The following is a 56035-nucleotide window of genomic DNA, read 5'->3' as shown; positions in this document are numbered from 1 at the left end:
ATCCGGTAGCCGATGTGCTGAAAGTGCAACTGGCTGCGCTGGATCTTAGCCCCAAGCCTCTTCATTAAGGACGCTTGAAACTGACACAGAAGAATACCAAGGCTGCTGTGTTCGGTCGCAATGGACTAACTTGGCTTCAGGCCCTTTCATTAAGGATGTCTTGGAGTCGAAACAGAAGAATATCAAGGCCGCTGCGTCCGGTCGCAACGGATTAACTTGGCTTCAGGCCCCTTCACTAAGGAAGTCTTAGATGGAACAGAAGAATATCAAGATCAACCAGATCGATGTTGCCAATGACAAACCGTTCGTGCTGTTTGGCGGCATGAACGTGCTGGAATCCCGCGATATGGCGATGGCGGTATGCGAGAAGTATGTGGAAGTGACCAGCAAGCTGGGCATCCCGTTTGTCTTCAAGGCGAGCTGGGATAAGGCCAACCGCTCCTCCATCCACTCCTACCGTGGTCCGGGTCTGGAAGAGGGGATGAAGATTTTTCAGGAGCTGAAAGCGACCTTCGGCATGCCGGTTATTTCCGATCTGCACGAACCCCATCAGGCCAAACCGGTTGCCGAGGTGGTGGACGTTATCCAGCTGCCCGCTTTCCTGGCACGCCAGACCGATCTGGTGGAGGCGATGGCCCGCACCGGCAACGTCATCAACATCAAGAAGCCGCAGTTCCTGAGCCCAAGCCAGATGAAGAACATCACCGACAAGTTCGAGGAGTGCGGCAATGATCAGCTGATCCTCTGCGAGCGTGGCGCCAACTTTGGCTACGACAACCTGGTGGTGGACATGTTGGGTCTGGGCGTGATGAAGAAGAGTACCGGCGGCTATCCGGTGATCTTCGACGTGACCCATTCCCTGCAGTGCCGCGACCCGCTGGGTGCCGCCTCCGGTGGCCGTCGCGAGCAGGTGACCGAGCTGGCCCGCGCCGGTATGGCAGTCGGTCTAGCCGGTCTCTTTATCGAATCACACCCGGATCCGAAAATTGCCCGTTGTGATGGTCCGAGTGCTCTGCCGCTGGAGAAGCTGGAAGGCTTCCTCAAACAGATGAAGGCCATTGATGACCTGATCAAGGGTTTTGAGCCCCTCGATACCTCTGCCTGATGGGGCAAGCACTTATTACAAGGCCTCGCAATGCGAGGCCTTGTTTTTTTGTGCTTACCCAGTGAAAAGCTCGTATAAAAAAACGGCCTACCGGCCGTTTTTTTTTGTGCTGATACTCGCTATATCAGCGGTTCACTGCAGGACGCTGATTACAGGCTCTGGGTGAAAGTACGGGTAACCACGTCACGCTGCTGTTCCGGGGTCAGGGCGTTGAAACGCACTGCGTAGCCAGATACGCGGATGGTCAGCTGCGGGTACTTCTCCGGATTCTCGATAGCATCTTCCAGAGTTTCGCGACGCAGCACGTTGACGTTCAGGTGCTGACCACCTTCAACAGCCGGTTCGGCCTGAACAGGCAGCTCGCGGTATTCGAACTGGCCCAGGTCAGAGAGTGCTACCTCCTGATCGGCAGCAAAGGCATCGCCTTTGACACAGATGCAGCGAGCCTGTTGCTTCTCTTCGTCCAGCAGCCAGAAAGAGTTCAGCAGGGCGGTGTTGGCAGCCTGGGTGATTTGAATGCCTTTGATCATGGTATGACTCCTCAATGGGAACGCGAATCCAACTGTAAGGAAATTACCCTGATGTATTTAAGCTACCGTTAATTGCGGTGACTTAAAGGGCCCTTGCCTTACACCTTTGCTTTGATGGGGTCATATATACCACGGTGGTAATATTACCAAAATTGATCTAGATCAATAAAATCCGACAAAGCGCCATTTCAATGGGATTAAATTCTTGAGTTGAATCAAAAATAGGTCATTTTTCTGATTTTGTAAGATATCCAAATTATGCATCTTTTATCTCGTTAATCTAGTAATTTAACTACATCTTTTTCAGCTTTTCTGCGGTGGATTGAGGTGTTGACTACACTCAGCAGAAAGCAAGGAGAGTGTCGGGTGAATATCAGGTGGCGAAAGTGGGGATGGTTGGCCCTGTTCTGTTGTTGGGCAATCACGACTGTGGTCCGGGCCGAAACGGTACGCATTGCGGTGGGCGAATGGCCGCCCTATATCAGTGAGTCGCTGCCCAACCAGGGGTTCCTCTGTCAGGTGGTGCGCGAAGCTTTTGCCGAGCAGGGGGTCGATGTCAGCTTTCATTTCTACCCCTGGGCTGAGGCATACAGCCTGACTCTTGAAGGGCGTTATATGATTACCATGCCCTGGTTTCGCTCTCGCGAACGCGAACAGTACTTCTATCTCTCTGCATCGCTGGGCAAATTTACGACCCGTCTGCTTGCGCTGAACGGCTCGCCATTGGTCAGTATGGGTGAGCTGAAAAACGAGCCTGTCGGGGTTACCCGTGGCTATTTTTATGGTGAAGGGTTTGCTGCAAGGCAATCCGAGCTGGCGCTTGAGTGGTCCGACTCCGATGAGGAGAGCATGGAGAAACTACTTACCGGACGTATTCGTTATCTGGTTATGGATGAGCAGGTGGCCCAGGTTCTGTTTCAGCAGGCACTCTCTCGTCATCCCCAATCGCTGTCACTGACCGGCGCCGCCGACCCCATCTGGTCGCAACCGGGATACTTGCTGATGCGCAAGGCCGATCCCGATGCGCGCCGCTTGATGTTGCTGTTTAACGCAGGCCTGCACAAACTGGAGCGCTCCGGCCGGCTCGCCAAGCTCTGGAAAGTGTGAGCTACGGTTGCGTCTTGCGGGCTGCCCCCCTATCCTGAGCCCTTCGCCGTATCAAGTGAGGAGGCCGGGGTGCTGACCTGGAGTGATGTGATTGGCTCTGAGAAAGAGCAGGACTATTTCAAGAGTACGCTGGCGACCGTCAGGACCGAGCGGGAAGTAGGCAAGGTGATTTATCCTCCTGCTGCCGATGTATTCAACGCCTTCAAATTGACCGAACTGGATCAGGTCAAGGTGGTGATCCTGGGACAGGATCCCTATCACGGCCCCAATCAGGCACATGGCCTCTGCTTCTCTGTCCTGCCCGGGGTGCGTACGCCCCCATCACTGGTCAACATCTATAAAGAGATGCAGCGCGACCTGCCAGGTTTCGTCACACCCAGTCACGGTTTTCTGGAGTCCTGGGCCATGCAGGGGGTTCTGTTGCTCAACACAGTGCTGACGGTGCAGGCCGGTCAAGCACACTCTCACGCCCATCTTGGGTGGGAAACCTTCACCGATCGGGTCATTGAGCAGATCAACGCCAGCTGTAACGGGGTGGTATTCCTTCTGTGGGGCTCCCATGCCCAGAAGAAAGGGCGTTTTATCGACCGGCAGCGCCACCATGTGTTGACGGCACCCCATCCCAGCCCCCTTTCTGCCCACCGTGGTTTTATCGGCTGCGGCCACTTTTCCGAGACCAACCGCCTGCTGGAATTGCAGGGTAAAAGCCCGATCGAATGGCAATCTGTCTGCCAACCACTTGATTGAGTGCAAAGTTCGGGCGACAAATGACCGTATACTCAGGAAAGTAACATTTTATTTCAGCGCCAAGGAGTGCCCATGTTATCGAGTCTGCACAAGGATCACCTCAATATCGCCCGACTGCTGGATCTGCTGAAGCAGAAGCTGGCCGCCATTCGTGCCGAGCAACCTATCAGCTATTTTCTGGTGCGCGATGTCATCGATTATCTGCGGGAGGTTTCTGACAAGTATCACCACCCCAAGGAAGATCTTGTCTATGACTACTACCTGAAATACCGGGTGGTGGAGGGGGATGTCGCGAACCGCTTGCATGAGGAGCATCTCAAGTTGCTGGAGGCGGGGACCGAGCTCAAGGAGATGGTGGAGATGATCCTGATGGATGCGGTGATCCCGCTCGATCAGTTCACCGCCAAGCTGGAGCGCTTCGTGGAGCTGCAAGAGGCACACATGAACTACGAAGAAGGAGTGATCTTCCCCCATCTGCGTGACTCCCTGACCGAGGATGACTGGCGTCATCTGGAGCAAAACTGGCAGAACCGAGCTATCGGTGATCCTCTGTTTGGTGCCGAGATCAGCCAGCACTTCCAGGCGCTTGCCAAGCGCCTCTCCCTGCCTTTTGCTGCCAGCTGACGCACGCGGCTTTCGGTCATCAGTCATCTGACTGTGCAGGTGTTACCCGGCCAATGTGCCGGGTTACTTATTGTTACTCACGCCACATGATTTTGTTGTGCCATTTGTCGGGCACAGTGAGCTGCCAGCGGGCCAGCTCGCTCTTGCTGAAGACATATTCGCCGCGCAGGGCCGCTCGCGGGGAGATAGTACGGGGCAGGGTGCCCGCCAGTATGGTGTTGATAAGGGACGCTGCCTGCAACCCCTGATCGTGGCCGTCCAGTACCAGACCGCCGATGGCCATCCCCTTGCCGACGGCAAACTCCCAGAAACAGAAGAGAGGAACCGGTGTGTTGGCGCTGGTCCACTCCAGCACCGTCTGTTCGCTCACATGCTTGCCATTATCGTCGACCAGCGTGTGGTAGAGGCCGAGGAAGATTGCCTGATAGCCATTCTTCTTGGCGTTGAGCACCGCCTCCTGCCAGAGGCTGTAATCCCCCATCAGCTGGCTGTTGACCCGGGTCTGGCCGACTCGCAATTCGGTCTGGGTCTTGAATTCATCCTCGATAGCAGTGAGGGCCACATTGCTGGAATCAAACAGTACCAGCGCCTTGTCGAGCCCCCCCATCATCTGGCTTATTTCGCTGATGTTGCGCTTGAGCAGGGGGCGTTCCAGCACCCCAGTGATCTTGGGGTGGCCGACAAAGCCCTTGAGGCGGGGGTTTTCGTTCATGCCAAGAAAGACCACCGGGGTACCCAGCGAGGCGATCTCGTTGGCCAGATAGTTGATGGCATTGTCATCCCCCAGCACCACCAGATCCGGTTTGCTCTTGAGATAAAAAGCGATGGCCCGCTGAGCGATATCGTCGAACTCCTCACGCGGATGGCGCTTGGTATCCATATAGAAGTGAGAGATCTTGTTATCCCCCTGCAACCCCTTTTGTAAACCTTCGTTGTAGCTCTGGTCCCAAAGGTATTCGGGATGGTAGCTGCTGATCACCAGAATGTTGGCGGCCCAGAGCGGCAGGGAGAGGGTGGAGAGCAGTAGTAACAGCAGGGAGGTGCGCATGGGTTGTCCCTTGTCGAGGGGGAGAGAGTTCTTGTTCAGTATGGGCGGTTTTGGTTGACGCTGTCATCTCGAAACCGGTGCGGCGGGAGGCAATTTTTTTCGGGTGGGTGGATCGGACGCCAGCCCGTATCACGCTTGGAGATGGATTTTATTGGGTCTTGTTTGGGTTGGTCGTGAACTGTCCCGCTCGCTGCAAAACCTGTTCTGGATCAAGAAATTTCGCTGTGCTTTGGTGCCTAATAGACACCATATATAGGGATGCATTCGTTTTTGATCTCTATATGTTGTGTTATTAAGCTGTGTACAAGCTGTTCCCTTCCTATCTTCAGCCCAGGCTTGTCAAGCCTCGGCTGTATTTATTTGCGTCCAGGACGAGATGCCGGGAGGGGAGCCAACAAGGGTGAGCCAAAGGTAGATGCCTGGCCTTTTAACGGGGAGAATTCATGAAACCGGTTGTGATCAAACGTGACGGATGTCGCGCACCATTCAATGCCCAGCTGATTAGCGATGCGGTCAGCCGTGCGGCGGAGGCGGTCAATCAGGCCAATCCGGCACTGGCACAGCGTATCTCAAGCGCAGTGAGTCAGGAGCTGGATGGGCGTGGTGAAGTTGATATTCACGAGATCCAGCGTCTGGTTGAAAACCACTTGATGGCCTCCGATGACAAGGCCATCGCCCGTGCCTACATCGAATACCGTCACGATCGGGATCAGGCTCGCGAGGCCCGCGGCCGTCTGGCACAGGAGATCCGTGGTCTGGTCGAGCAGACCAACGCTGCCCTGCTCAACGAGAATGCCAATAAAGACTCCAAGGTGATCCCGACCCAGCGCGACCTGCTGGCAGGTATCGTCGCCAAGCACTATGCCACCAGCCACATGCTGCCCCGTGATGTGGTTCAGGCCCATGAGAGCGGTGATCTGCACTTCCACGATCTCGACTATTCGCCCTTCTTCCCGATGTTCAACTGCATGTTGATCGATCTGAAAGGGATGCTGACCCACGGCTTCAAGATGGGCAATGCGGAGATCGATACCCCGAAATCGATCAGCACCGCCACGGCCGTGACCGCCCAGATCATCGCTCAGGTGGCGAGCCACATCTATGGCGGCACCACCATCAACCGCATCGACGAAGTGCTGGCCCCCTATGTGACCATCAGCTGGCAGAAACACCGTGAAGTGGCCGAAGAGTGGGGCATTGCCGATGTGGAAGCCTATGCCATGGCCCGCACCGAGAAAGAGTGTTACGACGCCTTCCAGTCGCTGGAGTACGAAGTCAACACCCTGCACACTGCCAACGGTCAGACGCCGTTCGTCACCTTCGGCTTTGGCCTGGGGGACAGCTGGGAGTCGCGGATGATCCAGCGCGCCATCCTCAGCAATCGTATCGCCGGCCTTGGCAAGAACAAGAAGACCGCGGTGTTCCCGAAACTGGTGTTCGCCATCAAGGATGGCCTCAACCACAAGCAGGGCGATCCCAACTACGACATCAAGCAGCTGGCGCTGGAGTGTGCCTCCAAGCGGATGTACCCGGATATTCTCAACTACGACCAGGTGGTGAAGGTGACTGGCTCCTTCAAGACTCCCATGGGTTGCCGCTCCTTCCTCGGTGCCTACGAGGAGAATGGCGAGCTGATCCACGAAGGTCGCAACAACCTGGGGGTGGTGAGCCTCAACCTGCCACGCATTGCCCTGAAATCCCGCGATGAAGCGGATTTCTGGGACAAGCTGGACGCCGCTCTGCGGGTGGCCAAGAAGGCGCTGATGTATCGCATCGAACGTCTTGACGGAGTCAAGGCTCGGGTCGCTCCCATCCTCTATATGGAAGGTGCTTGCGGTGTGCGCCTCAAGGCCGACGACAACGTCAGCGAGATCTTCAAGAACGGCCGCGCCTCCATCTCCCTTGGCTACATCGGCGTTCACGAGACCATCAACGCCCTGTTTGGTGACAAGGTGCACCTGTTCGACAGCGCCGAGTTGCAACAGAAGGCCATCGCCATCATCGAGCGCCTCAAGGCCGCGACCGATGAGTGGAAGGAGGAGACCGGCTACGGCTTCAGCCTCTACTCGACCCCGAGCGAGAACCTCTGCTCCCGCTTCTGCCGCATCGATGCCAAAGAGTTTGGCGTGGTGCCGGGTGTGACAGACAAGGGCTACTACACCAACAGCTTCCACCTCGATGTGGAGAAGCAGGTCAACCCCTACGACAAGCTGGACTTCGAGGCGCCCTATCCGCCCATCGCCAGCGGCGGCTTCATCTGCTACGGCGAGTACCCCAACATTCAGCACAATCTGGAAGCGCTCGAAAACGTCTGGGATTACAGCTATGACAAGGTGCCCTACTACGGTACCAATACGCCCATCGACGAGTGCTACGACTGCGGCTTTACCGGCGAGTTCGAGTGCACCTCCAAGGGCTTTACCTGCCCGCGCTGCGGCAACCACGACCCCGCCAAGGTGTCGGTGACCCGCCGTGTCTGCGGCTACCTCGGCAGCCCGGATGCCCGCCCCTTCAATGCGGGCAAGCAGGAAGAGGTGAAGCGCCGCGTCAAACATATGTAAGCGCACGGGCAATGAAGAGCTGGCCCCTGACTCAAGGGGCCATTTTCATTGGAGGGCGGCAGCTATGCCGCTGTCCCGTGAACGAGGCAGGAAACAAGCGATGCACTACCACCAATACTACCCGGTCGATGTGATCAACGGCCCCGGCACCCGTGCCACCCTGTTTGTCTCCGGTTGCGAGCATCAGTGCCCGGGTTGCTACAACCAGAGCACCTGGCGGCTCGATGGCGGCAAGCCGTTCGATGAGGCGATGAGCGATCGCATCATTGCGGATCTCAACGACAGCCGCATCAAACGGCGTGGTCTGTCGCTCTCCGGCGGCGATCCGCTCCACCCGGCCAACGTGTCCCACGTGCTGGCGCTGGTGAAACGGGTACGCACCGAGTGTCCGGGCAAGGACATCTGGTGCTGGACCGGCTATCTGCTCGGCGAGCTGTCAGATGCCCAGCGCGAGCTGGTTGCCTTGCTGGATGTGCTGGTGGATGGCAAGTTTGAAAAGGAGTTGGCAGACCCGGGCCTGCTCTGGCGTGGCAGCAGCAATCAGCAGATCCACGACCTCAACGCCTGGCGTGATGCGGGTGAGCGAATTCCCTGTCTGGTTTGCAGTTGAAGCCCGGGATGTTTATGGTTAGCCCATTCCAATCCTGACGACATTTTTAAAAAGGAGAGCCGAGATGAACAATCTGCTCAAGATCCTGCTGGCCATTTTCCTGCCCCCGGTTTGCGCGTTTATCCAGGTGGGCTTTAGCCTGCACTTTTTAATCAACATAGTGCTGACCCTGATGGGCGGTCTGCCGGGCATGGTGCATGCGCTCTGGCTGGTGGTGAGCGACAAGCGCGGCTGATGCCAGCGGCTGGTTAGTGAGCTTATTGACGATAAAAGGGCCAACCTCTCGGGGTTGGTCCTTTTGTTCATGTTCATACGAATACTTTTTCGTTAGGATGGGTGACTGACCAAGCGGGCCGCGTTGAGCGTCCCGCAGTCCGGCAACAAGCACCGGCAGAGAACAAGGAGCGTTACATGAAGTGGAAAGTCGCAGTATGGTCAGGTCTGGCAGTGACACTGTTGCTGGGGTGCTCATCCCGTCAGGAGGTAGCGCACGAGCGCGCTCCGATCGCTATCCCTCTCGAGCAGTTGTCCAGCTACTGGGTTCAGGAGAAGCAGTGGTCATGGCTTGGCAATGACGAGCCTGCCCTGCCGGCCAAACCGGTCAAGGGGTATGTGGAAGTGCGCTATCAAATCGACGCCAGCGGCACGCCGGTCAAGCCGGAAGTGGTGGCGGCCGAGCCCCCCGGCGAGCTGGAGCAGAGCGCGCTGGCGACCCTCTCGCGGATCCGCTACAGCCCGGCAGAGGGCAACCCGGATGCCATCCCGGTCGAGGTAACCAACCGCTTCGAGATCGAGATCAACTAATCCCCCACCACTCTGATGCCAGAGAAAGAGAGACCCCGGCCAGGCCGGGGTCACGTTTATTGCTGTTTGCAGTTGTCGTAGGCAGTCTGCCACTCGCCATCCTGATCCCGCAGCTCGACAAAGCCCTCATTCCCCTTGTTCCACCAGACGGCTTCGTGTTCGTCCGTATAGCGGGCGCCGGAGGCTGAAATGGCCTGGGGCAGGGTGTAATCCTTGCCGTCCGGCAGCGACAGTTTGATAAAGTTGAGGCTATCGTCGGAGAGGGAGAAGTAGCGCACCTGCACCCTCTTGCCCTGCTCGCATTGGTAACTGACCGGTTCGCCACCGGTGACGGAGAGAGTATTGCCCTGATTGCAGCCAGCGAGCAGGCCGAGAGTCAGTGCACCAGCGGCCATCATATATGCCTTATTCATGATTACAGCTCCATTGGTGTCATACGGGGGTGAGCCTAACAGGTTACCCCCATTGTGCAATCATGAAGGCCATTCGGTGCGTCGCTGGCTGTCAGGCATACCGGACGAGTATGAGGGGATGTCACTAACAACAAGGTTGCGCCAATCAGTGCAGGCCAAGCCTGGTTTCAAACTGGCGGATCAGCGTCTCATAGGTGCCATTGTTCTTGATCTTCTGCAATCCCTGCTCGAACTGTTTGGCCAGCGCTTCCCCTTGCGGTGTGTTGCGGGAGAAAGCGAGCCAGAAGCCATCAGTAGAGAGCTTGCCAACCTTGACCACCTTGCCGGTCAGCTGTTTCTGCTGGATCTTGAGGTAGCCCGGCATACCGTTCATCAGGATGTAGTCGACCCGGCCGCGTACCAGCATCTCGAGGATCTGGGCATCGGATTTGGCCTGAAAGCGGGTGATCCTGGGGTTCTCCATAAAATCGGTGGGATAGGTGTAACCGAGGGTGATGCCTACCCGTTTACCCTCCAGCGAGGTGAGCTTGAGATCCCGTTGCGGTTCGCTGGCGAGGGCGAAGATAGCGAGATCCTCCTCGAACATGGGGGTATCGTGCCAATGGTACTGGTAGCGGTTCTCTTCGGTGATGGTAGCGTTGAAGCACCCCGCAAGTTTGCCGCTTTTCGCATCGTGCATACAGCGGGCAAAGGGGAGGGTACGAAAGACAATCTCGATCCCTTCGGCGGCGAACACCGCCTTGACCAGCTCTGGCGCCAGCCCGTGAGGCTGGCCATCCTCCTTGTCGCGCTCGCAATAAGGGGCCCAGTCATCTTCGGCACCAATGACAAGCGGGGTAGCCCCGAGCGGGTTGGTCGCCAGCAGCAGACACACCAACCATTTTTTAAACCACGGAATCATAGGTGCACCTCATCGACTGCAGCTTTACAAGCATAGCTACACTTCTGCGCTGATCCGTGGCGGCAGGAGGGAGGTAAATAAGGGAGAGAAAAAAACGCCCCGTTAGGCGACGGGGCGAAAGAGAGCTCATCCATGGGCTGACAACAGTGCTTACAACAGGAAATCAATAACCGAAGCGGGTCGCCTCGAAGCGGTTGAGCAGCCGGTGGACGAGGTAGCAGGCCAGCAGGGTGACCACGATGGCAAACAGGATGCTGCTCACGCGGTAGAGGGCGCTGAACACCAGATCGTTACCCGGGGTGAGGTACTGGCCAAACAGGATGCCGAGGGTAGTGAGGGCGCCAAAGCCGACCCCGGAGCCGCCTGCCTCCTTGACGTGGGCATGGCTGAACAACATGGCGCCGAGCCACAGTAGCGGGGCGACCAGCAACAGTTGCCCCGACCAGTCATAGAGCAGCAGCTGGCCGAGCAGGCCGAAGGTGACCCCCAGCAAGGTGCCCATTGCCCGTTTGCGGGCATAACTGAGGGCGCCGTTCCAGTGCATGGGGAACAGCACCAGCAGGGTTGTGGCCTGGGCAGACATGGAGTCGCGCAGGTCAAACACCTGAAAGACCAGAAACGACAGGGTGGCCACCGTGGCCCCCAGCAGGGCTTCATGGCGCATCCGGTGCGGCGCCTTGGGGACCGAGGCGGGCTTGGGTCTGGCCTCCACATCCGGGATCAGCATGGTCATCAGGTAAGCGATCAGCACCGACAGCAGGCTCGCCCAGATATTGTTGAGGATCAGGTCGTTGAGGTCAGTCTGCGGATAGCTGGCAAAGTGCAGCATGATGCTGAGGCTCAGCACCCCGTTGGCCCCGAACAGAAACAGGCTGCCCCGCGACATGGCGGCGAAGCGGTAGAGAAATAGCAGAAAGGCGATAGGGGTCATCAGCGCCGGATGGCTGCCAAACAGCCCCCCCAGCAGACCGACCTCCACCCCACAGACCACCGCCGCCGCGATCAGCTGGCGTGCGGCATGGCCATTCATCAGCGGCACCATTCCCAGCAGCAGTACCGGCGTGACCGTATAGAAGACCCCGTAATTCCAGCCAAACAGCTTGCAGAGCAGAAAGCCCGTGGTGCAGCCAAAGGCGATGCGCAGGCACTGGCGCAGCTCGTTGCCGGTGAGGGGCCGATACCAGAGGTGAGTGGCAGCACCACCGGCGGGGTGGGCTGGGGCAGTATTGGCCGACGGGTGAGTGGCGTGGTTAGTAGACATAATGGAGCAGGCTGAGCAGGTGGATCTGGCCCCGTGCCAGCATGGCAGTCAGGGTATTGTCTGGCAGCAGTTGCACCGTGGCTCGCGCCCCGGCTGGCAGATGGTCGGGGAGCTGGTCCAGCTCGAGGTGCAGCCGCATCCGCTGGGCATCCCGCACCCAGCGATCCGACTCCACCGGCGCCGCCAGTCGACCATTGGCATCAAACTGACCGGCACTCACCCCGGCATCCAGACTGCTCACCCGGGCAGGATAGAGCTGACCCGGCTCGCCATCGAAGGCAACTAGTGCGCGGGTTTGCTCGCCGACATGGCGCAGGCTTTTCTCCCGAAAATCGGCAATGACGTCCACCTGTTCCGACACCAGCGCCAGCAGCGGGCTGCCCGCGCTGGCGATACTGCCCGGCTTGAGCTGCAGGTTGGTGATGGTGCCATCCTGATCCGCGTGGACCTGGCTGTAAGAGAGGGCCAGCTGCGCTTGCGCCAGCTTGTTGCGGGCCTGGCGCAGCAACAGATTGTCCTCACCGGTCACGCCACGACTGGCCTTGAGCTGGGCCAGTTTGGCCTGACTGGCGCGCAGGTTGGCCTGAGCGCTGCGCAGGGCGCTGTCAGCCTCATCTTTTTGTTGCAGCGAAACCATATGACGTTGGTACAGCGCATCGATCCGCTCAGCCTCGCGCCACTTCTGGCTGGCCAGGGTCTCTTTGGCGTTGATCTCGGCAACGGCGGCGGTCAGGGCGGCATCCAGTTCACTGTTCTGCTGCTCTGCCTGCGCTAGCGCAAGGCGGGCCTGCTCCACTGCCAGTTCAAAAGGGGCCGGATCCAGCCTGAACAGCAGATCTCCTTTCTTGACCTGCTGGTTGTTGTGAACGGCGACCTCGATCACCTTGCCGCTCACCTGGGGGGCCAGCTTGGTGACCACCCGGGTCGCCATCGCCTGAGGGGTGAGGGGCATCAGCAGGTCGGCTATCAGAAAATAGGCAAACAGGGTGGCAAAGCCCGCCATGGACCATTTGATCCAGCGGGTAAATTGTTGATCCGGGGTCATCTTATTCTCTCTCTGTGTTGGTCTCGGGAGGGCTTGTATCGCCTCCGGCTTGTCAGTCGTGGTGTTGTTCAATTTTGCTGAGGGCATTGGCCGAGATCCGCTGCACCGTGGCTTCAAACAGCTGCAGGGTCTGCTCGTCGATGCCCCCCAGCAGCTCCCGGCGGATATTCATGATGCGGTCGGCGATCTGATCGAGCAGGGTCTGGCCAGCCGGGGTCACACAGACGATGCGGGCCCGCTTGTCCTGACTGCAGCAGTGGCGCTCAATCAGCCCCTGCTCTTCCAGCTGGCCCAGGGTGCGCATCAGGGATGGCAGTTCTATTTCGAGGGCTTCGGCCAGGGTCTTCTGGCTGACATGGTTCCCCATGCGGGAGAGTTTCCACAGCGCGGTCCAGCGGGGATGGGTGAGGCCAAGGGGAGCCAGCTCCAGATCGGCGGCAGTACGCCATAGCCGGTGCATCCGCGCTATCTGCTCGGCGAGCGACAGCTCGCGCAACCTTTCCAGATCCGTCATCTTCTCATCCTCAATGTACTTAGCCTGCTAAGTATCATACTTGTTTAGCAGGCTAAGTAAATAGTGTGATGCGGATCATGTTTCTGGTCGGATCTTTCGCTGGTGCGAGTTGGCAGCATTCGAGACCCTGATATTATTTTCGGGGCTGATCCACTCGAGACTCTTTTGCCGCTTCGGATATTGCGCCGTGAATGGAGGATATCTGGCGATTATTTTCATGAAATTTTCAGCTTCAGCGAGCAGCTCTTTTTTTATCCGCTAATATTGATGGGGTTATAAAACAAGGGGGGAAACGGGTTGTGGATGGATATGACAGTGGATGTGTGTATCTGGCAATTGAAGCGCTGTTGAGTGATGGAGAATATGGTGCAGAGTCACACCATGGCGTGAATCGGGAAGGCGCAATCAGAAGTACCGATATCAGTCATGATTTTGACCCCGCCAATATTCCATTGCTGTTGGCAGAATAGACCTGACCGTGTGTGATCCTTGTGAGTTCAAGCCAGTGCTCTGGTATTCGCTGGCTTGGCTCATTACTATTTCAATCTCCCCTTTTTGCATCTTTCTCCTCACCCTTTTTCATCGTGCGTGCTTCTTGCACGCCGACTCAAACCCTGATGTGGCATGCCGTAGCACTCGCGTCATGGCGATGACACTGCCCGCTGATTATCACTCACAGGATCTGTGGCGATAAATGGTCGCAGAGCTTGTCATCTGGCTCTGTTATTTCCCCTAAGGGGAAGAGATCATCGCATCGTTATTACTGCTGATCACCAAAATATCCGCCATTGGGCTCGCTCGTTTTATCACCCTATTTCCTGACTTGGTCGGGTATCGTATGTCTGGTGTTCTATTGTGCAGCGCACGTTGGAGGCACCATGATGTTTAAGTTTTTAATGTTTTTATATGGCTTTGCAGTCTGGCTAACCGACAGGAGTGAGGGGGATCAATAAAGTAGTGGCCACAATCACACGCAGAGTACATAACAATGAAAAACCTCTCACCCCTACAAACCACACAAGAAAAGGCCGCCTTTATGGGCGGCCAACAAATTGCCGGTATGCCGCTCTTTATATTTCTCGGGTTGGCAACCTGTGTTCTCTTTTCCGGCTGGAACGGCTCGTTGCCGCTCGGCATGGTCGGTGCGCTGGCACTGATGTTTGTGCTGGGCACCCTGCTGACCGAGCTGGGTGAGCGGATCATGCCGATCCGTGAATATCTGGGGGGCGGCACCATCCTCGCCATCTTCGGCGGCGCCGCCCTGTTCGAATATCAGCTGCTGCCGGTGCAGGCAGGGCAGGTCATCACCAACTTCATGAAGGAGGGGGGCTTTCTCAACTTCTTTATCGCCAGTCTGGTGACAGGTTCGGTGTTCGGCATGAGCGGTGCGCTGCTGAAAAATGCCGCCATGCGCTACCTGCCGGTCATTCTTGGCGGCGTGGCGTTGGCACTGCTGAGTGTGGGGCTGGTCGGCTCCCTGATGGGGTATGGCTTCAAGAATGCGGTGCTGCTGATCGGCCTGCCCATCATGGGCGGTGGCATGGGCGCCGGTGCGGTGCCCTTGGTGGAGATCCTCTCCGGCCCGATGCAGATGTCCAGTGCGGATCTCTTGTCGCGCATGGTACCGGCGGTGGTGATCGCCAATACCCTGGCCATTCTGGTGGGCTCCCTGCTGGCACGGCTCGGTCGCCGCTACCCCTCTCTGACTGGCAACGGCAAGCTGATGGTCAAGGAAAGTAGCCAGAGCATTGCTGATGAGCAGGCCGAAGCGCCGACCCTGCAGAGTCTGGGCATGGGCCTTTTCATCAGCTCCAGCATGTTTGTGCTGGGCTCCCTGCTTGGCAACTTTATCCCCATGCACCCCTTCGCCCTGATGATTTTGGCGGTCGCCTTTATCAAGGTGAGCGGCCTGCTGCCGCGTCGTTATGAGCAGGCGGCAGCCGACTGGTATCAGTTTGTGGTGAGCAACCTCACCCCCTCCCTGCTGGTGGGGATCGGCGTCGCCTACACCAGTATTCCCGAGCTGATCAGCGCCTTCTCCATCAGCTACTTCGTGCTGGTCATGGTCACCGTGATCGGTGGCGCCCTTGGCGCGGCGCTGGTTGGCAAGCTGATCGGCTTCTATCCCATCGAGGCGGCCATCACCGGTGGGCTCTGCATGGCCAACATGGGCGGCACCGGCGATGTAGCCGTGCTCTCGGCGGCCCAGCGGATGAAGCTGATGCCCTTTGCCCAGATCTCCTCTCGCCTTGGCGGCGCCGTGATGCTGATCCTGGCCACCGCCCTTATCTCCCTGCTCGCCTGATACCGGATTGAGGAACAAACAAGATGAACGACATCATGATGGGCACCAGCCTGCCCTATGCCGAACGCAAGCGTCAGGGGGTGCGGGGCCGTATGCCCCACAAGGAGGAGTCCCTCTCCCAGCAGCGGCGCCGGATCTACCGATTGGTCAGCGCCATGCAGAGTCCGTTTGACCAGCATCTGCTGCTGCGTCAGCTGCAGGAGGACAACCCGGTGCTCTTCTACGATCTGGTGCGTCACCACCTGCCGGAGCTGCTGCCGATCATCTACACCCCGGTGGTGGGAGAGGCGTGCCAGCGCCACAGCGACCTCTATTTGCGCAGCCACGGGCTTTATCTCTCCTGGCACGACCGGGACGATCTCGACGATATTCTCGAGTCGGTGGAGCAGGAGGTGGATGTGATCGTCATCTCCGACGGCGAGCGGGTGCTTGGGCTTGGCGATCTCGGTATCGGCGGTATGGGGATCTGTATCGGCAAGCTGGCTCTCTACTCCGCCGCGGGTGGCATCAACCCGGCACGGACCCTGCCGCTCTGCGTCGATGTGGGCACCAACAATCCCGAGCTGCTGGAGGATGACTCCTACCTCGGCTGGCAATCCCCGCGCATTGACGGCGAGAGTTATTACCACTTCATGGACAAGGTGGTGGCCGCCATTCGCAAGCGCTGGCCGCAGGTGGTGCTGCAGTTTGAAGATTTTGCCGGCAAGCACGCCGCCAACCTGCTGAGCCGCTATCGGGACGAGCTCTGTATGTTCAACGACGATATTCAGGGAACGGCGGCTGTGGCCTCCGCCTGCGTGCTGGCCGGGTTGCAGCAGGCAGGTACTGCTCTGTGCGATGCGCCGGTGCTGATCGTCGGGGCAGGCTCTGCCGGTTGCGGCATTGCCGCCATGCTGGCCCAGCTGGCGGGGAGCCACGACGGAGTCTGGCTGTTTGATCAGGATGGGGTGGTTTGCTGCGATCGCCCCAACCTGACTCGCGCCCAACAGCCGTTTGCCCGCGCCGTGGAGGAGGGTAACGGCTCGCTGCTGGAGACCATCCGCCAGGTGCGACCGGCGGTCTTTATTGGCGTGAGTGGTCAGGGTGGCCTCTTTACTGGCGAGGTGTTGCAGGCGATGGGGGAGGTGTGCGATCAGCCGGTGATCCTGCCACTCTCCAACCCGACCCGCAGCGCCGAGGCGACGCCCGAGCTGGTGTGGGCCGCCACAGGTGGCCGCGCCCTGCTGGCCACCGGCAGCCCTTTTGCGCCGGTGACGTTGGCGGGGGAGCGGCGGGTGGTCTCCCAGTGCAACAACGTCTATGTCTTTCCGGGGATTGGTCTCGGAGCCTGCGCCGTCAAGGCGCGCCGCATCAGCGATGGCATGTTGCTGGCCGCGGTGCGGGCAGTCGGCGCCTATCCGCTGGTGGCGGGTCGTTTGCTGCCCCCGATTGAACAGGTGGGAGAGGTGGCCCGCACCGTCGCCAGAGCGGTGGCGCTCTGCGCACGCGAGGAAGGATTGGCCGATTTTGTTGGCGATCCGGCACCTTTGATTGACCAGACCTGGTGGCATCCGCACTATTGGGCTGCGTCCTGACGTTTTAAGGTATGTGCATGAAGCTTCGCCACCAGTTGGTCACCCTCTCTCTTGGGCTCTCCATGCTGCTGATCCTCATTCTGGGCAGCCTGCTGGCCCTCTTTATCCGTCATCTGCTGGAAAGCAATCTGCAGGATAAGGGGAGCGATCTGGCACGGGTCATGGCGGCCGATACCCGGGTGGTCGAGGCCCTGCGTCAGGGGAGTGATCCGACTCTGCGCGACTATGTGGAGACGGTCTGCAACCGCACCGATGCCACCTATATGGTGGTGACCGATGAGCATGGTCGCCGCCTCAGCCACCCCAACCCCGAGCTGGTGGGGCAGAAGTTCCGTGGCGAGGATATCTGGCCCGCGCTGCAGGAGCGGCGCAGCTACTGCTCCAAGGAGCGGGGCACCATGGGGCCGGCGATCCGCTGCTTCTCCCCGGTGGTGGGCGGGGATGGGCGCGTCATGGGGGCTGTGGTGGTGGGCTACCTGATGCAGCAGGTGGAGGGCATCTATATGGAGCGGGTAGCCTTGCTCATCAGCGCCATCGTTGCGGTGCTGGGGTGTGGCCTGCTGCTGGCGCTCTGGGTGCAATATTTGCTGCGCAAGACCCTGCTCGATCTGGAGCCGGAGGCGATCGTGCGCCGCTTCACCCTGCAGGATCTGGTGCTGGAGCACATCACCGAAGGGGTGATTGCCCTCGATGGCCGCGGCAACATCAACATGATCAACAGCACCGCCATCTATCAGCTGCGGCTGCCGGCCACCGGGCGCCACGCCCTGCAGGGGCAGTCGCTGGTGGAGCTGGTGCCGCCCCTTGCCCCCTGTCTGGAGCAGGAGGGGGGCGAGGTGAGCTTTACCATTCAGGGGGAGTCCTTCGTCGGTCGCTGGCAGGCGGTGCAGGGCAAGGCGCCGGGGCGGCTGCTGATCTTCAGCCGTCCGGAGGTGGCCGCCAGTCTGGGGGTGCAGGTGACCCACCTGCGCCAGTATGCCGAGATGCTGCGGATGCAGAGCCACGAGTTCGCCAACAAGCTGAGCAGCCTCTCCGGCCTGTTGCAGCTGGGCCATGTGGATCAGGCGGTGGAGCTGATCCAGCAGGAGAACGAAGCGTGCCAGACCATGCTGCAGGAGCTGCTGCGGCTGATCGACAACAAGCCGGTTGCGGGGCTTATTCTCGGCAAGTTCAGCCGGGCTCGCGAGCTGGGGGTGACCCTGGAGCTAGATCCCGATTCGGCGCTGGCGGAGTATCCGGCCTCGGTCTCGGCCGATCTCATCACCCTCATTGGCAACCTGCTGGATAACGGCCTGCAGGCGGCTTGGCGCAACCGCCAGCAGCGGCCGCCCAGGGTGCTGCTCTCTCTGTGCGATGTGGGGCGGCGACTGGTGATCGAGGTGGAGGATAGCGGCGAGGGGGTCGACGAGGAGTTGGCCGATCATCTGTTCGATTACGGGGTGAGCCGTCAGAGCGGCGATCACGGGGTGGGTCTGTTCCTGGTCAAGGAGACCGTGGGTCGGCACGAGGGTGTGATAGAATGGCGGCGAACCGCCGAGCAGACCACCCTGTTTGGTATCTACTTGAATAAAAACCAATTAATGTGAGCCATGGACCCAATAATCACGCTTGTTATTGAAGATGACGATCGGATCGGTGCCATCTTGTCAGAACTGGTGGCGGCGACACCCGGTTTCTCCCTGCTGGGGCGGGCTGGCACCCTGGCCCAGGCCGATGCCATGATGGCAGGTGTGGTGCCTCAACTGCTGCTGGTGGATGTCTCCCTGCCCGATGGCTCCGGCCTTGAGTGGGTGAGCCGCCTGCGCAGCCACAACCGCGAAGCCTATGTCATCATGGTGACTGCCTCGCGGGATGTGGAGACCATCCAGCAGGCCCTCAATCTGGGGGTTCATGACTACGTCATCAAACCATTGCGGCTGTTTCGCATCCAGCAGAGTCTGGACGAGATCCTGCAACTGCACAGCCGTCTGTGCGAGCGGGGTCGGTTGGAGCAGGAAGATCTCGACAAGCTGCTGGGCAAGGGAGGGCGCTCCCAGATCAAGGAGATGCGCGTCACTCCCAAGGGGATCGACAGCATCACCCTGCGTCAGGTACTGGATCTGCTGGCGGGTGAGCCGGAGAACGTCTTCTCCACCGACACGGTGGCGCTGCGACTCTCCCTCAGCCGCACCACGGCGCGCCGCTATCTGGAGTATCTGGAGTCGGAAGATCGGGTGGATGTGGATCTCAACTATGGTCAGCGGGGGCGGCCGGAGCGGCGCTACCGCTGGCGCCGGGCCGGTTGAGATGCGCACTGGCGTGCATTGCAGAAACAACAAGGGAGCCATGGGCTCCCTTGTTGTTTCCGGACGATGTTGGTTCTCAGGCGGTTTCCCGTTCGGCTACCGGCGCACGCCCCTTCAGCTGGGAGGTCATCACCCCGCCCAGGATCAGCCCGCCCCCCAGCAGGTGATAGCCGTGGATCGGTTCACCCAGACCGACGACGGCGATCAGCGCCGTACAGAGCGGCATCAGGTTCATAAAGACCGAGGTGCGCTCGGCTCCCATGCAGGCGAGGCCGCGCATCCAGCAGTAGGCCGCCAGCAGGGAGGAAGCGAGCCCGGCGAAGAGCACCAGTCCCCACCCTTCGGCCGGCACCGCCATCGAGTCGGCACTGAGAGCGAGCGGCACCAGCAGTAGCACTGCCAGCAGGATCTGCATGTAGAGGTTGAGCCAGGGGCCAAACGGCAGTTGCCAGCGGCGGATCAAGAGGCCGTAAAGGGCGTAGCTGGCGGAGCCGAGCAACATCATGCCATCCCCCTGGTTGATGCCGTTATGGAGCAGGGCCAGTGGTTCGCCCTTGCCAAGCAGCCAGAGCACCCCGAACAGGGAGAGACTCATGCCGAGCAGTGCCTGTTTGCCGGGGCGCTGGCCGAAGAAGAGCGCCCCTTGCAGCAGGGTGAGCAGTGGAATGAGGGAGCCGATCACCCCCATATTGGTGGCCGAAGTGCTGTGAGCAGCGTAGTAAGCGAGGCACTGGTAGAGCACCATACCGAGCGCCGCCAGCACCAGCAGCTTGCCGAGCCAGGGGCGAACCTCGCTACGGCGGCGCCACAGCTGCGGCAGGCAGAAGAGGGTCAGTGCCAGGGCGGCAATCACCCAGCGATAGAAGGAGATGGCCGCGGGGTCGAGCACGCTGGCGGCCGCCTTGGACACCACGGTATTGGTAGCCCAGATCAGCACAGCCATCAGCGGAAAGAGAAGAGGGGAAAAGATTCGCATCAGAGGCTCCTTATTAACAGGGGGCCAAGTCTACCCTTGTCTTTATATTATCAAGTAGCGTAAAACAGACAGATGACCCAGCAGAAAAGACAACTCTTTCTGATGCACTTTATTCCGGCCCACACGGACTGCGTTTGCCCGCAACTGATGGCTGCTTTTGGCCTGTGCCGGAGACCGAGCCAACAGGGCGTTGCATCACGCCTGCTCCTCTCTTTCGCTGACAAGGGGCGCTGATGGCCACTCACCACTTTCAGCCGGTAGATGTCGTTCTGCCCGCTCCCAATCCGCTATTTTTCAGTTACCAGCAGATGCTAGCCGACAGCGCGACCGTGCTGCACTCCCACCCCTGGGGCCAGCTCAACATGATCAGCCTGGGGATCATGGAGATAGAGCTGGGGGAGCAGCGACTGGTGGCCCCTGCCGACTATCTTATCTGGGTGCCGGCGGATCTCGAGCACACCTCCTACAACGAGCAGACCCTCGACTACACCTCCATCTACGTCAGCCACGAGCTGGCGGCCAAGCTGCCGCCAGAGCCCAGATTGCTGCTGCTCACCCCGCTGATCCGCGCCCTGCTGAGCGATTTTTGCGAACGGCGGGTGAGCCATATGGCGGATGAGTGGGATCAGCGTCAGGCCGAGTTACTGGTGGAGCGACTGGCGCGCACCCGCTGTCAGGAGAGCTACCTGCCGATGAGTCAGGACAAGCTGCTGGCTCCCATGTTGGCGGCGTTACACAGCGATCCTGCCGATCCCCGAACTCTGGCCCAGTGGGCCGGACAACTGCATACCACAGAGCGCACCCTGGCCAGGCGCTGCCTGCGGGAGCTGGGGATGAGCTTCGGTCAGTGGCGGGCGCGGTTGCGGCTGCTCAAGGCGCTGGCCTGGCTCAAGGGGGACATGCCCATTCAGGAGATCAGCTGGCGGCTCGGTTATGGCTCCACCTCGGCCTTTATCGCCATGTTCAACCGGGAGCTGGGCTGCTCCCCCCAGCGTTATCGCCTACAGTCAGCCCGATAATAAATCGCCGGACATGTCATCTGGTAAAGCAAAACAAGGAGGGCGCCCGCAGGCGCCCTTTCTGATGGTATCTGCTTGCGTTAGAAGAAGCCGAGCGGGTTGATGTCGTGGCTCACCAGCAGGTTCTTGGTGTTCTGATAGTGGTCCAGCATCATCTTGTGAGTCTCGCGGCCGATCCCCGACTTTTTGTAACCGCCAAAGGCGGCGTGTGCCGGGTAGGCGTGGTAGCAGTTGACCCAGACCCGGCCAGCCTGAATGCCACGCCCCATGCGCCAGGCCAGATTGCTGTCACGGGTCCACAGGCCTGCCCCCAACCCGTACTGGGTGTCGTTGGCAATGGCCAGCGCATCCGCCTCGTCCTTGAAGGTGGTGACTCCGAGTGCCGGCCCGAAGATCTCCTCCTGGAATACTCGCATCTTGTTCTGACCGGAGAAGATGGTGGGCTGGATGTAGAATCCCCCCTCCAGTCCGCTCACCTTGGCCGGGCCGCCGCCGATCAGCATCTTGGCCCCTTCGCCGCGGCCGATCTCCATGTAGCCCAGGATCTTGTCGAACTGCTCGCGAGACGCCTGCGCTCCCACCTGAGTGGCGGTATCGAGGGGGTTGCCCTGCACTATGGTGCGGGCACGGGCCAGCACTCGGTCCATGAAGTCGTCATAGATGCTGGCCTGCACTAGCGCGCGGGAGGGGCAGGTACACACTTCCCCCTGGTTGAAGAAGGTCATCAGCATCCCTTCCACCGCCTTATCGATGTAGCTGCTCTCGTGCTGCATCACGTCGGCGAAGTAGATATTGGGGGACTTGCCCCCCAGCTCCACGGTGGAGGGGATCAGCTTGTCGGCGGCGCAGCGCAGGATATGGGCGCCCACTTCGGTCGAACCGGTAAAGGCCAGTTTCTGGATCCGGTTGCTGGTGGCCAGCGCCTGACCTGCCTCGGCGCCGAAGCCGTTGACCACGTTGACTACGCCGGCAGGTAGGATGTCCTTGATGAGATCCATCATCAGCATGATGGTGACCGGGGTCTGCTCGGCGGGCTTGAGCACGCTGCAGCAACCCGCCGCTAGCACAGGGGCAAGCTTCCAGGCGGCCATCAGCAGCGGGAAGTTCCACGGGATGATCTGGCCGACCACGCCGATGGGCTCCTTGAAGTGGTAGCTGACGGTGTTTTGATCCAGCTCGGCGGCCGAGCCCTCCTGAGCGCGAATGCAGCCAGCGAAGTAGCGGAAGTGATCCACCACCAGCGGCAGGTCTGCGGCCAGGGTTTCGCGCACCGCTTTGCCGTTCTCCCAGGTTTCGGCGATGGCGAGTCGCTCGATGTTCTGCTCGATGCGATCGGCGATGCGCAGCAGCAGGTTGCTGCGCTCGGTGACGCTGGTTTTGCTCCAGCTGGTGAACGCCTTGTGGGCGGCATCCAGCGCCAGCTCGATATCGGCGGCGTCGGAGCGAGCGACCTCGCAGAATACTTTGCCATCCACCGGCGAGATGTTTTCAAAGTAGCGGCCGGCGCGAGGAGCCACCCACTCACCACCGATGAAGTTGTCGTAACGGGACTTGAAGCTGACCAGGGCACCTGCCTGACCGGGAGCGGTATAAATCATCTCATCATCCTTTATGTGTGTGATCCTGACCGGACTGGCTGACAGACCGGTTGCCAGCTGATATCGCAAGGGGCGTGCCAAAGGGTCTGACCAGCAGATAGAAGGTTACAAAAACGTTATCAAATGGGGTGTGGCAGCGTATCTTGGTTAACCAATGACCACGGCTATTGAGATAAAACTGTACCGTTTCTGGGCAGTGGCCGAGACAGTCGTGCTGTTTGTGAACAGGAGGCGTGATGAGTGAGTCACTTCAACCCGGTCCCGGTCCGATCCAGCGTTCCTGGCAGCGCTGCCTGCATCAGGGGCTGAGCCGTCAGCAGAGCGCCGATCTGGACTTGCTGCCCCAGGGGGAGCTGTCGGCCCGTCAGGATCAGCACAGGGCTCTGATCTCCTGCTTCCAGCGCTTCGTGCTGCCGCTGTTTGCCCAGCTGCTGGCGGGTCGCCCCTGTCGCCTGTTGTTGTGTGACGGTGAGGGGGCCATTCTGGCCGCCAGTGGTGATGAGGGGTTCGCCCGCCATGCCGAGCGTATCTTTTTGCGCAGTGGCGCCCGCTGGGGGGAGGCGAGCAAGGGTACCAACGCCATCGGTACCGCGCTGGCCGAGCAGAGCGAAGTGCAGGTGCTCGGCAATCAGCACTTCTTCGCCCAGCACAGCTTCCTTAGTTGCAGCGCCTGTCCGTTGCTGGGGCCGAATGGGCAATTGCTCGGGGTGCTCGATATCTCCACCGATGCGGCCCATCACGATGGCGATATGCTGGGCACGGTGCGGCTGCTGGCCATGACCCTCGAAAACGCACTGCTGGCGCGTCAGCCGGGCTGGCTGGTGGATCTCGATCCCCAGAGCCTCTGGTCCGCTCGCCTGTTGCTGGGAGAGGAGGGGGAACTGCTCGGCGCCAACCGGGCAGGTCGACTCTGGCTTGGCCAGCACCCTTTCGATGGCAGACAACTGCTGCGCGAGGGGCGTGGCTTGCGGTTGGTGCCAGAAGCGGACGCGACACCTTCCTGCACCGCGCTGCCGGGTCACTCAAGCCCGGTGCCACCTCCGCAGCAGGTGCCGCTCAAGATGCTGGAGCGCGGCATTTCACTGCTTATCGAGGGGGAGACTGGCAGCGGTAAAGAGCATCTGGTGCGGGCCCTGCACCGAGCGTCGAGTCGGCGGGAGCAGCCACTGGTGTGCGTTAACTGCGGCGCGTTACCAGCAGATCTGGTGGAAGCCGAGCTGTTTGGCTATGTGGGCGGGGCCTTCAGCGGTGCCCGCAGCCAGGGCAGTCAGGGTTATCTGCGCGCAGCCCATGGCGGCATGCTGATGCTCGATGAAATTGGCGAACTGCCGCTGCATGCTCAAACCCGACTGCTGCGGGTATTGCAGGAGCGCAGCGTGACGCCGGTTGGCAGTCACAAGCCGGAGGCGGTGGATTTCTGGCTGGTCAGTGCCAGCCACCGGGATCTGGCGGCCATGGTGCAGAGTGGCGCATTTCGCGAAGACCTCTATTACCGGATCTGCGGCTGGCGCCAGCAGCTGATGCCGCTGCGCCGTTGGCCTGCCGCTGAGCGTCTGGAGCTGATCCAGCGACTGTTGGCGGAGATGGACCCGACCCTGCGTCTGACCCGCGATGCGGAGCAACAGCTGCTGGTCCATCCGCTGCCCGGCAACGTGCGCCAGCTCAAGCAGGCACTGGAAGTGGCCTGTGTGCTGGCAGAGGGGTTGGGTTGGATAGAACCCGCCCACCTGCATCTGCCCAGTGTGGCCACAGAGCCCGGCGTCTTGCCGATGGGGGAGGCGACCAGCTTGCGTGAACAAACCCGGCGGCAGGTGCAGCAAACGCTGGCGGCATGCGGCGGCAATGTGAGCGAGGCCGCGCGCCAGCTGGGGATCAGCCGCACCACCCTCTACCGGACGCTGCGCGAAGCCCCTTGAGTGCTCACTACCCCTCATCGGTCGTTTTCAAGACGCACATGACGGCTGGAGCCCTGTCCGTCCAGCCGCTATGATGCGCCCTTGCTGGGGGCATTGCGCCCGTTGACTCATCCGTTGAGGATTTTCTGCCATGTCACAACACATAGGGGCGCTGACCCTGCTGGTGGCTGATTACGATCAGGCCATTCGCTTTTTTACCGAGGGTCTTGGCTTTGCGCTTTTGGAGGACACTCGGCTCGATGAACCGGGCAAACCGGGCAAGCGCTGGGTACGGGTTGCCCCCAAAGGCACCCCCGGTTCCGCGTTGCTGCTGGCACAAGCGGCCAATGCGCAGCAGCAGGCCGCCATCGGCCAGCAGGGCGGTGGCCGGGTATTTCTGTTCCTCGAGACCACTGATTTCTGGGGGGATTACCAGCGCATGCAGGCGTACGGTGTTCATTTTTGTGAACAGCCCCGCGATGAACCATATGGCATCGTGGTGGTGTTTGAGGATATCAGCGGCAACCGGTGGGACTTGTTGCAACGTACTGCTGCCAACTGAATCTGAAAACGTTTATCATCCCGCCTGTCATAAAGTCATAAAAGTGTCACAGAAAATTCTAATAATTGGCGCACCCATCTTCACAGAGGAGAGAGAAGGGAATGGCTAAGCGAATTCTGGTGGTCGAGGACGAAGCACCGATCCGCGAAATGCTCTGCTTCGTGTTGGAGCAGAAGGGATATGAGACGATTGAAGCGGAAGATTACGCCGATGGACTGGCGAAGGTGCGCGAACCCTACCCCGAACTCATCGTGCTCGACTGGATGATGCCGGGCGGCAGTGGCATCCAGTTTATCAAGCAGCTCAAGCAGGATGAGGTGACGCGCCAGATCCCGGTGGTGATGCTCACCGCTCGCGGTGAAGAGGAGGACAAGGTGCGTGGTCTGGAGGCCGGAGCCGACGACTACATCACCAAGCCGTTCTCGCCCAAGGAGCTGACCGCTCGCCTCCATGCGGTGATGCGCCGCGTGTCGCCCACCTCGGTAGACGAGGTGATCGAGGTGCAGGGGCTGAAACTCGATCCTGTCTCCCACCGGGTCAGTGCCGAAGAGAAGGCGCTCGACATGGGGCCGACCGAATTCAAGCTGCTTCACTTCTTCATGACTCACCCCGAGCGGGTCTACAGCCGTGAACAGCTGCTCAATAATGTCTGGGGTACCAATGTGTACGTCGAGGACAGAACCGTGGATGTGCATATTCGTCGCCTGCGCAAGGCGATTGAAGAGACAGGGCACGACAGATTGATCCAGACGGTGCGTGGAGCCGGATACCGCTTCTCAACCCGTCTCTAGAGGCAGTTATGTTGCAACCTTACGCCTGGCGGCGACAGTTGTGGCGAATGGCGTTTTTTTACGCCCCCTTCGCATTGGTTGGCTGGTTGATTGATCATCTTGCCCTCTGCCTGTTAGTGGCGGCCGTGTTGCATCTGGGCTGGCACTATCGCTTCCAGAAGCGGCTCTCTGACTGGCTGTGGCACGATCGCAGTCTGGTTCCTCCCAACGGAAAAGGCAGTTGGGAGCACATCTTCAATGGCATTTACAAGTTGCAGCAGCGCCACCGCGCCCGGCGCCGCGAGTTGGCGGGCCTGATCCGCCGTTTTCGGGAAGGGGCCGAGGCATTGCCTGACGCGGCCGTAGTATTGCGCGATGATGGCAGCATCCTCTGGTGCAACCGGCTGGCGGAGCAACTGCTCGGTTTTCGCTGGCCGGAAGATGCCGGCCAGCATATCGGCAACCTGATCCGTAATCCGGCTTTTACCGCTTATCTGGCGAAACAGGCTTTTGACGAGCCATTGGAGATGCACTCTCCGGTCAATGAGGAGAAGTTTCTCGAGTTTCGCATCATGCCCTACGCCTCCGATCAGGCGATGCTGGTGGTGCGCGATGTCACCCGCTTGCGCAGTCTGGAAAAGACCCGCAAACACTTTGTCTCCAACGTCTCCCACGAGCTGCGCACCCCGCTTACTGTGCTCAAGGGCTATCTGGAGATGACCGAGGAGCCGCCGCCGCCCGCCATGTGGGCCAAGGCGCATCGGGTGATGATGGAGCAGACCATCCGGATGGACAATCTGGTCAATCAGCTGCTCACCCTGTCGCGCATCGAGGCGGCTCCGAGCGTGGATCTTTCCCATCTGGTAGACATGCCCGCCATGTTGGGGCTGCTGGAGCAGGAGGCGCGGGCGCTCTCGGGGGAGCGGGCTCACCAGATCGAATTCATGGTGCAGCCCAACCTCCTGGTGCGTGGCGATCAGGAGCAGCTGCGCAGCGCCGTCTCCAATCTGGTCTACAACGCCATCCACTACACCCCTGCGGGGAGAAAAATCAGCGTGGAGTGGCGCAAGCAGGGGGCGATGGCGCTATTTGCGGTGCAGGATGAGGGGGAGGGGATCCCGCCCGAGCATCTGGCGCGGCTCACCGAGCGGTTCTATCGGGTCGACAAGGCCCGCTCCCGCCACACCGGCGGCTCAGGACTTGGCCTTGCCATCGTCAAGCATGCCTTGAGTCACCATGACTGCCAGCTTGATATCGAGAGCCGGGTTGGCCTTGGCAGCCGCTTCAGCTTTCTCATTCCGAGTCGCCTGGTGGTGATTAAATAGTCTTTTATGACAAGGTGTTAGATACACGGGAAGGGCTGCGCTTGCAGCCCTTTGCCATTTAGACAAAAGCGCTGCCATGTCATTAAAGTGTCACATTAAATCCATAAATTTGTCACTGCCAGGTCAGATACTGGCGCCGTTTTAAGAACGGACCTTCTGTAACTTTGGAGAGATTGGATGAAACTCAACAAACTGGCTGGTGTAATCGGATTCACCGCAGCAACCCTTTTTTCTGCCAGCACCCTGGCCTATGGTGTCGATAAAAACCTGCCGGAATACACCCCGACCAGCGGCATCTCGGGCAACCTGTCCTCTGTCGGCTCTGATACTCTGGCCAACATGATGACCCTGTGGGCTGAAGAATTTAAGCGCATGTATCCCAACGTCAATGTGCAGATCCAGGCTGCCGGCTCCTCTACCGCGCCGACCGCTCTGACCGAGGGGGTTGCCCAGTTTGGCCCGATGAGCCGTGCCATGAAGGCCGGTGAAGAGGAGGCATTCGAGAAGCGTTACGGCTACAAGCCGACTGCCATCCGCGTCGCAGTCGATGCCCTGGCAGTGTTCGTCAACAAGGACAACCCCATCAAGGGGTTGACCATGCCGCAGATCGACGCAATCTTCTCCAGCACCCTCAAGTGCGGCGAAGCCAAGGCGGCCACCAAGTGGTCTGATCTGGGTCTGACCGGTAACTGGTCGGGCAAGGATCTGCAACTGTTCGGTCGCAACTCGGTATCCGGCACCTACGGTTACTTCAAGGAGCACGCGCTCTGTAACGGCGACTTCAAGAGCGGTGTGAACGAGCAGCCGGGCTCTGCCTCCGTGGTGCAGTCTGTTTCCGCTTCCCTCAACAGTATCGGTTACTCCGGTATCGGTTATGTCACCTCCGGCGTGCGTGCAGTTCCACTCTCCAAGGATGGCAAGACCTTTATCGAAGCGAGCGCCGACAACGCCATCACCGGCAAGTATCCGCTCTCTCGCTTCTTGTACGTTTATGTGAACAAGCATCCGAACAAACCTCTCTCCCCGATGGAGCAAGAGTTTGTCAAAATGATGCTCTCCAAAGCAGGCCAGAACATCGTGGCCAAAGATGGCTACGTGCCGGTGCCGGCCAAGGTGGTACAGGCTGATCTGAAAAAGCTGGGTATCATGTAACTGCCTGAGGTCAGTATGTCCTGATAAAGCGAGCCCCAAGCGGGCTCGTTTTGTTTTTGGCGGCTGTCAGTTTTGTTAATAATGCTGGATGGATGTTTTTCCACCAGCCAGGGGCTGGCTCCCTTGCGTCGCGGGGCGGCATTTCCGAGAATAGGGCAACGATATGGCAAAGGATCCCTTCATGATTGCGTCCCTCACCAAGTTTGGCCTGGTAGCCCTCTGTAGTTCCCTGCTGGTCGCCTGCGCCCAGTCGCCGACCGGCCGCAGCCAGATGCTGCTCTACTCTCCCCAGCAGATGAATCAGCTGGGTGCCGACTCCTTCGAGCAGATGAAGAAGAAGGAGAAGGTGAGCAAGGATGCCAAACTCAACGCCTATGTCTCCTGTGTCGCCAAGGCGGTGACCGCCCAGGTGCCGGCCAGCTATGGCATCACCAACTGGGAAGTGGTGGTGTTTGACTCCAAACAGGTCAACGCCTTCGCCCTGCCAGGTGGCAAGATCGGGGTCTACAGCGGCCTGCTCAAGGTGGCCAAAAATCAGGATCAGCTGGCGACAGTCATTGGCCACGAGCTGACCCACGTGCTGGCCCAGCACTCAAACGAGCGACTCTCGCGCAGCCAGCTGGCCGGACTCGGTCTGGCGGCGGCCGACATCGCTATGGGCACCAGCGAGTATCGCGGCGCCACTATGGCCGCCCTTGGCCTCGGGGTTGAAGTGGGGGTGATGCTCCCCTATGGCCGCACTCAGGAGAGCGAAGCGGATCGGCTCGGGCTTGAGCTGATGGCGCGGGCCGGGTTCAATCCGGCCGAGGCGATCCCACTGTGGCAGAACATGAGTGCCGCCGCTGGTGGCAATACCCCGCCGCAACTGCTCTCCACCCACCCGAGCAACGAGAACCGGATCGCCGAGTTGCAGGCGCAACAGGCGCAAGTGCTGCCGCTCTATGAGCAGGCCCGAGCCAATGGTCTGGTGCCCCAATGCAAGGCATAAGCCTGCGCATGGCGCGCAGCGATGATGCCGCCGCCATGACGGTGATGCAGCGAGCCAGCTGGCTCGCTGTCTATGGCCAGGTGCTCGGTGCCGACTTGCTGGAGCAGCTGGATGTTACCGCTCATCTGCAGATTTGGCAGAGCCGTCTGGCCGAGCCGGGCCCAAGGCCCATGCTACTTTGTCTCGATGAGGTTGTGATTGGCCTGCTCTACTGGCAACCACAGCAGGAAGCGGAACAGAGCCATGCCCTGATCCGCGCCTTTTACCTTCATCCCGACCACTGGCGACAAGGCTATGGCAAACGGCTGTGGCAGGCGGTGGCGATGCAGATGCGCCGCGCCGGTTGTAGTTGCGTCAAATTGTGGCTGCTCGATGGCAACCACATTGGCGAGGGGTTCTACCTGCGCCGCGGCTTCGTCTTTGACGGCGAGGAGCGCACCCTGATAAGCCTCGGGCAGCCCTGTCTGCAGCGACAAATGAGCCGTTTGCTCTGATCTCTCTCCCGTTTTTTCGCCCTCGGTCACTTTATTTTTTTTGCGAATTAATACAATGTCCCCCTTGGAACAGAGTTGGATAAACACGGGCTGACAGGGAGTGCGGGCATGTATTACGGCTTTGATATCGGTGGCACCAAGATCGCCTTCGCGGTCTATGACGGAGCATTGAACCTCTGTTACGAGGAGCGAATGAGCACCCCGGGCAACGATTACGAGGGGCTGCAGCAGCTGATCCGCTCCCGGGTCGAGCAGGCGGATGCCCGCTCCGGCGTACGGGGCTCGGTCGGCATCGGGTTCCCCGGTGTCATCAACAGCCAGGATCACAGCATAGTGGCGGCCAATCTGCCCTCCATCAATGGTCGCCATCTGGGCGCCGATCTGGCCGAGTTGCTGGAACGGCCGGTCAAAGTGGATAACGATGCCAATTGCTTCCTCTGGTCCGAAGTGCATCAAGGGGCTGCCGACGGCGCAGGCAGTGCGCTCGGCGTCACCATCGGCACTGGCATCGGCGGCGCCGTCTATTTGGCGGGCAAGCTTATTCAGGGGCGCAACTGGCTGGCTGGCGAGATTGGTCACTACCCCTTGCCCGCGACCATGCTGATGAAGTACCCCGATTTGCCCCGTCCCCGTTGCGGCTGCGGCCGTCTGGTCTGTTTTGAAACCTATGCCTCCGGCACCGGTCTGGAGCGTCTCTATCACCATTTCCATGGCCAGCGCGCCACGGGTCACCAGATTGTGGGGCGCTTCGAGGCCCATGAACCCCATGCGGTCGAGACGGTCGACTGCTGGCTGGAGATCATGGCCGCCGGGCTTGCCACCGCCATTTCGGTGATTGATCCCGAGGTGGTAGTGTTGGGGGGCGGCCTGAGCGGCTTGCCCGCCCTCTATGAACAGCTGCCGCTGCGTCTGCCCGGTCACTTGCTGCCCGGGGTCGCCCTGCCCGAGATCCGCCAGGCCCGCTTCGGCGGCGCCGGTGGTGTGCGCGGCGCAGCCTTGCTCAATCTATGAGATCAGATGTGGGGTCTGATCTCCCCGAAAAAGGAGTCCTCATGACCCGTCTTGAAATCTGTATCGACAACCTGGAATCCCTGTTTACCGCCCAGCAATCCGGGGCGGATCGCATCGAGCTCTGCTCTGCGCTGGGTCTGGGTGGCCTGACCCCCTCCTACGGTTTTATGCAGCAGGCAGCCCGCCATGCCACCGTGCCGGTCTACGCCATGATCCGCCCGCGTGCCGGGGATTTTTGCTTCAATGACGGCGAGTTCGAGATGATGCTGCAAGATATCGCGGCCGCACGTGCTGCGGGGCTGCAAGGGGTGGTGGTCGGTTTGCTGGATGAGGAGGGGCGTGTGCCTGCCACCAGACTCAAACAGCTGGTGGACGCCGCTGGCCCCTTGGGTGTCACCTTCCATCGCGCCATCGACCTCTCCTCAGACTGGCGCCTCGATCTGGAGACCATAGTCGCGGCCGGTTGCGAGCGCATTCTGAGCTCGGGCCATGCGCCGACCGCGTTGGCTGGGTTGGAAACCCTGCAAGAGATGCAGCAGGCGCTGGCGGGGCGTGCCAGCCTGATGCCGGGTGCCGGGGTCAATGCCGACAACGTGCGGACCATCATCGAGTTCACCGGGGTGAGCGAAGTGCATATGTCCGGCATGGGCTGGCGCGGCGGCATGGTGCCCCATGGCGTCAATATGGGCACCTCGGATGACGGTCGGGTCAATATCACCGACGGCGCAAAGGTGGCCGCGGTGCGTGCGTTGCTCGACAAGGCGTGAAGAAAGCTGGATGGGATTTCTCCAGGCTCGCGGTAGTCAGAGCCTTGCTGGATCGAGCTTAAGCAGAGCGCCGCCGTTGGGCGGCGTTCATCCGCGTCTTGTGTGAAGTTCCTCCCACTGACGGGTAAATCAACGGTCTGGCCGGCAGCACCCGACATAAAAGTCTGATATCATCCCGCCTCTTTACTACATGGATCTGGAGCAACATCTCAATGTCCCAATACGACTCTATCGAACAGAAGGCCAGCTATGGCATCGGCCGCAACATGGGTGATCAGCTGGCGCAGCAAGCCTTCGCCGGTCTGGATATCCCGGCCCTGCAACACGGTCTGGCAGATGCCCTGAATGGTCTGGAGTTCGCGGTCAGCCGTGACGATATCAATGATGCCTTCCAGGTGATCACTGCGCGTATGCAAGAAGAGCAGGAAGCCGCCGCCAAGGCCGCCGCTGCTGACGGCGAAGCCTTCCTGGCTGACAACGCCAAGCGCGCTGAAGTGAAGGTGACCGACTCCGGTCTGCAGTACGAAGTGCTGGTAGAAGGCAACGGTGCCGTTCCGGTAGCCGGTCAGTCCGTGCGTGTGCACTACCACGGTACCTTCACCCACGGTGGCGTATTCGACAGCTCCGTCGCTCGCGGCCAGCCGGCTGAATTCCCTGTAACCGGCGTGATCGCTGGCTGGGTTGAAGCGCTGCAGCTGATGCCAGTTGGTTCCAAGTGGAAGCTCTATATCCCCCACGATCTGGCCTACGGTGCCCGTGGCGCGGGCTCCATCCCGCCTTACTCTGCACTGGTATTTGAAGTCGAGCTGCTGGACATCCTGTGATCCTGCTGGCTTGATGCAAACGGCGACCCTCGGGTCGCCGTTTGTTTTTGGGCTATGTGATAGACAGCATTTGTCGCGACCAGCGGGCTGGAGAGCAGAAAAGGGCGGCACTTTTGCGCTTTTTACTGGTTTTTTCAGAAACGGGAACAGGCATACTGCGACTCATTAGAGAGGATAAGGAGAACCCGATGAGCAAGAAGATGAAGAAAGTAGCGGGGCTTGCTCTGTTGCTGCTGAGCATTCCGGCCAGTGCTGATGCCATGCGCTGCAAGAACGCCCTGATCACCGAGGGAGACACCACCGCCGAGATGCTGCTCAAGTGCGGTGAGCCGATGTTGCGTGAAGAGCTCAACCGCAACGAGGAGAACCAGTACGGCAACATGGTGCAGGTCAAATATGGTGAACGCTGGACCTACAACTTCGGCAAGAACGAGTTCATGCGCTTTGTGACGGTGCGCAACGGCATCATTACCGATATCGAAAACGGCCCGCGCGGCCAGTAGCCGGCGGGCAAAGCATGGATGCACAACAGACAGTAGGGCAAGACCCTTTGACTCACATGTCCGGCAAGGGGTCGCGGTGACCAAGTTGTCTGACCGCCAGATTGATCTGGCGAGCCAGTCTTAGCCGCTGGCGGCAGGTCAGGCCATGGAGGCTGATCCTACCCGCGTTGAATTCAAATGTCCCCAGCGACTCGATGGCAAAATAGCCTCGATGAAAGCTCTTGATGTAGCGAGCGATCTGCCGTGGTGATAACTGCTTGAATACCTTCATCACACGGTTCCCTGATTGCCTGGACAGGGCACACTATGGTGTCGGTCGATGACACTGATATGACGGTTTATAAAGATTTGCATGAATCCTTATTTTGCCAGTGAGCTCGGCAAATTGACGGCATCATCGAAAAAGTTGTGCCATGACAAACCACCGCACCGATATACTGCGGGCTTGAATGGAACAAATAAAAGGGCCTGTGCGTGGAATGGGTTGATGTGGTGGACGAGGATAACCGGGTGATTGGCGTGGCCGAGCGAGCCAAGGTGCGGCGGGAGAATCTCTGCCATCGCGCCAGCTATATTCTGGTGCTCGACGACGCGGATCGGATCCTGGTGCAGCGACGCACCCTCAGCAAAGATTTCTGCCCCGGCATGCTGGATGCCTGCGCCGGTGGCGTGGTCACCACCGGTGAGGAGATGGAGCGCTCCGCCCGCCGCGAGCTGGCCGAGGAGCTGGGGATTATAGATGTTCCTCTGCAGGGCTTTGGCAGCTTTTATGCGGAAGGGGAGGGCTACCGGGTCTGGGGTGGCCTCTTCAGTTGCCGTTATCAGGGGCCGCTGCAGTTGCAGGCCGAAGAGGTGAGCTCGGTGCACTGGATGAGCCTGGCCGAGATCGCCGAGCGTGCCAGCGAATTTACCCCCGACTCCCTGCTCGCCATCGCCACCTGGCAGGCGAGGCGCTGACCAATTTCATATATCCTCTTCTTCAGAGACAAGACGGGCTGCCTGATGGCTGCCCGTTTGCCTTTGTGCATTTACTTGGCCTGCTACACCAGTTTTAGGCGCCGGTTGGAGCGACCGCACGGGCTTGGCGTCGTGAGCCAGTGCCCCTGCCAGTCGGTGACGAGGCGCAGCAATGGATACTCCAGGTCAAGCCTGGTCAGCACCAGCTGGCCGGTCTCGTCGCCGCTCACCGGCTCGCCGCTGGCGGGATCGATGATCTCGATGATGCAACTCTCGCTCACAATAAATCCCTCTCCTGGTCGGCTCTCGTAAGCCACTACCCCCACATCCTGCCACACCAGACAGTTGAGGGCCGCAATGCCGTGAATGGCGCGCAGCGGCGTGGTTTCCGGGTGAGTGGCTTCACACAGCAGTGCGCGGCGCAGCGAGTCGGTCGGGATGTCGGCCGCTTCGGCCGCTTCCAGCAGATCGAGCAGGGTCACCAGCGGACCGACGTAGCCGGTGGGTTGATAGCGCAGCAGCGCCTCCAGCTGGCGCTGGGTATCGTGGGGCCCGCAGGGCACCACGGGGGCGCCCAGCTGGCGGGCGCCGTTATCGAAAATAAAGGCGGTGGGGCCGGCATGATAGTCGTGGCCATTGAGTATTACCTCACCTGGCTTGAAGCCGGCGGCAAACAGTGCTCGAGCGGCCCCCCACCAGTCTGCTCCCGCATACTCGGGGATGGCCAGCTGGCCCGGACAGGAGAAGACCCGCAACGCCTGACTGGCGGGGCGGCCGGTGAGTCCGGCGAACGGAGGGTGAGCCTGCTGGGCGGCAAACAGCTCTTTGCTGTCGAGCAGTGGCAGGGTGGCCAGCTCTGCCAGATCCTCGAGGCGGCACTGGCGATAGACGCTGGAGTAACCGGCGCAATATTGACTGACATGGGTAAGCTGATGATTGAGCTGCTCCAGCTGCTGTTGTTCGCGCAAGGCGGGGGGGCGAATTTCCAGTCCATCGTAATAGTGCTGCATGAGGCCTCCTTGGTCGGCTGATCCTGCTCAAGGTTAGTTCAAATGATCCAAGCAAAGGGAGGTCTGTGTCACAGCTCGGCAGTGGGGTAGACTGGGGCCTCCTCCCTCCACTTAAGGACGAGCACAATGATTGCGATGGGTCAGACTCTGCCTTCGGGCGAATTTACCTTTATCACCGCCGAGGGCAAGCAGCTGCGGGATAGCCAGACGCTGTTCGCCGGTAAAAAAGTAGTGCTGTTTGCGGTACCCGGTGCTTTTACTCCCACCTGCTCCAATGCCCACCTGCCCGGTTATGTGGTGCTGGCCGATCAGTTTATGGCCAAAGGGGTGGATGCCATCTGCTGTCTGTCGGTCAACGATGCTTTCGTGATGCGTGCCTGGCAGACGGCCCAGAATGCCGAGGCGATCACCATGCTGGCAGATGGCGATGGCAGCTGGACCCGGGCGCTGGGCTTGGCCAAGGATACCGGCGCCTTTGGCGGCATCCGTGCCCAGCGCTTTGCGTTGATCGCCAACGATGGTGTGGTCGAGCAGCTGTTTGTGGAGGCTCCGGGCAAGTTCGAGGTCTCCGATGCCGCGAGCCTGCTGGCTGTGCTGTGAAATGTTAATCACGGTTTGATTTCCCCTTGAAATGGAAGGTGGCACAGCTACACTGGCGCCACTTTCCCATGGTGCCTGCCCGTTCGGGCTGGCGCTTCGTTGCAGATAACAAGAGATGAAGATCCTATGACCCTGGCTTTTGTTGCCCTGATTGCCGGACTGGCGCTGCTGGTCTGGAGCGCAGACAAGTTTGTCGACGGCGCTGCCGCCACCGCCCGTTATGCGGGGATGCCGCCGCTGCTGATCGGCATGGTGATCATCGGTTTTGGTACCTCGGCCCCGGAGATGGTGGTTTCGGCGCTGGCGGCGTCCCAGGGCAATCCCGGGTTGGCGCTCGGCAATGCCTATGGCTCCAACATCACCAATATCGCGTTGATCCTGGGTCTGACGGCACTGATCAGCCCTATCGCGGTGGCCTCTCAGGTAGTACGCAAGGAGATCCCGATCCTGCTCGGTATTACCCTGCTCTCTGGCGCCCTGCTGATCGATGGCCATCTGGGCCGGATGGATGCGGTCATTCTGGGGGCCGTCTTCGTTGCCCTGATGGGCTGGTCTATCTGGGCTGGCATGAATGGCAAGGGAGATGCGCTGGATACCGAGACCGCCGAGGATATCGAGAGCGAGGGGATGTCCCTCAAGAGCGCTATCTTCTGGCTGGTGGTCGGGCTGGTGCTGCTGATCGGTGCTTCCCGTCTACTGGTCTGGGGGGCGGTGACCATCGCTCAGGCGCTTGGTATCAGCGATCTGGTGATTGGCCTCACCATAGTCGCGGTGGGAACCTCCTTGCCGGAGCTGGCCTCGTCGCTGATCGCCATTCGCAAGAACGAGCATGATCTGGCCCTTGGCAACGTGCTCGGCTCCAACCTGTTCAACACCCTGGCGGTGGTGGGGATCGCGGCGGGCATCCACCCGCTCGATGTGGCGCCGGAGGTGCTCACCCGTGACTGGAGCATCATGATGGGGCTGACCCTGCTGCTGCTGGTGATGTGTCTGGGCCGCAAGGGGCAGGGCCGTATCAACCGGCTGGAGGGGGGCTTGCTGCTGACCTGCTTCGTCGCCTACACCGGCTGGCTGCTGACCAGTCAGTTTATCTGATCGGGGTTGGTGAAATGAGAGAGGGGGAAGCTCAAGCTTCCCCCTCTTGTTTTTGCCCAGTGAACCTGTTGGCGAGCGGTGTGCTCAGGCTACTGCCACCAGCTTCTGCCCCTTCTGGCTGCTGTCCAGAATCAGGATGCTGGCCTTGGGGAAGAAGTTGAAGGTGGAGGCGGAGGCCCAGGTGTAGGCACCCATTACCTTGCCTACCACCAACTCGCCGATAGCCAAATCCGGCAGCATGATGCCGTCGCGGATCACATCCACGCTGTCGCAGGTGGGGCCTGAAAGCACCGAATTGTGCTGCTCGCCACTGGCATAAGGTGTGCTAACCGGATAGGTGACGTGGTCATAGAGCTGGCCGTTGTAGCTGCCGTAGAGACCGTCATCCAGGTAGTACCAGATCTTGTCGCCGCGGTGCGCCTTGCCCATCACGCTTGATACCGAAGTCATGGCCGGCGCGCTGATAAAGCGGCCCGGTTCGGCAATCTTCTGCACGGTAGCGGGCAACTTGGCCAGCGCTTCGCGGATCGGCGCGCAGAAGCCGTCGATATCGAACTCGCCCCCCTCATAATCCACCGGGAAACCGCCGCCGATATCCAGCACCCAGGGCTTGAGCCCGAGCGCCCAGGCCTGCTCCATGATCTCGCGGCAGGCGTCGATGGCCTGCACATGGCGACGGGCGTGGGGTACTTGGGAGCCGACGTGGAACGACAGCCCCATCACCTTGATCCCCTTGGCGTGGGCCAGTTGCAGCAGCGGCAGCGCCTGCTCCGGGGTGCAGCCGAACTTCTTGGAGAGGTCGACCTTGGTCTCGGGGTTGGGGAAGCTGACCCGCAGCAGCAGTTTCACTTCGTCCTTATAGGGAATGAACTTTTCCAGCTCCAGCGGGTTGTCGTAGACAAACACAGTGCAGCCGAACTCCAGCGCGTAACGGATATCGCTGTCGCGCTTGATGGGATGGGTATGAATGCAACGTCCCGGGCGAACCCCCTGACTGCGCACCAGATCCACTTCGCCATTGGTGGCCAGATCGAAACAGGCCCCCTCTTCCTTCAAGACAGAGACCACCGCCTCATGGGGCAGGGGTTTGAGTGCATAGTGCAATCGTACATCGGGCAGGGCGGCGGCCAGCGCCCGATACTGTTTGCGGATGGCTGCCTTGTCGAGCAGCAGCAGGGGGGAGCCGAATTGTTCAACCAGCTGACGGTAATCTTGTGCGACCACATCTTTTGCAACCAGGGTCTCGTTCATTCTCTTTTGGTCATCCTTAGGGGGCGTGATATGCCCAAGCCATATGCGATTGAACCGGCGACGGCCGGGTCAGGCGAGCGGTCCGGTGGGACCAACCGAACACAGTGCATAAATTGATGGCAAAGTGCTTGGTTATGCAGCGGATTATCGGCTTATTGATTCTGTGTGCAAGCATTTTGATTGGATATGTCGGCAAGATTTTCTTGGCGAAACGAGAGGGATCACTGTTCTCTATCCGCCATTTTTCCCGTTTGGGCCACATTTGATGCGTGATAGCCTAACTTGTTGATAGTTAACTAACATTTAACATTCTTGCCGCGGTTCTGGTGGTCACTAAAAAAATATAAATGGGGGCGGCCAAGTGCGAGACAGCTCACATTTTTTGGATTAACATGCCGACTTCCTAATCCAAACTAGTTCGGATGAAGGTAGCAGGAGAGCGATGGGCAACCATCCACCGAAGAAGTGAATCTTTCAGGTACTGGGCAACCGGTGTGGACTGCTACTGGACGATACTCTGGAGAGACCCGTTAAATCGGGCGCCGAAGGAGCAAGGCACCATGACTACCCGCAAGGGCAGGCTGGCGCCGGAAACTCTCAGGCAAAAGGACAGAGGGGATGGGATGGTTGTACCTGGGCTTGGCCCGCATCCGATCGCCTCTGGCCGATCGTGACACCTATGGGAAGATCATCCTTCTCCTCCTTAATTTCTGTTTCTTAAGGAGGATGCATGTCATCAATTCAATCGGCGTTAACCGCCATCGATAGCTTTATCTGGGGGCCGCCCCTGCTGATCCTGCTGGTCGGGACCGGTATCTATCTCACCCTGCGTCTGGGTCTGCTTCAGGTGGTGCGCTTGCCGCTCGCTCTGCGGCTGGTTTTTGGTCGCGATCAGGGGCAGGGCAAGCAGGGAGATGTCTCCAGCTTCGGCGCCCTCTGTACCGCACTCTCTGCCACCATCGGCACCGGCAATATCGTCGGGGTGGCCACCGCCATCAAGCTCGGTGGTCCCGGTGCCCTGTTCTGGATGTGGATGGCGGCGCTGTTCGGCATGGCCACCAAGTACGCCGAGTGTCTGCTGGCGGTGAAATATCGCGAGCAGGATGCCAACGGCCAGATGGCGGGTGGCCCCATGTACTATCTGGAGAAGGGGCTCGGCTCCAAGCCGCTGGCCAAGCTGTTTGCCCTGTTTGGCATCGGCGTGGCCTTCTTCGGCATCGGTACCTTCCCTCAGGTCAATGCCATCTCCGACGCCATGAGCCTCTCCTTCTCGGTGCCCCGTGAAGCGACCGCCGTGGTGCTGACCCTGATCGTGGCGCTGGTGACCCTGGGAGGGATCAAGTCCATATCCAGCGTGTCGAGCAAGGTGGTGCCCTTCATGGCCATCTTCTACATCGTCGCCTGTCTGGGCGTGCTGGTGAACAACGCCAGCGCCCTGCCCGATGCCGTCATGCTGGTGATCGAGAGTGCCTTCACCGGCCATGCGGCGACCGGCGGCTTCGTCGGTGCCAGCATCATGCTGGCCATTCAGTCCGGGGTGGCGCGCGGGGTCTTCTCCAACGAATCGGGACTGGGCTCTGCGCCCATCGCGGCGGCGGCAGCCAAGACCGATTCGTGCGTGGAGCAGGGGCTGGTCTCCATGACAGGTACCTTCATCGACACCATCATCATCTGCACCATGACCGGCCTGACCCTGGTGGTGACCGGGGTGTGGAGCGGCGATGCAAGCGGTGCGGCCATGACCAGTCTGGCCTTTGCCCAGGGGCTCGATGCTCATGTCGGCCAGTATCTGGTGAGCATTGGCCTGCTGTTCTTCGCCTTTACCACCATCCTTGGCTGGAACTACTACGGCGAGCGCTGCACCGAGTACCTGTTCGGGGTGAAGGCAATCAAGCCCTATCGTCTGGTCTATCTGGCGCTGGTGGCGAGCGGTGCTTTCCTCCATCTGGATATGATTTGGCTGCTGGCCGATATCGTCAACGGCCTGATGGCGGTGCCCAACCTCATCGGCCTGATTGGCTTGCGCCATGTGGTGATCGCCGAGACCCGCGCCTACTTTAGCCGTGATCTGGATAGCGAAGCCGAGCCGGAGCCGCAGACGGCCTGAACGCCTCAGCCCGTTTCACGTTCCCATTGAAAAGAACAAGCCACGACTCCGGTCGTGGCTTTTTTGTGCGCCGTGTCTCTGGATGGGGACTTTCCCTCTCCCTTCGGGATAAGGTCAGGATGAGGAGGATAGCCCCTCGCTCAGCAGGCTATCCAGACGTGCTCGCACTTTCTCTACCAGTGCCTGATCGCTACCGTGCCAATCGATGCAGCTTGCTAGCGTGGTGGAGGTTCCCGCCATAAAACGCAGCTCGCCGCCCGCCAGCTCGTAGAAGCGGCTCGCCATTCTGGTTCCCTCATCCACATCACCCGCCACCAGCAGCATGGCTTGCGCCAGCACGGCGCCTTGGTGATCCTGCCCCGGCGCCAGCCAGCGCTGGGCGGTACCGGTGATCTTGCGTCCCCCGATCACCAGATTGTACTGACCATCGCAAAAGGAGCCGGGTACGAAGTCATAGCTTCCCTCAAGGCCGTACTCCGCCAGCAGGGTCAGCAGTGGCGCCCCCAGCAGCCGGTAGTAGTGGGCGAGATCTGTGGTGGTACGAGGCAGCAGCAGGGATAGGTTGAGGATCCCCGCCCCGTGGGGCACGGCGGTGCCGCCACTGTCGCGCACATGTACCGGCCAGCCTTCAGCTGCAAGTTGCTGGCAGGCAGCTTCGTAACGGGGGAGGCGGGTATCCTTGCGAGTGACAATCAGGCATTGGGGCGCCTGCCACAGGTGAGCGCGGGGCTGGCCGTCATGGGCACAGTCGCGCAGCCAGCACTGCTCTTGCGCCAGTATCTGTGCGGGTGAAGCGGTATTGGATAGGGGGGAGAGCAGGCGATAGGGCATGGCGGCATCCTCAAAAAAGGCTGCCCAGCACACTACCCGTGGCGACTGGCAAGGTAAAGCCCCGCAGTGCGGGGCTTGGGTTGGCTATCGGTGGACGATGTCTCAGGAGTGGCGCGCTTCGCGCTTGGGCAGCAGCAGGTTGAGCACGATGGCGGTGATGCCACCGGTGGCGACGCCGTAGGAGAGCACACTCTTGGCCAGCTCCGGCAGGTGTTGCAGCACTTCCGGCACCTGTGCGACCCCCAGCCCCATGGCCAGCGACACTGCCAGGATCATCAGGGCGCGGCGATCCAGCTCCTCGCGGGCAATGATGCGCACGCCAGCGGCGGCGATGGTGCCGAACATCACGATAGTGGCGCCCCCCAGCACGGGCTCGGGGATCTGCTGCACCAGACTGGCGACCGCCGGGAACAGGCCAAGCAGCGCCAGCATGGCGGCGATAAAGAGCCCGACGTGACGGCTGGCGACGCCGGTCAGCTGAATGACGCCGTTATTCTGGGCGAAGGTGGACATGGGGAAGGTGGAGAAAACTGCCGCCAGCATGGAGTTGGCACCATCGGCCAGCACGCCGCCTTTGATCCGCTCCATATAGACAGGCCCTTCCAGCGGCTCGCCGGAGATGTCCGAGGTGGCGGTCATGTCGCCGATCGCTTCGAGCGCTGTGACCACGAAGATGATGGCGAGCGGCACGAACAGCTGCCAGTCAAAGCCGAGACCGTAGTGGAGCGGAATGGGCACCACCACCAGCGGGCCGTCGAAGGTGGGGGCGCTCACTTTGCCCAACAGCAGGGCCACGGCATAGCCCGCCAGCATGGCGATCATGATGGCGGAGAGGCGCAACCAGGGGTTGCGACTGCGTTGCAGCAACACGATAAGGCCGAGCACCAGCAGGGAGAGGAAGAGGTTGGTGTGACTGGCGAAGCTGCCATCAGAGAGGGCTGCATAGCCGCCGCCCATGCTGATGAGACCGACCTTGATCAGGGTCAGGCCGATCAGCAGCACCACTATGCCGGTGACCAGCGGAGTGATGATCCGTTTCACCAGATGGAGGAAGCGGCTCATCACCACGATAGTGAGTGCGGCAACCATCATGGTGCCGAACAATGTGCCCAACAGATCCTCGGTGGGCATGGCCGCCTGTTTGAGGGCGAGACCGGAGGCGATGATGGGGCCGAGGAAGTTGAAGCTGGTGCCCTGTACCGAGAGCAGGCCGGAACCGATGGGGCCGAAGCGGCGGGTTTGAATGAAGGAGGCGATGCCGGACATGACCAGCGACATGGAGACGATATAACGGGTGTCGGCGGCAGGGAGGCCGAGGGCATTGGCGATAATCAGGGGCGGGGTAATGATGGCGACAAACATGGCGAGCATATGCTGCAGGGCGGCGAACAGCGTCTGGGGCAGAGGCGGGACATCCTCTATGCCATAGACCAGTTCGCTATGGGCTCGCCTGGGTGGATGTGCCTCTCGATTGGCGCGTGTGACAGCAGCCTGTTCCATAAGTACCTCGAATTGTGTGGGGAGGGGGAGAAAATTGGGCGCTATTGTAGTGATTGAAATGAGGCTGACCAGCGCTAATTATGCAAAAAAAGGTTTATTTTTTGATGGGTTGAAACGTTTGCGCGCTGAGATTATCATCTGTCGGTTTGTGTGATCGACCTCTCCTTTTTATTCTCCCCGCTAATGACATTTTTACCACTTTGTAGGTGTAGAATGAGCCCTCAGTATTCATCGTGGAGACTCTGGATGCTCAAGTTGTCAGAGTTCTGGAGTGCGAGGGTTCACTCCGAAGATTTTACTCGTACTCGCATGGGGTTTATGACGGTGCGGTTGCGCCTGCTGACCTGCTTGCTGATGCTTGGATTGCCCGCCTGGGCAGTGGTGGATTGGTTGACCTTGCCCGCCGTTCATTTCGAGCAGCTGTTCCAGGCCAGGATCTTCTGCACCCTGGCGCTCTCGCCACTTATTCCGCTCTCGTACCTCATCCACTTCAAGCGGGAAAGAATGAAGCTGGCCCTTGGCTACCTGATGGCCGTGATGATGCTCTTCTCCCTCTTCTGCCTGAACAGCTTTGGCGCCGGACAGGAGTTGCAGGCGGGTTATGCGGCCTTTCCCTATCTGCTGATCACCCTGTTTGCCATCTTCCCCATCCCCCTATCCCTCGGCTTGCAACTGGCAGGCGTGGTACTGGTGACCATGCTGCTGGGCCACTGGCTGCTGGTGGGACAGAGCATCTGGAGTCAGGCCACCCTGAATCAGGTGTGGGTGCTCGGCATGTTTACCATGGCCAGTTGCTGGGTGCAGTGCGGCCAGCTCAATATGCTGCTGCGGCTATATCGGGAATCGACCACTGATGAGCTGACCGGCATGATGAACCGCCGCCTGCTGATGAAGCAGCTGGAGCAGGCCAGAATCCGGCTGCAACTCAAGAAGAAGCCCTTTGCGGTGATGCTGCTGGATCTCGATCGCTTCAAGCGGATCAACGATATCTACGGCCATCTGGCGGGGGATGCGGTGCTCAAGGAGGTGGCGACCACCCTGGGCGAGCAGCTGGAGCCTGACATGGTGCTGGGGCGTTATGGCGGCGAAGAGTTTGCTATCCTGATGCACAACTGTGCCGATCCGGCGCTGGCGAGCAAAATGGCCGAGCGGCTGCGCATTGCCGTTGAGGCGCGGCTGGTGAAGAGTCCCACTTCGGATGAATTGCTGGAGGTGACGGTGAGTATCGGGATTGCCATGGCTCGTTCCGATGACACCATCGATATTCTGATCAACCGTGCCGACGAGTGTCTCTATCAGGCCAAGATGGCGGGACGCAACTGCGTGGTGGTTGAGGGGCAGAACCGCGCAAAAACAGATGCCGCCTGAGGGCGGCATCCTGTTGGCAATGTGCTGGCGAGATCAGGCCAGCTTGTACTTGCCGGAGAGTTGCTGGGCCAGCAGCTTGAACATGTTGAAGACCGCCATGGTCTTGCCGGTCGGGGTGCCATCTTCGGCCAGGAAATACTCCCCCTTGAACACCAGAATATCCCCCTTCTGCTCCACCGAATCGGCGCGCATACCGTGGATGAAGTCTTCATGCTCTTTAATGATCTTGTTGGCCATCTCAAGCAGGGCCGTCTCGGTGATCAGCTCTTTCTGTGGTTGCATGCTCGTCTCCTTAAACGACTACTGGACAGGGAGATCGTGGATCCCTGCCTCTGATTGAAGAGGCGCCCAGCATACTGCAAACAGGGTTTTTCTGTCATTGATATGACCCCGATTTGTGGCTGTTTATCCGATCACCAGATTCTTCAACCAGCAGCGCTGGCGAATACGGCGCTGCACCAGCAACACCTTGCTGAGCTCCTCCAGCAAGACCACCGCCACCACCCAGGAGAGGGGCCAGCCGAGTAGCGTGACCGCCACCCAGGCGAGCGGGATGCCGATGCACCACATGCCGACGATGTCGATAAAGATGCTGTAGTTAACATCGCCGCCAGAGCGCAGCACCCCGATGATCCCCACCATGTTGAACACCTTGAGCAGCATCCCGAGACACATGATGCCGAGCACCTGACCCGCCTCCGTCATCAGCTCGGGGGGCAGGTTGCCGACCCACTGCAGCAGGTTGGCTTGCAGCAACCAGACGATGATCCCCACCAGTAGCGCGCCAATCGGTGCCAGCAGCAGGAACAGCTGGGAGTGCTGCCAGGCGACCTCGTACTCTTCGGCCCCGAGCCGGTGGCCGAGCAGGGTGGAGCAGGCCACTGCCAGCCCGAAGAAGAGGGAGATAAGGATGCTCTCCAGGGTGCCGAGGGTGGTCATGATGGCCAGCGAATCGGTGCCAAGATGGGCATAGAGAAAGCCGTAAATCAGCATGCCGAAGGCCCAGAGGCCGTCATGGAACAGCAGCGGTAGGGCGATCAGGGTAAAGCGCACCACCTCCTTGCGCTTGAAGGCGGCCAGCCAGTCTGGTGCGCGCGGGATCAGGCGCGCTTCATAACGCTTTACGTAGAGCAGCAGCAGGGCTGTCTGCAGCAGCCGGGAAATGGTGGTGCCCCAGGCCGAACCGGCCACCCCCATTGCCTCGAAGCCGAAGTGACCGAAGATGAGGGCGTAGTTGAGGATGACGTTGGCGATGATGGCGATAATGCCGATCCGGGTCGGCGCGGCGGCATTGCCCACCGAGCGCAGGGCTGATTCCAGCGGCACCACGATGGCGGTACAGAGGATGGTGGCGCCGGTGATCATCAAGAATTGATCCGCCAGTGCCCGCAGCGCCGGATCCTGACTGGCAAAGCCGAGCACGCTGCCCGGTGATAACACATAGATGAAGGCAAAGGGCAGGGTGACCAGCAAGGCGCCCACTATGGCCAGCGCCAGGGAGCGGCGTACCCCGGCCATCTCCCCGCGCCCGAAGTATTGTGCTGCCAATACCGAGACCCCGCCCGCGAGGCCCGCTATCACCAGCAGATTGAAGAAGAAGACCCGGTTACCCAAGCCGACCGCCGCCACAGCTGTGGTACCAAGCTGGCTCACCATCATGATATCGATGAGGCCGAGCAGGGAGAACATCATGGATTGCAGCGAGACGGGCAGGGCCAGTCGCCACAATCGGGTCATGAACTCGCGATCGGTGGTTTGTTTTAAAATCGCTTGCCAATAATTCATAGTTGTTAACCGGGTATGAGAAAAGCAAGGGTTGTCATGGTTATGATAAGGGGGTGTAGAGCAGTTACCACTGTGAGTAGATCTCGATTTTCTTGTGTAAAACTATCCTTTTGAGGTGTTATGCCATTTGCCAGAGAGTGTCTGGAGATAGCGCCAGCCTGTGAAGAGCAGATGTTGGGACGTGAAGGGCTGCCGCTGCTCGGCGAGGCAGGGATCTTCCTGACCGGCCTCTCCCGGGTGCGGGATCACTACCTGATCCGCCGCAATCGCCCCGAGTTTCACATCCTGATGGTGAGTCACGATGAGGGGGGGGCGCTGCTCACCGACGAGGGGGAGCAAGCCATTCCGTCCGGGTCGCTGATTTTCCTGCCCGCCGCCGTACCCGGCGGTCTCAAGCTGATTGGCGAAAACTGGCAGATCAGCTGGATTTTGCTCGATGACGTGCCGCGCTGGCAGCACCTGCATCGCCTGGGTCACCGTATCTGGCAAGGGGATGGCGGCGATCAGCTCTATCATCTGCTCAGCCTGATGCAGGGGGAGGGGGTTCGCTCTTCGCTGCAACCTCAACTGCTCAGCCTGTTGCTGGCGCTGCTGGAGCGCACCCTGCAAGGGGAGGTGCGCGGTACCCCTGAACTCAGGTTGCAGGCACTGTTTCGCCGGGTGGAGGCGCGCCTGGACGAACCCTGGAGTGTCGCCCTGCTGGCCCGGCAAATGGCCTGCTCGGTGCCCCATCTGCATCGCCTCTGCCAGCAAGCGTTCGGTATGGGGCCGATGGCGAGGGTGACCGAGCTCAGAATGAACAAGGCGCGCCAGCTGCTGCTCTATACCAACTGGCCACTTGGCGAGCTGGCGGCCCGGGTCGGTTACAGCGATGGGGCCAACTTTGCCAACCGATTTCGTCGTCTGACTGGTCAGACCCCCGGCGCCTTTCGTCGACTGGGTCGCAAACCTTTTGCAGCGGATGTGCAAACTCTTTGAAATTAATGAGACAAGCCCCTAGGATCGGCGGGTCCCTGCGTCTAGCTAACCGTTTAGGTACCAAGATCCATGTTTGAAGATAATAACCAGAAACGTCCTCTCTACATTCCCTACGCCGGTCCCGCCCTGCTGGAGACCCCTTTGCTCAACAAGGGCAGCGCCTTCACCAGCGAAGAGCGCAGCAACTTCAACCTCGAAGGTCTGTTGCCCCAGAATATCGAGACCATCGAAGAGCAGGCCGAGCGCGCCTATCGCCAGTTCATGGCGTTTGGCAACGACATGGACAAGCACATCTATCTGCGCAACATCCAGGATACCAACGAGACGCTCTTCTACCGTCTGCTGCACAACCACCTGACCGAGATGCTGCCCATCATCTACACCCCGACGGTGGGCAAGGCGTGCGAAGAGTTTTCCAACATCTATCGCCGCGCCCGTGGCCTGTTTATCTCCTATCCGGACAAGGACAGGATCGATGACATGCTGCAAAACGCCACCAAGCAGAACGTCAAGGTGATCGTGGTGACCGATGGCGAGCGGATCCTGGGTCTGGGTGACCAGGGTATCGGCGGCATGGGCATTCCCATCGGCAAGCTCTCCCTCTACACCGCCTGTGGCGGTATCTCGCCCGCCTACTGCCTGCCGGTGGTGCTGGATGTCGGCACCAACAACCAGCAACTGCTCAATGACCCCTTCTATATGGGGTGGCGCAATCCGCGTATCTCGGGAGATGAGTACGCCGAGTTTGTCGATGCCTTCATTCAGGCGGTCAAGCGCCGCTGGCCCGATATCCTGCTGCAGTTTGAGGATTTCGCCCAGAACAACGCCATGCCACTGCTCAACCGCTACAAGAACGAGCTCTGCTGCTTCAACGACGACATTCAGGGTACGGCTGCCGTGACCCTGGGCAGCCTGATCGCCGCCTGCAAAGCCTCCGGTGCCAAGCTCTCCGAGAAGCGGGTTGCCTTCCTCGGTGCGGGCAGCGCCGGTTGCGGTATCGCCGAGCAGATCGTGGCACAGATGAAGGCCGAGGGGCTGACCGATGCCCAGGCCCGCAGCCGTGTCTTTATGGTGGACCGCTTTGGTCTTATCACCGACAAGATCCCCAACCAGCTCGACTTCCAGCGCCGTCTCTCCCAACCGGTGGAGCGGATCAAAGACTGGCCGGTGGGGGACAATATCTCCCTGCTGGAGGTGATGGAGCATGGTCGCCCGGACATCCTGATCGGGGTCTCCGGCCAGCCGGGGCTGTTTACCGAAGAGGTGGTCAAGACCATGCACAAGCACTGTGCCCGTCCCATCATCTTCCCGCTTTCCAACCCCACCTCCCGGGTCGAGGCGACGCCGGCAGACCTCATCCGCTGGACCGACGGTCAGGCGCTGGTGGCCACCGGCAGTCCGTTTGCACCGGTGGAGTACAAGGGCAAGCGCTACGTCATCGCCCAGTGTAACAACTCCTTCATCTTCCCGGGGATCGGCCTTGGCGTCATCGCCTCCGGCGCCACCCGGGTGACTGACGCCATGTTGATGTCGGCCAGCCGCGCGCTGGCGGAGTGCTCGCCGCTGGTGAAAGGGGAGGAGGGCTCCCTGCTGCCGGACCTGGCGGATATCCATCAGGTCTCCCGCTACATCGCCAAGATGGTGGCCAAGACCGCCATGCTGCAGGGCAAGGCGGTGCAGACCCCGGACGAGGTGATCGATCAGGCCATCGAAGCCAACTTCTGGCATCCGGAGTATCGCCGCTACCGCCGCACCTCCTTCTGATTGGGGAGAAGGGAATGCCACGGCAAAGCAAAAGGGATGCGAAAGCATCCCTTTTTACTGCACGTCTGACATGGTTATCGCCTCAAGATCAACTACTCGCTGGCGCCCTGTACGCCGGTGACGCGCACCTCGACCCGGCGATCCGGCCCAAGGCAGTCTATGAGGGCGGTTCTGGCTTTGATGTCGTCACACTGGTTGCCGGTGACCGGATTGCTCTCGCCATTGCCCTGAATGCTTACCTTGTCGGCAGGCAGCCCTTTGTTGATCAGAAAGTCGGCAACGGTTTGGGCCCGAGCTTCTGACAACCTCTGATTGCTGGCATCCGAGCCGATACGGTCGGTATATCCCATCACGACGGCACTGCCATCCTTGGGTTGTACATCGACGATCTGCTGGTAGAGAGCGTCCAGCGCGCTCATCCCCTCCGGTTTGAGGTCCGCTTTGCCAAAGGCGAACAACACATCGGAACTGAGGTTGAAGGTCTGATCTACCATCTCCGGTTCGGCCGGTGGCGGGGGGACCACGACCGGTGCGGGCGTGGGAGCCGGCTCTGTCGGCTGGCTGCGATTGGGATGGATCACTACTTCCAGGGTTGCTGTGCTGATGTCGCTGACCCAGCGCTGGGTGCCGCTGTTTGCCTTGTCATTGTCAGGATCATCGCCGACCCTTACCAGATAACGATACCTGGCCTGGAGATCGACCCAGTCATGGAGCCGGGCCGTCACTCCCAGACCCGCCAGCGGCGCCAGGTTGTCGTCCCCGCCATTGACCGATTCGACATGATAGATATAGCCACCACCCTCGGCAAAGAGCGAGAACATCTCGCTGAGCGGCAGGCGGCCAATGACTGACAGTGTGGCTCCCTTGCTGTTGAAGTCATGGCCGCTGATATCCCAGTTACCGGTGGAGAGATAGCCAATCTCGGCCCCCAGATTTTCCGTAAAGTTGTAGCCGCCAAACAGGGAGAGCGCAGTCGCATCCTTGCCGACATCCTGACTGAAATCATTCAGATTGTGGGCAATGGCCCAGCCACCGCCAACCCCGGCATACCAGTCGTGAACCGGTTCCGCTTGTGCGCCTGTGCTCGCCAATGCCAGTGCAATCCACACAGGTTTTACTCTTATGTTCATCGCGTATCCTCGTCGATGTTTGGTGTAGTGGGGTTGCCTGCTGGTCAAACCCCACACTTATGTATAGGTGACGGGCTGTTTTTAACCACCAAAGAGGTATGGGGGGGCGACACGCCGTGAACCATGGCGCGAGACGGGAAGAGGAAGGGGGCAAAAGAGGGTTACAAGGTGGGCGAATAAGCGGTAAGAAAAAGGAGGCCAGGTGGCCTCCTTGTTATGTCGAACTGCAGGATTACTGTTGTACTTGCTGCACGCCGGTGACGCGTACTTCTACACGGCGATCCGGTGCCAGGCAGGAGATCAGCTGAGCCTTGCCCTTGACGCTGTTGCACTGGGTACCGGTTACCGGATTGGCTTCACCGCGACCTTCGATGGCAACTTTGCCGGCCGGAAGACCTTTGCCAACCAGGAAGTCGGCTACGGTACGGGCACGCGCTTCGGAGAGTTTCTGGTTGTAGGCGTCAGAGCCGATACGGTCGGTGTAACCGACGACCACGGCGCTGCCATCTTTCGGCTGAACATCAACGATCTGCTGATACAGGGTGTTGAGCGCTGCGACACCTTCTGGCTTGAGGGTGGATTTGCCAAAGGCAAACAGCACGTCAGAGCTCAGGGCGAAGTTCTTGTCGACCAGTACCGGCTCGGGAACCGGCTCAGGCGCAGGGGCGGCAATCGGGGCAACATAAGAGGTACGGTTCGGGTGCATCACCAGCTCCAGGGTCGCGACGCTCATGTCGCTCTCCCAGGTTTTCTGCTCGTCACCCAGATTCCACAGATAGCGGTAGCGTGCTTGCACATCGATAAGGTCGGAGAGCTTGGCAGTCAGACCCAGACCCGCCAGCGGCGCAGTGCCGTTGTCGCTGTTGCCATTGCCGTTGACGTGATTGAAGTAGGCACCACCTTCAGCAAACACCGAGAAAATGTCGCCCAGCGGCAGGCGGGCGATACCGGAGAGGGTGGCACCCTGGGTTTTGAAATCGGCACCGTCAACGCCCGCTTTACCGGCGTAGAGGTAGCCCAGTTCAGCTGCGTAGTAGTCGTTGAAGTTGTAACCGCCGAACAGGCTCAGCGCAGTGGCGTCTTTGTCAGTGTCTTTGCCAAAATCATCCAGACCGTGGGCATATGCCCAACCTGCACCAACACCGGTGTACCAGTCATCGGCAGCCTGAGCTGTGGTACCTGCGGCGGCGAGCGCCAGTGCAATCAGGGTAGGAGCCATTTTGAGTTTCATCGGTTTATCCTCGTTGTGTTAGCCCATGTCGGGCAATGCACTTGTTTTTATTGCTGCGAAAAATCGCCAGCAAAGTGGATAGCGAAGGCTTTGGACTCTCATGATGCATTGGCGTCATGGACAACAGACCGGACAAGAAGCGCTTTTTAGTGCTTATCCAATACCTTACAGGCGCAACTACTTTATGCTTTCGAGACGGGGCAGGCAAGGGCAGGGAGGCGGGAATGAGGGATGCAAGCGAGAACGAGACAAACAAAAAGGGATGCCGCAGCATCCCTTTTTTTCGCACTATCTGAACGAGGTCAGATTATTGCTGAACTTCTTGTACGCCAGATACGCGAACTTCTACGCGACGATCCGGAGCCAGGCAGGAGATCAGTTGAGCTTTAGCAGTTACGCCGTTGCACTTGGTGCCGGTAACCGGGTTAGCTTCGCCACGACCTTCGATGGCAACTTTGCTGGCAGCCATACCTTTGCTCACCAGGAAGTTGGCAACGGTACGGGCACGGGCTTCAGACAGCTTCTGGTTGTAAGCGTCGGAACCGATACGGTCGGTGTAACCAACAACAACAGCGTTGCCATCTTTCGGCTGGAACTCAACGATTTGCTGATACAGACCGTTCAGGGCTGCAACGCCTTCCGGCTTCAGGGTGTCTTTGCCGAAGGCAAACAGCACGTCTGAGTTCAGGGCGAAGTTCTTCTCTACCACTTGCGGAGCAGGAGCAGGGGCTTCTTCAACAACCGGAGCAGCTACCGGAGCTACGTAGGAAGTACGGAACGGGTGGTATACCGCTTCCAGAGTAGCGATGCTCTGGTTGGCTTTGTAACGCTCACCGTTGGCGTGCAGGTCAGCCACGTCCCACATGTAGCGGTAGCGAGCTTGCAGATCCAGCGCGTCATTTACCTTGTAAGTCACACCAGCACCGGCCAGCGGGGAAACTTTAGTGTCGCTGGTGCCCAGACCATCGGTGTGACCCCAGTAGGCGCCGCCTTCAGCGAACAGGGAGACGTCGTTGCCAACCGGCAGACGGGCGATACCGGACAGGGTGGCACCCTGGCTCTCGTAACGGTTGCCGTCGGTGTTACCACGACCAGTGTACTGGTAGCCCAGTTCGGTACCGAAGTTCTCGGTGAAGTTGTAACCCATGAAGGCGTTGGCAGCAGCTGCGTCTTCCTGGCCTACATTGGTGCTTTCCAGCTTGTTCAGGCCGTTGAAGTGAGTAGCACCGACACCGGCACCGAAGTAGATGTCGTCAGCGGCGTGAGCAGCGGTAGCACCCAGAGCAGCCATGGCGATGGCGATCATGGAAGGAGCCATTTTCATCATAAAAAAATCCTCGTTGAGATCGCACGTTATTCACGTGCTTCACACTTTGTAATTTATGTAAGCTGCAGGCTCCGCCGTACGGCTGGCGTCGAGTCTGGCAGATGACCCGGTATAACCGGGTTGCACACTCTCCTGGTGTGTCGAGTGCACTGGCATGGCACGCAAAGCGTGATAAACCGCTGCCAGGCAACTGATGTCATTCCGATGACGAGGCGCACTCTATGCCGATTTTAAAACATGATCAAGCTCACAAATGAGCCTTATGGCAAATTGTGTCGTGACCTTAACTGGCTGTTTATCCAGATTAATTAGTGATCCAGATAGGCCCTGTGCAGTTTCTTTTCCAGCTTCATATAGGCCTGAACCCAGTCGGAGTGCGGGTTGGCAGGATGTGCTCTGGCAGTAAACACCTCAAGGTACTCTGCTTCCGTTGCACTTTTAAGCAGGGGAGTAAACGTCATCAGGTAGTGGCGGGCCAGATAGGGATCCAGGGGCCAGATGTTGAGTATGGCCCGTGCCACAGGCTGAACCGCAGCTGAACAGATGAAATGGCGGTGTCCTGCCTCCAGCCAGTCGGTCATCTCGCACATGCCCGATTCGGCTACCAGACCACCATCACCCGGGGTGGTTGCCAGAGCAATAGACTGGCCATTTACCGTGATGAGTCCTTCATTGTTATGCAGGGCGCCATCGTGGCTGCGCAAAGACAGGTTCTGCGACTCCTGTTCAAGAAATAGGCTGCAACTGTCCGGCAGGGCGGCCAGCAGCTCGCTGACGTGGCTTGGCATCAAGGCCGGAAGCCAGAATGCTTCGGCGCGATATTGTGCGCCTTGAGTGAGCTGTTGTTGCAATTGGGCTGGGTCAGAAACCGGGTGCAGGCGAGAGATAATGCCGGGAAACGCCATACTTATTCCTCTTAATGGGTAGCTGGCGGATTATACGAGTTATTCTGGTGGCAACAATAAAGGTTTCTTTTCGAGACTGTTTACCTGAGACAGCTGAGCGATTACCATCCCCCGTTGAAGATAAGGGTTGTCGCCGAAAGGCGCTCATAAAGATAGAGGCTCGACCATAACGAGTCCGACCAAAACTGATACACTTGACTACGAGTCGTCGCGAAAAATAAAGACGGATTTAATCCGTCAAACGGAGTATGGAACATTATGAATTCAAATATCGTCACTGTTGGCAAGAAGATCCGTCAGATCCGTGAAGCGGTCGGTCTGAGCCGCCCGAAGTTTGCAGATTTGCTCGGTGTTCCCCCCACAACCCTGAAAAACTATGAGCTGGGTTATCGTGAAGTGGGTGGCGCCTTCCTGGTTGCCCTTGCTCACCACCCGGATCTGCACAAGTTTACCCTCTGGCTGTTGGCGGACAAAAAAGTCGCAGAAATCGGCCAGATCGGACCGGATGACCTCGCCAAGGGCTGATCATAGATATGAATAGAAATGCCGCCTTCGGGCGGTATTTTTTTGCCCGCCAACCAATAAGAGCCCTGAGCCCCGCTTTTTTCTTATCTGTGCTCTATCTAGGGCTTTTGCTCAAAACATCTTGGCAAACCGCCATAAACTTCAGAAAATTCCGACCCTAAAAACCCGGTTCATCTCGCATGATGCGAAATAAGTGAGACAAGCATGAGTCAAACCCCCCCCAAGGTCCGCGATGGCTTTACCAGTAAATTCGGTGTCCTTGCCGCTACTCTTGGTTCAGCCGTCGGCCTCGGCAATATCTGGAAATTCCCCTATCTGACCGGTGAAAATGGTGGTGCCGGCTTTCTGCTGGTCTATGTGATTGCGACCCTGCTGGTCGGTCTGCCGGTGATGATCTCCGAGATCATGCTGGGCCGCAAAAGCAAAACCGATGCGGTCACTACCCTGAACAAGCTCGCTCCGAAAGGGCAACCCTGGTGGCTGATTGCGGTAATGGGGGTGCTGGCGGCTTTCCTGATCATGTCTTTCTACTCGGAAGTCGCGGCCTGGGTGTTTGCCTATATCTTCAAGGCGATCGATGGCTCAATTCTCTCCACTGATCCCAAAGTGACCGGCGCTGCGTTTGGCTCGCTGATCAGCAACCCGCTGCAGAGCCTGCTGTGGCAGTGGCTGGTACTGGCCTTGATGGGCGGCATCCTGTTGATGGGGGTCTCCAAGGGGATCGAAGCTGTCACCAAAAAACTGATGCCGGTACTCTTTATCCTGCTGCTGGTGATCGGTATCCGCAGTCTGACGCTGCCGGGGGCGAGCGAAGGTCTTTCTTTCCTCTTCTCACCCGATTTTTCCAAAATCACCGGCGCCGTGGTGCTGACCGCCATGGGACTTGCCTTCTTCAAGCTCTCCATCGGCATGGGCTGCATGATGACTTACGGCAGCTACTTCCGTGATGACCAGAACATTCCGGTCACCGCGTTCCGGGTTATGTGTGCCGACCTGTTTGTCTCCATGCTGGCCGGTATCGCCATCTTCCCGGCAGTGTTTGCCTTCGGGTTCGAGCCGACCGCCGGTCCTTCTCTGTTGTTCATCACCATTCCGGCGGTCTTTGCCAGCATTCCGTTTGGCCATGTTTTCATGGTGCTCTTCTTCGTGCTGTCGGCCATCGCGGCCACCGGTGCCATGCTCTCTATTCTGGAAGTGCCGGTTTCGGTGCTTTCCGAGCGCTTCAAGATGAGCCGCGCCAAGGCGACCCTGATCAACCTGCTGGTGCTGGGTGCGGTGGGGTCTACCTGTGCGCTCTCCAACAGTGCCATGGCGGATGTGCAGATTGCGGGCAAGACCTTCTTCGATCTGTTCGACTACCTCTCCTCCAACATCCTGATGCCGCTTGGCGGTATCTTCCTCTGCCTGTTTGTTGGCTGGGTATGGGGCGAGGAGAAGATGCGCGATGCTCTGACCAATGGCGGCGAGCTGGTTCTGCCCATCCTCAAGCCACTGTTTTTTATCATCCGCTACGTATCACCGCTGCTGATCCTGATCGTGATGCTCAAGGGGCTTGGGCTGTTCTAAACCGAAGGTTTTGCCATAGCAAAAGAGCGCCACAAGGCGCTCTTTTTGTTGGTGTGATGGGCGTGGGGATCACAGTAATCCAAGGCGGCCCAGTTCATCCTTGAGCTGATCGAGGTTGCGCTCGACACAGGCTTCCCCCTCGTTGATGGCATCGCTGGCGCGATGAAAATCCATGATGGAGAAGCTGCCAAGCCGTGGGCAGAGCTGGATCTCCGGCGGATCACCGGCCATCCGGGCGCGGGTGATGCGCTCCTGCATGATGTTGATGGAGCCACTCATCACGCTCCAAAGACCCGGGGTGGCTGGCGCGGATTCACCGCGGTTGAGCCACTGGCTGAGCAGTCCGCCGCTGCCGGGTTGATCCGGCTCGTCGGTCCAGGGTTGATGCATGTCGGTGTTGAGGTTGACCGCAATCACCACCTCGGCCCCCATGGCACGGGCCAGAGAGATGGGCACCGGATTGACCACAGCGCCATCGACCAGCCAGCGGTCGTTGATCCGGGTCGGGGTGAGGATCCCCGGCATACCGCAGGAGGCGCGCACCGACTGGCGCAGCGGGCCCTGTTGCAGCCAGATCTCGCGGCCTGTATCGAGCTCGGTGGCGATGCAGGCGAAGGGGATGGGCAGGCTCTCGAGATCGGGGTCCCCCAGATGGCTGGCCGCAAGACCAAACACCTTTTCGCCGCGAAACAGACCGCCGGAGAGGGCCGGGTCGAGCAGGCTGACCACCTGCAGGCGGGTAAAGCCGCGCACCCAGGTTTCCAGTCGATCCAGTTCACCAGCGGCA

Annotated in this window: 56 protein-coding genes and 1 riboswitch (2 of these 57 cut by a window edge); of the genes, 35 read left to right on the top strand and 21 right to left on the bottom strand. The window is 59.6% G+C overall.

The window, feature by feature from the left end; translation table 11 throughout:
- Positions 1–68, top strand: partial view of a SirB1 family protein gene (locus G5154_RS07070; RefSeq protein ID WP_216979294.1) — the final stretch only. The gene continues 733 nt to the left of window position 1, outside the view; 68 of the gene's 801 nt are visible here — the last part of the coding sequence; its start codon lies beyond the left edge, outside the window; the stop codon is at positions 66–68.
- Between the two features lie 182 nt (positions 69–250).
- Entirely contained in the window at positions 251–1105 is an 855-nt protein-coding gene (gene kdsA, locus G5154_RS07065; RefSeq protein ID WP_005334937.1) for a 3-deoxy-8-phosphooctulonate synthase, read from the top strand.
- 149 nt (positions 1106–1254) lie between these two features.
- On the opposite strand, the gene grcA is transcribed toward kdsA, so the two are convergent.
- On the bottom strand, positions 1255–1635 hold the full coding sequence (grcA, locus tag G5154_RS07060; protein WP_005343856.1) for an autonomous glycyl radical cofactor GrcA: 381 nt from the start codon (positions 1633–1635) through the stop codon (positions 1255–1257).
- Positions 1636–2064: 429 nt separating this feature from the next.
- Here grcA and G5154_RS07055 point away from each other — a divergent pair, with 429 nt between their 5' ends.
- From G5154_RS07055 to G5154_RS07045, 3 genes are all read left to right on the top strand, one after another.
- Complete coding sequence (locus G5154_RS07055; RefSeq protein WP_236344800.1) at positions 2065–2742, top strand: substrate-binding periplasmic protein; 678 nt, start codon at positions 2065–2067, stop codon at positions 2740–2742.
- 69 nt (positions 2743–2811) lie between these two features.
- Positions 2812–3489: a uracil-DNA glycosylase gene (ung, locus tag G5154_RS07050; RefSeq protein WP_421250622.1), complete on the top strand. Its 678-nt coding sequence runs from the start codon at positions 2812–2814 to the stop codon at positions 3487–3489.
- Positions 3490–3561: 72 nt separating this feature from the next.
- Positions 3562–4113 carry a hemerythrin domain-containing protein gene (locus G5154_RS07045; protein WP_216951846.1) on the top strand — a complete coding sequence of 184 codons (552 nt, stop codon included), beginning with the start codon at positions 3562–3564 and terminating at the stop codon, positions 4111–4113.
- A gap of 73 nt (positions 4114–4186) precedes the next feature.
- Here G5154_RS07045 and G5154_RS07040 read toward each other — a convergent pair whose 3' ends face one another.
- Positions 4187–5161 carry an ABC transporter substrate-binding protein gene (locus tag G5154_RS07040; RefSeq protein ID WP_421250621.1) on the bottom strand — a complete coding sequence of 325 codons (975 nt, stop codon included), beginning with the start codon at positions 5159–5161 and terminating at the stop codon, positions 4187–4189.
- A gap of 443 nt (positions 5162–5604) precedes the next feature.
- On the opposite strand from G5154_RS07040, the gene nrdD reads away from it, so the two are divergent.
- The 4 genes from nrdD (at position 5605) to G5154_RS07020 (ending at position 9136) form a co-directional block, all read left to right on the top strand.
- Positions 5605–7722 carry an anaerobic ribonucleoside-triphosphate reductase gene (gene nrdD / locus G5154_RS07035; RefSeq protein WP_421250620.1) on the top strand — a complete coding sequence of 706 codons (2118 nt, stop codon included), beginning with the start codon at positions 5605–5607 and terminating at the stop codon, positions 7720–7722.
- 100 nt (positions 7723–7822) lie between these two features.
- A complete protein-coding gene (gene nrdG, locus G5154_RS07030; RefSeq protein ID WP_421250619.1) occupies positions 7823–8332 on the top strand; it encodes an anaerobic ribonucleoside-triphosphate reductase-activating protein in 510 nt (169 codons plus the stop codon).
- A gap of 64 nt (positions 8333–8396) precedes the next feature.
- Positions 8397–8567: a YqaE/Pmp3 family membrane protein gene (locus G5154_RS07025; protein ID WP_005338440.1), complete on the top strand. Its 171-nt coding sequence runs from the start codon at positions 8397–8399 to the stop codon at positions 8565–8567.
- A gap of 176 nt (positions 8568–8743) precedes the next feature.
- Entirely contained in the window at positions 8744–9136 is a 393-nt protein-coding gene (locus tag G5154_RS07020) for a TonB family protein (protein WP_005358848.1), read from the top strand.
- Positions 9137–9192: 56 nt separating this feature from the next.
- Here the strand turns inward: G5154_RS07020 and G5154_RS07015 are convergent, their stop codons facing one another.
- The 5 genes from G5154_RS07015 to G5154_RS06995 all read right to left on the bottom strand — a co-directional run bounded on the left by G5154_RS07015 (position 9193) and on the right by G5154_RS06995 (position 13270).
- Positions 9193–9549, bottom strand: coding sequence for an MliC family protein (locus G5154_RS07015; RefSeq protein WP_005343872.1), 357 nt, complete (start codon positions 9547–9549; stop codon positions 9193–9195).
- A gap of 145 nt (positions 9550–9694) precedes the next feature.
- A complete protein-coding gene (locus G5154_RS07010; protein ID WP_005343874.1) occupies positions 9695–10450 on the bottom strand; it encodes a substrate-binding periplasmic protein in 756 nt (251 codons plus the stop codon).
- 163 nt (positions 10451–10613) lie between these two features.
- Complete coding sequence (locus tag G5154_RS07005) at positions 10614–11711, bottom strand: DUF2955 domain-containing protein (RefSeq protein ID WP_421250618.1); 1098 nt, start codon at positions 11709–11711, stop codon at positions 10614–10616.
- Positions 11701–12756 (bottom strand): HlyD family secretion protein, encoded by a 1056-nt coding sequence (locus tag G5154_RS07000; protein ID WP_421250617.1) that lies wholly within the window; start codon positions 12754–12756, stop codon positions 11701–11703. Before G5154_RS07000 ends, G5154_RS07005 begins: the two co-directional genes overlap by 11 nt.
- A 52-nt stretch (positions 12757–12808) precedes the next feature.
- On the bottom strand, positions 12809–13270 hold the full coding sequence (locus tag G5154_RS06995; protein WP_421250616.1) for a MarR family transcriptional regulator: 462 nt from the start codon (positions 13268–13270) through the stop codon (positions 12809–12811).
- 299 nt (positions 13271–13569) lie between these two features.
- On the opposite strand from G5154_RS06995, the gene G5154_RS06990 reads away from it, so the two are divergent.
- From G5154_RS06990 to G5154_RS06970, 5 genes are all read left to right on the top strand, one after another.
- Positions 13570–13740, top strand: a complete 171-nt coding sequence (locus tag G5154_RS06990) for a hypothetical protein (protein WP_162838752.1) — start codon at positions 13570–13572, stop codon at positions 13738–13740.
- Between the two features lie 518 nt (positions 13741–14258).
- The gene (locus G5154_RS06985) at positions 14259–15575 is read left to right on the top strand and encodes a 2-hydroxycarboxylate transporter family protein (protein WP_005343883.1); all 1317 of its coding nucleotides are present in this window, start codon (positions 14259–14261) and stop codon (positions 15573–15575) included.
- Between the two features lie 23 nt (positions 15576–15598).
- On the top strand, positions 15599–17149 hold the full coding sequence (locus G5154_RS06980) for an NAD-dependent malic enzyme (RefSeq protein ID WP_421250615.1): 1551 nt from the start codon (positions 15599–15601) through the stop codon (positions 17147–17149).
- 17 nt (positions 17150–17166) lie between these two features.
- Positions 17167–18735: an ATP-binding protein gene (locus G5154_RS06975; protein ID WP_421250614.1), complete on the top strand. Its 1569-nt coding sequence runs from the start codon at positions 17167–17169 to the stop codon at positions 18733–18735.
- A 3-nt stretch (positions 18736–18738) separates the two neighbouring features.
- Complete coding sequence (locus G5154_RS06970) at positions 18739–19434, top strand: response regulator (protein ID WP_005338420.1); 696 nt, start codon at positions 18739–18741, stop codon at positions 19432–19434.
- A 76-nt stretch (positions 19435–19510) separates the two neighbouring features.
- Here the strand turns inward: G5154_RS06970 and G5154_RS06965 are convergent, their stop codons facing one another.
- Complete coding sequence (locus G5154_RS06965) at positions 19511–20410, bottom strand: DMT family transporter (protein ID WP_421250613.1); 900 nt, start codon at positions 20408–20410, stop codon at positions 19511–19513.
- A gap of 233 nt (positions 20411–20643) precedes the next feature.
- On the opposite strand from G5154_RS06965, the gene G5154_RS06960 reads away from it, so the two are divergent.
- Positions 20644–21429: an AraC family transcriptional regulator gene (locus tag G5154_RS06960; RefSeq protein ID WP_421250612.1), complete on the top strand. Its 786-nt coding sequence runs from the start codon at positions 20644–20646 to the stop codon at positions 21427–21429.
- A gap of 80 nt (positions 21430–21509) precedes the next feature.
- Here the strand turns inward: G5154_RS06960 and G5154_RS06955 are convergent, their stop codons facing one another.
- Positions 21510–23027 carry an aldehyde dehydrogenase family protein gene (locus tag G5154_RS06955; RefSeq protein ID WP_005358870.1) on the bottom strand — a complete coding sequence of 506 codons (1518 nt, stop codon included), beginning with the start codon at positions 23025–23027 and terminating at the stop codon, positions 21510–21512.
- 236 nt (positions 23028–23263) lie between these two features.
- Between G5154_RS06955 and G5154_RS06950 the strand changes: the two genes are divergently transcribed.
- From G5154_RS06950 to G5154_RS06900, 11 genes are all read left to right on the top strand, one after another.
- Complete coding sequence (locus G5154_RS06950; protein ID WP_421250611.1) at positions 23264–24943, top strand: sigma-54-dependent Fis family transcriptional regulator; 1680 nt, start codon at positions 23264–23266, stop codon at positions 24941–24943.
- A gap of 130 nt (positions 24944–25073) precedes the next feature.
- Positions 25074–25484, top strand: a complete 411-nt coding sequence (locus G5154_RS06945) for a VOC family protein (RefSeq protein WP_421250610.1) — start codon at positions 25074–25076, stop codon at positions 25482–25484.
- 101 nt (positions 25485–25585) lie between these two features.
- Positions 25586–26275: a phosphate regulon transcriptional regulator PhoB gene (gene phoB, locus G5154_RS06940; RefSeq protein ID WP_005338414.1), complete on the top strand. Its 690-nt coding sequence runs from the start codon at positions 25586–25588 to the stop codon at positions 26273–26275.
- An 8-nt stretch (positions 26276–26283) separates the two neighbouring features.
- Entirely contained in the window at positions 26284–27579 is a 1296-nt protein-coding gene (gene phoR / locus G5154_RS06935; RefSeq protein ID WP_421250609.1) for a phosphate regulon sensor histidine kinase PhoR, read from the top strand.
- 177 nt (positions 27580–27756) lie between these two features.
- Positions 27757–28731: a PstS family phosphate ABC transporter substrate-binding protein gene (locus G5154_RS06930; RefSeq protein WP_005343905.1), complete on the top strand. Its 975-nt coding sequence runs from the start codon at positions 27757–27759 to the stop codon at positions 28729–28731.
- A 181-nt stretch (positions 28732–28912) separates the two neighbouring features.
- Positions 28913–29719: a M48 family metallopeptidase gene (locus tag G5154_RS06925; RefSeq protein ID WP_005343906.1), complete on the top strand. Its 807-nt coding sequence runs from the start codon at positions 28913–28915 to the stop codon at positions 29717–29719.
- A complete protein-coding gene (locus G5154_RS06920; protein WP_421250608.1) occupies positions 29707–30213 on the top strand; it encodes a GNAT family N-acetyltransferase in 507 nt (168 codons plus the stop codon). The genes G5154_RS06925 and G5154_RS06920 overlap by 13 nt, the downstream gene beginning before the upstream one ends.
- Positions 30214–30321: 108 nt before the next feature.
- The gene (locus G5154_RS06915) at positions 30322–31224 is read left to right on the top strand and encodes an ROK family protein (RefSeq protein ID WP_421250607.1); all 903 of its coding nucleotides are present in this window, start codon (positions 30322–30324) and stop codon (positions 31222–31224) included.
- 41 nt (positions 31225–31265) lie between these two features.
- On the top strand, positions 31266–31991 hold the full coding sequence (locus G5154_RS06910; RefSeq protein ID WP_421250606.1) for a copper homeostasis protein CutC: 726 nt from the start codon (positions 31266–31268) through the stop codon (positions 31989–31991).
- Positions 31992–32203: 212 nt separating this feature from the next.
- Entirely contained in the window at positions 32204–32815 is a 612-nt protein-coding gene (locus G5154_RS06905) for an FKBP-type peptidyl-prolyl cis-trans isomerase (protein ID WP_421250605.1), read from the top strand.
- Between the two features lie 188 nt (positions 32816–33003).
- Positions 33004–33318, top strand: coding sequence for a DUF2845 domain-containing protein (locus G5154_RS06900; RefSeq protein ID WP_421250604.1), 315 nt, complete (start codon positions 33004–33006; stop codon positions 33316–33318).
- A 52-nt stretch (positions 33319–33370) separates the two neighbouring features.
- Here G5154_RS06900 and G5154_RS06895 read toward each other — a convergent pair whose 3' ends face one another.
- The gene (locus tag G5154_RS06895) at positions 33371–33589 is read right to left on the bottom strand and encodes a DUF1107 family protein (RefSeq protein WP_005338403.1); all 219 of its coding nucleotides are present in this window, start codon (positions 33587–33589) and stop codon (positions 33371–33373) included.
- Positions 33590–33792: 203 nt separating this feature from the next.
- Between G5154_RS06895 and yfcD the strand changes: the two genes are divergently transcribed.
- Complete coding sequence (gene yfcD, locus G5154_RS06890; protein WP_167557839.1) at positions 33793–34275, top strand: NUDIX hydrolase YfcD; 483 nt, start codon at positions 33793–33795, stop codon at positions 34273–34275.
- An 83-nt stretch (positions 34276–34358) separates the two neighbouring features.
- Here the strand turns inward: yfcD and G5154_RS06885 are convergent, their stop codons facing one another.
- Positions 34359–35285, bottom strand: coding sequence for a phenylacetate--CoA ligase family protein (locus G5154_RS06885; protein ID WP_167557840.1), 927 nt, complete (start codon positions 35283–35285; stop codon positions 34359–34361).
- Between the two features lie 126 nt (positions 35286–35411).
- Between G5154_RS06885 and G5154_RS06880 the strand changes: the two genes are divergently transcribed.
- Together G5154_RS06880 and G5154_RS06875 are read left to right on the top strand one after the other, a co-directional pair.
- The gene (locus G5154_RS06880; protein ID WP_100646526.1) at positions 35412–35885 is read left to right on the top strand and encodes a peroxiredoxin; all 474 of its coding nucleotides are present in this window, start codon (positions 35412–35414) and stop codon (positions 35883–35885) included.
- A 126-nt stretch (positions 35886–36011) separates the two neighbouring features.
- On the top strand, positions 36012–36980 hold the full coding sequence (locus G5154_RS06875; RefSeq protein WP_100646525.1) for a calcium/sodium antiporter: 969 nt from the start codon (positions 36012–36014) through the stop codon (positions 36978–36980).
- Positions 36981–37064: 84 nt separating this feature from the next.
- Here the strand turns inward: G5154_RS06875 and G5154_RS06870 are convergent, their stop codons facing one another.
- Positions 37065–38231, bottom strand: coding sequence for a type III PLP-dependent enzyme (locus G5154_RS06870; RefSeq protein ID WP_100646524.1), 1167 nt, complete (start codon positions 38229–38231; stop codon positions 37065–37067).
- A 507-nt stretch (positions 38232–38738) separates the two neighbouring features.
- A riboswitch (glycine riboswitch) is annotated at positions 38739–38854 on the top strand.
- A 107-nt stretch (positions 38855–38961) separates the two neighbouring features.
- On the opposite strand from G5154_RS06870, the gene G5154_RS06865 reads away from it, so the two are divergent.
- Positions 38962–40338 (top strand): alanine/glycine:cation symporter family protein, encoded by a 1377-nt coding sequence (locus tag G5154_RS06865; RefSeq protein ID WP_005338391.1) that lies wholly within the window; start codon positions 38962–38964, stop codon positions 40336–40338.
- Positions 40339–40452: 114 nt separating this feature from the next.
- Here G5154_RS06865 and G5154_RS06860 read toward each other — a convergent pair whose 3' ends face one another.
- The gene (locus tag G5154_RS06860; protein WP_368193042.1) at positions 40453–41169 is read right to left on the bottom strand and encodes a lipoyl protein ligase domain-containing protein; all 717 of its coding nucleotides are present in this window, start codon (positions 41167–41169) and stop codon (positions 40453–40455) included.
- 102 nt (positions 41170–41271) lie between these two features.
- Positions 41272–42669 (bottom strand): nucleobase:cation symporter-2 family protein, encoded by a 1398-nt coding sequence (locus G5154_RS06855; protein WP_368193040.1) that lies wholly within the window; start codon positions 42667–42669, stop codon positions 41272–41274.
- A 246-nt stretch (positions 42670–42915) separates the two neighbouring features.
- Here G5154_RS06855 and G5154_RS06850 point away from each other — a divergent pair, with 246 nt between their 5' ends.
- The gene (locus tag G5154_RS06850; protein ID WP_005349944.1) at positions 42916–44037 is read left to right on the top strand and encodes a GGDEF domain-containing protein; all 1122 of its coding nucleotides are present in this window, start codon (positions 42916–42918) and stop codon (positions 44035–44037) included.
- 33 nt (positions 44038–44070) lie between these two features.
- On the opposite strand, the gene G5154_RS06845 is transcribed toward G5154_RS06850, so the two are convergent.
- Together G5154_RS06845 and G5154_RS06840 are read right to left on the bottom strand one after the other, a co-directional pair.
- Positions 44071–44319, bottom strand: a complete 249-nt coding sequence (locus tag G5154_RS06845; RefSeq protein WP_005338382.1) for a YciN family protein — start codon at positions 44317–44319, stop codon at positions 44071–44073.
- Between the two features lie 123 nt (positions 44320–44442).
- Complete coding sequence (locus G5154_RS06840) at positions 44443–45822, bottom strand: MATE family efflux transporter (protein ID WP_005338381.1); 1380 nt, start codon at positions 45820–45822, stop codon at positions 44443–44445.
- 120 nt (positions 45823–45942) lie between these two features.
- On the opposite strand from G5154_RS06840, the gene G5154_RS06835 reads away from it, so the two are divergent.
- Positions 45943–46800, top strand: coding sequence for a helix-turn-helix transcriptional regulator (locus G5154_RS06835; RefSeq protein WP_216979272.1), 858 nt, complete (start codon positions 45943–45945; stop codon positions 46798–46800).
- A 69-nt stretch (positions 46801–46869) separates the two neighbouring features.
- Positions 46870–48564: an NAD-dependent malic enzyme gene (locus tag G5154_RS06830; protein WP_216951826.1), complete on the top strand. Its 1695-nt coding sequence runs from the start codon at positions 46870–46872 to the stop codon at positions 48562–48564.
- A gap of 92 nt (positions 48565–48656) precedes the next feature.
- On the opposite strand, the gene G5154_RS06825 is transcribed toward G5154_RS06830, so the two are convergent.
- The 4 genes from G5154_RS06825 to G5154_RS06810 form a co-directional block, all read right to left on the bottom strand.
- On the bottom strand, positions 48657–49694 hold the full coding sequence (locus G5154_RS06825; RefSeq protein WP_421250603.1) for an OmpA family protein: 1038 nt from the start codon (positions 49692–49694) through the stop codon (positions 48657–48659).
- Between the two features lie 232 nt (positions 49695–49926).
- Complete coding sequence (gene ompA, locus G5154_RS06820; protein ID WP_421250602.1) at positions 49927–50925, bottom strand: porin OmpA; 999 nt, start codon at positions 50923–50925, stop codon at positions 49927–49929.
- A 307-nt stretch (positions 50926–51232) separates the two neighbouring features.
- The gene (gene ompA, locus G5154_RS06815; RefSeq protein WP_421244152.1) at positions 51233–52252 is read right to left on the bottom strand and encodes a porin OmpA; all 1020 of its coding nucleotides are present in this window, start codon (positions 52250–52252) and stop codon (positions 51233–51235) included.
- Between the two features lie 308 nt (positions 52253–52560).
- A complete protein-coding gene (locus G5154_RS06810; protein WP_421250601.1) occupies positions 52561–53157 on the bottom strand; it encodes a hypothetical protein in 597 nt (198 codons plus the stop codon).
- Positions 53158–53415: 258 nt separating this feature from the next.
- On the opposite strand from G5154_RS06810, the gene G5154_RS06805 reads away from it, so the two are divergent.
- Positions 53416–53682, top strand: a complete 267-nt coding sequence (locus G5154_RS06805; protein WP_005343938.1) for a helix-turn-helix domain-containing protein — start codon at positions 53416–53418, stop codon at positions 53680–53682.
- 204 nt (positions 53683–53886) lie between these two features.
- Entirely contained in the window at positions 53887–55248 is a 1362-nt protein-coding gene (locus tag G5154_RS06800; protein WP_288726594.1) for a sodium-dependent transporter, read from the top strand.
- A gap of 69 nt (positions 55249–55317) precedes the next feature.
- On the opposite strand, the gene G5154_RS06795 is transcribed toward G5154_RS06800, so the two are convergent.
- Positions 55318–56035 carry the 3' portion of a patatin-like phospholipase family protein gene (locus tag G5154_RS06795; RefSeq protein WP_005343942.1) on the bottom strand. The gene runs 152 nt beyond the window's last position, so the window shows 718 of its 870 coding nt (coding positions 153–870); its start codon lies beyond the right edge, outside the window; the stop codon is at positions 55318–55320.

Origin of the sequence: Aeromonas sp. 600527, from assembly GCF_049175415.1 — a bacterium.
GTDB classification, from domain to species: Bacteria; Pseudomonadota; Gammaproteobacteria; order Enterobacterales; family Aeromonadaceae; genus Aeromonas; species Aeromonas veronii_A.
Note: the sequence above shows the minus strand (reverse complement) of the source record. Positions and strands in the feature narration are given on the sequence as shown.

Excerpts from the sequence above, each read along its gene's own strand:
- G5154_RS06975 (WP_421250614.1), top strand. The coding sequence starts at position 17,167 with ATGAAGCTTCGCCACCAGTTGGTCACCCTCTCTCTTGGGCTCTCCATG.
- G5154_RS06860 (WP_368193042.1), bottom strand. The coding sequence starts at position 41,169 with ATGCCCTATCGCCTGCTCTCCCCCCTATCCAATACCGCTTCACCCGCA.
- nrdG (WP_421250619.1), top strand. The coding sequence starts at position 7,823 with ATGCACTACCACCAATACTACCCGGTCGATGTGATCAACGGCCCCGGC.
- G5154_RS06885 (WP_167557840.1), bottom strand. The coding sequence starts at position 35,285 with ATGCAGCACTATTACGATGGACTGGAAATTCGCCCCCCCGCCTTGCGC.
- G5154_RS06830 (WP_216951826.1), top strand. The coding sequence starts at position 46,870 with ATGTTTGAAGATAATAACCAGAAACGTCCTCTCTACATTCCCTACGCC.
- G5154_RS06810 (WP_421250601.1), bottom strand. The coding sequence starts at position 53,157 with ATGGCGTTTCCCGGCATTATCTCTCGCCTGCACCCGGTTTCTGACCCA.
- G5154_RS07000 (WP_421250617.1), bottom strand. The coding sequence starts at position 12,756 with ATGACCCCGGATCAACAATTTACCCGCTGGATCAAATGGTCCATGGCG.
- G5154_RS06870 (WP_100646524.1), bottom strand. The coding sequence starts at position 38,231 with ATGAACGAGACCCTGGTTGCAAAAGATGTGGTCGCACAAGATTACCGT.
- ompA (WP_421244152.1), bottom strand. The coding sequence starts at position 52,252 with ATGATGAAAATGGCTCCTTCCATGATCGCCATCGCCATGGCTGCTCTG.
- G5154_RS06855 (WP_368193040.1), bottom strand. The coding sequence starts at position 42,669 with ATGGAACAGGCTGCTGTCACACGCGCCAATCGAGAGGCACATCCACCC.
- G5154_RS06960 (WP_421250612.1), top strand. The coding sequence starts at position 20,644 with ATGGCCACTCACCACTTTCAGCCGGTAGATGTCGTTCTGCCCGCTCCC.
- kdsA (WP_005334937.1), top strand. The coding sequence starts at position 251 with ATGGAACAGAAGAATATCAAGATCAACCAGATCGATGTTGCCAATGAC.
- G5154_RS06985 (WP_005343883.1), top strand. The coding sequence starts at position 14,259 with ATGAAAAACCTCTCACCCCTACAAACCACACAAGAAAAGGCCGCCTTT.
- G5154_RS06865 (WP_005338391.1), top strand. The coding sequence starts at position 38,962 with ATGTCATCAATTCAATCGGCGTTAACCGCCATCGATAGCTTTATCTGG.
- G5154_RS07005 (WP_421250618.1), bottom strand. The coding sequence starts at position 11,711 with ATGTCTACTAACCACGCCACTCACCCGTCGGCCAATACTGCCCCAGCC.
- nrdD (WP_421250620.1), top strand. The coding sequence starts at position 5,605 with ATGAAACCGGTTGTGATCAAACGTGACGGATGTCGCGCACCATTCAAT.
- G5154_RS07020 (WP_005358848.1), top strand. The coding sequence starts at position 8,744 with ATGAAGTGGAAAGTCGCAGTATGGTCAGGTCTGGCAGTGACACTGTTG.
- G5154_RS07045 (WP_216951846.1), top strand. The coding sequence starts at position 3,562 with ATGTTATCGAGTCTGCACAAGGATCACCTCAATATCGCCCGACTGCTG.
- G5154_RS06910 (WP_421250606.1), top strand. The coding sequence starts at position 31,266 with ATGACCCGTCTTGAAATCTGTATCGACAACCTGGAATCCCTGTTTACC.
- G5154_RS06800 (WP_288726594.1), top strand. The coding sequence starts at position 53,887 with ATGAGTCAAACCCCCCCCAAGGTCCGCGATGGCTTTACCAGTAAATTC.
- grcA (WP_005343856.1), bottom strand. The coding sequence starts at position 1,635 with ATGATCAAAGGCATTCAAATCACCCAGGCTGCCAACACCGCCCTGCTG.
- G5154_RS07010 (WP_005343874.1), bottom strand. The coding sequence starts at position 10,450 with ATGATTCCGTGGTTTAAAAAATGGTTGGTGTGTCTGCTGCTGGCGACC.
- G5154_RS06920 (WP_421250608.1), top strand. The coding sequence starts at position 29,707 with ATGCAAGGCATAAGCCTGCGCATGGCGCGCAGCGATGATGCCGCCGCC.
- G5154_RS06945 (WP_421250610.1), top strand. The coding sequence starts at position 25,074 with ATGTCACAACACATAGGGGCGCTGACCCTGCTGGTGGCTGATTACGAT.
- G5154_RS06930 (WP_005343905.1), top strand. The coding sequence starts at position 27,757 with ATGAAACTCAACAAACTGGCTGGTGTAATCGGATTCACCGCAGCAACC.
- G5154_RS06875 (WP_100646525.1), top strand. The coding sequence starts at position 36,012 with ATGACCCTGGCTTTTGTTGCCCTGATTGCCGGACTGGCGCTGCTGGTC.
- G5154_RS06965 (WP_421250613.1), bottom strand. The coding sequence starts at position 20,410 with ATGCGAATCTTTTCCCCTCTTCTCTTTCCGCTGATGGCTGTGCTGATC.
- G5154_RS06880 (WP_100646526.1), top strand. The coding sequence starts at position 35,412 with ATGATTGCGATGGGTCAGACTCTGCCTTCGGGCGAATTTACCTTTATC.
- G5154_RS06955 (WP_005358870.1), bottom strand. The coding sequence starts at position 23,027 with ATGATTTATACCGCTCCCGGTCAGGCAGGTGCCCTGGTCAGCTTCAAG.
- G5154_RS06995 (WP_421250616.1), bottom strand. The coding sequence starts at position 13,270 with ATGACGGATCTGGAAAGGTTGCGCGAGCTGTCGCTCGCCGAGCAGATA.
- G5154_RS06825 (WP_421250603.1), bottom strand. The coding sequence starts at position 49,694 with ATGAACATAAGAGTAAAACCTGTGTGGATTGCACTGGCATTGGCGAGC.
- G5154_RS06845 (WP_005338382.1), bottom strand. The coding sequence starts at position 44,319 with ATGCAACCACAGAAAGAGCTGATCACCGAGACGGCCCTGCTTGAGATG.
- G5154_RS06925 (WP_005343906.1), top strand. The coding sequence starts at position 28,913 with ATGATTGCGTCCCTCACCAAGTTTGGCCTGGTAGCCCTCTGTAGTTCC.
- G5154_RS06905 (WP_421250605.1), top strand. The coding sequence starts at position 32,204 with ATGTCCCAATACGACTCTATCGAACAGAAGGCCAGCTATGGCATCGGC.
- G5154_RS06805 (WP_005343938.1), top strand. The coding sequence starts at position 53,416 with ATGAATTCAAATATCGTCACTGTTGGCAAGAAGATCCGTCAGATCCGT.
- G5154_RS06835 (WP_216979272.1), top strand. The coding sequence starts at position 45,943 with ATGCCATTTGCCAGAGAGTGTCTGGAGATAGCGCCAGCCTGTGAAGAG.
- G5154_RS06970 (WP_005338420.1), top strand. The coding sequence starts at position 18,739 with ATGGACCCAATAATCACGCTTGTTATTGAAGATGACGATCGGATCGGT.
- G5154_RS06980 (WP_421250615.1), top strand. The coding sequence starts at position 15,599 with ATGAACGACATCATGATGGGCACCAGCCTGCCCTATGCCGAACGCAAG.
- ompA (WP_421250602.1), bottom strand. The coding sequence starts at position 50,925 with ATGAAACTCAAAATGGCTCCTACCCTGATTGCACTGGCGCTCGCCGCC.
- phoR (WP_421250609.1), top strand. The coding sequence starts at position 26,284 with ATGTTGCAACCTTACGCCTGGCGGCGACAGTTGTGGCGAATGGCGTTT.
- G5154_RS06850 (WP_005349944.1), top strand. The coding sequence starts at position 42,916 with ATGCTCAAGTTGTCAGAGTTCTGGAGTGCGAGGGTTCACTCCGAAGAT.
- G5154_RS06950 (WP_421250611.1), top strand. The coding sequence starts at position 23,264 with ATGAGTGAGTCACTTCAACCCGGTCCCGGTCCGATCCAGCGTTCCTGG.
- G5154_RS06900 (WP_421250604.1), top strand. The coding sequence starts at position 33,004 with ATGAGCAAGAAGATGAAGAAAGTAGCGGGGCTTGCTCTGTTGCTGCTG.
- G5154_RS06895 (WP_005338403.1), bottom strand. The coding sequence starts at position 33,589 with ATGAAGGTATTCAAGCAGTTATCACCACGGCAGATCGCTCGCTACATC.
- G5154_RS06840 (WP_005338381.1), bottom strand. The coding sequence starts at position 45,822 with ATGAATTATTGGCAAGCGATTTTAAAACAAACCACCGATCGCGAGTTC.
- G5154_RS07040 (WP_421250621.1), bottom strand. The coding sequence starts at position 5,161 with ATGCGCACCTCCCTGCTGTTACTACTGCTCTCCACCCTCTCCCTGCCG.
- phoB (WP_005338414.1), top strand. The coding sequence starts at position 25,586 with ATGGCTAAGCGAATTCTGGTGGTCGAGGACGAAGCACCGATCCGCGAA.
- G5154_RS06915 (WP_421250607.1), top strand. The coding sequence starts at position 30,322 with ATGTATTACGGCTTTGATATCGGTGGCACCAAGATCGCCTTCGCGGTC.
- G5154_RS07025 (WP_005338440.1), top strand. The coding sequence starts at position 8,397 with ATGAACAATCTGCTCAAGATCCTGCTGGCCATTTTCCTGCCCCCGGTT.
- G5154_RS07015 (WP_005343872.1), bottom strand. The coding sequence starts at position 9,549 with ATGAATAAGGCATATATGATGGCCGCTGGTGCACTGACTCTCGGCCTG.